We start from the raw sequence: 54,998 nt of genomic DNA on the forward strand, positions 1-54,998 counted from the left end.
GTCGAAGTCGAGGTCTTCGATCGCGATGTTCAGTCCGTGCCGGGCGGCCCAGTGCAGCAGGCGGATCAGCGCCTGCCGCACCTGGGCGTCCCGGTAGGAGGCGGCGCCGGACAGGTCGTAGAAGAAGCGTCGGGGTTGGCCGCACGGGTTGCCGTGTGCGTCGAGGCGCCAGGCAGCCACGTGGTCGGCGTTGGTGTCCACCCCGATCAGGCCACCGGCGCGGGCCGCCTCCAGCGGCACCGTCTGGACCGGCGGGAGCGTCCAGGACGCGGTCACATACCAGCGCCCCCGGACGGTGTCTTCGTGGATGCGGTAGGCGACGGCCCGGTTGGCTGCCACGCGGTCGGCCCACTGCTCGCCCCGGTGCGCAAACACCACCTCCGCCGCCAGCACGTACCGGCCGTGCGGGGCGTTCGCCAGATGCGCCAGCGGCGCCGGGAGTTTGACCGAGACCTCGCCGCCGGGCGTGACGCGGATGGTCTCGTTGCCGAACCGCTTGCCGGACTCGCCGTCCGAGGCGAGGAACCGGCGCCCGGCCTGCCACCGGGCGCGCCACTGCTCCTCGGTGAGCTGCGCCTGCTCCAGGTTGTGCCGGGTGTTCAGCAGCCGCTTGCCGCCGCGTACCACGCGCACGCGTCCGGCCTCACGGTCCGTCCGCACCGCCTGAAGCCGGTCTTCGAGCACACACAGGCGGCGCCTCTTCGCATGCCACTCCCGCTTGCTGCGGTAGCCGCCCGGCGCCTGCTTGGTACCCCTGTCGCCCACAGGCCGGGACAGCCGGTAGGTGATGGTCTCGATCCCGGCCTCCAAGTTCTGGATGTGCGCGAGCTGGCCGCGCCGGGCCAACGCCCACTGATCGTGCGTGGCCTTCGTGATCGACCCGGCCCAGCGGGAGGAGGACTCCTGCGTCAGGACGCGCTTGCGCTCGGCCCACTGCTCACTGTCGTGCTCCAGCCCGGCCGAACACCGCGCCTTCAGATCACGAGAGGCGAGCGAACCGAGCAGATCGCCGACCAGGCGGAGAACCTTCTCGTCCCCGGCGGTCAGGCCCTTGAGGCGGGTACGGATCGCGACTCCCGAGGAGCTGGGCACCACTAACGGCGCCGCCACCTCCCGCAGCCCACCCACCCCCTTCACCCCCCCGCATCCGCATCGGAGAAATCCGTCACCACACCCAACGACCACCCCCGGCGAAGGTCACGCATTCGATGCAAGAACTCCCGTTCCCCACCCAGGGACGAGTGCCTGTCACCACCCGGGGACTCACTCATACGTGCCAGAACACGCCCAAGTACCCTCGATCGCCACCTGTTCACAACCCCTACCAGCGCGGCCCGGACCCGACCCCGGGGAGCATCACTGCCGTCACCGGCCCCTTCGCCATCGCCTCGGTCACCGTGCCCGCAGGCAGCGGCCAGGGCTTCAACGACGGCACCATCTACTACCCCACCGACACCAGCGAGGGCACCTTCGGCGCCGTCGTCGTCATGCCGGGCTTCTTCGCCTCGCAGTCACAGATCGCCTGGTACGGTCCCCGGCTGGCCTCCCAGGGCTTCGTGGTGATGACCCTGGACAGCAACGCGCTGTGGGACTTCCCGACCGACCGCGGCAAGGAGCAACTCGCCGCGCTCACCTTTCTGACGACCCAGAGCACGGTAAAGAACGAGATCGACCCCAACCGGCTGGCCCTGATGGGCTGGTCGATGGGAGGCGGCGGCACGCTGGAGAGCGCGGCGAGCACGCCGTCACTCAAGGCGGCCATCCCGCTGGCGCCCTGGGACACCACCAACGTCTCGAGCCAGATCACGGTACCCACCATGATCTTCGGCGCCGACGGCGACACCGTCGCCCCCCGTCTCCTCCATGGCCCTGCCCTTCTACAACGGGCTGACCAAGGACCATGACAAGGCGTTCGTCGAGCTCAAGGGCGCCGACCACTTCACCTTCGCCAGCCCCAACACCACGGTCGCCGAGTACAGCATCGCCTGGCTGAAGCGCTTCGTCGACAACGACACCCGCTACGACCAGTTCCTCTGCCCGGCCCCGGGCGACCCCAATACGGTCGCCTTCCAGATCACCTGCCCGCTGTAACCCAGCCGGGAGCGCGGCAGGCAGGGGCGGCCCTCACAGCCGCCCCTGCCTGTCGCGTCCCGCTTCTCACCCGTGCTGGAGCGGGAGCACGGCAGAGCCGTCGGCCCAGTCGATCCGGTGGTCGTACATCCACTGCAGGGAGCCGATGCCCTCGCTCGCCGCCTTCCGCAGGAAGTACGGGGTGAGCAGCCGGACGACCAGCCGGGCCAGTCCGCCCGTCGCCTTGTCGCCGCTGGTCTTCGCTCCGTACTCGACGACACGCTCGACGCGGTCGCGCCGCCGGTTCTCGAAGGCGGCCAGCGCACCGGCCGTGTCCGGGATGTCGCGCAGGCAGACGGCCAGGGTGACGGCGTCCTCGACGGCCATCGACACACCCTGACCCGACGAGGACGCCACGGCGTGCGCCGCGTCCCCGACGATGACCATGCCGTCGCGGTGCCAGCACGGTACGGACGGCATGTCGTACTGGTTGAATCCGGGCACCAGATCGGCGTTCGTGGTCGCGGCCACGATCCGCGCGGCAGGCGTACGGTCCGCGGCGAGCAACTCCATGAGACGGTCGCGGGAGTGGGCGACGAGCTCGGCCTTGGTCAGCTCCTCGCGCTGCGGCACGTTGGCGAACCACCAGATCTCCCCGTCCGGCGCGACGAGATACCCGAAGAACGCCCGCTTGCCGAAGATCATGTTGTACGTGCCCGGCTCGGCGTTCAGCTCGGACGACAGCGCCCGGTCGGTCACGAACCCGCCCAGCCCCACAATGCCCAGATACCGGGCCTTCGGCGCGTCCGGGTCGATGATCTGCCGGGTGCGTGAGTGGATCCCGTCCGCGCCGACCAGCACGTCCGCGTCGAGCACACTGCCGTCCGCGAACACCGCGCGCACGCCGCCCTCCGGGGTGGTGCTCGCGTCCATCAGGCGCTTGCCGTACTCGTAGCGCACTCCCCTGCGTGCCGCCTCGGCGTTCAGCGCGCGGTACAGGTCGCGTCGCTTGACGCTGTGGGTGGTCGTGCCGTCGGGCAGCACCCCGCCGATGGGCATGGCGGCGATGTGCTTGTTCGCGCTGGTGGCGAAGGACAGCGTGGGGGTGGCGTGACCGATCCCGGTCACCACGTGGTGCGCGTTCACCTGTGAGAGCGCGGACAGTCCGTTCACCGCCACGGTCAGGTACGCGCCGATCTGCTCGGCCGCCGCCTCCGCGTACGCCTCGCACACGACCGGTTCCAGGCCGGCCTTCTGCAACGCCATCGCGGTCACCGGACCGGCGATGCCGCCTCCGACGACCAGAGCCCTCTTCGCCATGACGCCCTCCCGTTGCCGATCAATCGCAGGCTTCTGAGACACTTCCCTTGACACTCGACCAACTTGATAGTCGAGACACTTTTAGCTTGATAGTCGAGGTACTTGAATGTCAAGGGAATCGTTGGACGATCTGCGCGCCCGGCTCGGCGAGGAGTCGCAGGGGTACCAGGCAGCGGTCGACGCCGTGGACGCGGCCGCCGCTGCCCGCCTCGGCGTCAACAGGACCGATCTGCGGTGTCTGGAGATCCTGCTCGGCCAGGAGAGCGTGGCCCCGAGCCGGCTCGGCACCGCGCTCGGTCTGACCACCGGCAGCGTCACCGCGATGCTCGACCGCCTGGAGCGACTGGGCTATCTGACCCGCACTCCGGACCCGGACGACCGTCGCAGGACCCAGGTCCGCATCACACCGGAGGCGACACGCCTGGCCTGGGAGATCTACGGCCCCATCGCCGAGGAGGGCGCCGCCGAGACCGCCGGCTACACGGCATCCGAACTCGCCACGATCCTGGACTACCTGAGCCGCGGCCGAGCCCTCCAGGAGCGCCACCGCGCCCGCATCGAGGCCCTGCCACCGGCACGCAGCCGCGGCTGACCCGGCGCCACATGGACGCGGTGACGCGTCTCGTGGCCCGGGGTGTCGACGATCCGCGCACGGCGGCCAACCCCGGACGACTCGCCGAGGCGACTGTTTTGAACGCGTTCAAGTCTGGGCTAGGGTCGTCCACACACAGCGATGGGGTGAGGCCGGATGAAGATCGTGATCCCCGGTGGGACCGGGCAGGTGGGTACGATCCTGAATCGCGCGCTGACCGCCGCGGGGCACGAGGTCGTGGTGCTGAGCAGACGGCCGGCGCACCGGGGTGAAGTCCTGTGGGACGGAAGGACCCTGGGCCCGTGGGCCGAGGCGGTCGACGGCAGTGACGTCGTGGTGAACCTGGCCGGTCGCAGCGTCAGCTGCCGCTACACCGCCGACAATCTGCAGGCCATGATGGACTCGCGCGTGGACTCCGCCCGGGTCGTGGGCGAGGCGATCGCCGCGGCCGCCGAGCCTCCCCGCGTCTGGCTGCAGATGAGCACGGCCACGATCTACGCCCACCGCTTCGACGCACCCAACGACGAGGAGACCGGTGTCCTCGGCGGCGCCGAACCCGGCGTCCCGGGCTACTGGGCCTACAGCGTCGACATCGCCAAGGCCTGGGAGCGGGAACAGGAGGAGGCCGACACCCCGCACACCCGCAAGGTCGCCCTGCGCTCCGCAATGGTGATGAGCCCCGACCGCGGCGGCGTCCTCGACATCCTGCTGTGGCTGGCACGGCTCGGTCTGGGCGGACCGGTCGCCGGTGGCGCACAGTACGTGTCGTGGATCCACGACCGTGACTTCGTCCGTGCGGTGGAGTTCCTGGTCGACCGCGACGACCTCGTCGGGCCGGTGAATCTGGCCGCGCCCGTCCCGGTGCCGCAGCGCATGCTCATGCGGGCGCTGCGGGCCGCGTGGGGTGTCCCGGTGGGCCTGCCCGCGACGAAGTGGATGGCCGAGATCGGTGCCTTTGCGCTGCGCTCGGACACCGAACTGCTGCTGAAGAGCCGCCGTGTCGTCCCGGGCCGCCTGACGAAGGCGGGCTTCACCTTCGACCACCCTCACTGGCCGGAAGCCGCCACCGACCTCGTCCACCGCGTACGCAGCCGCGCCCGGGACATCAACCGACCGACACCAGCCCCGCCTCGTACGCCATGATCACCAGCTGGACCCGGTCCCTCGCGTCCAGCTTGGTCAGCAGGCGGGTCAGGTACGTCTTCGCCGTCGCCACGCTGATGCACAGCTCCGCGGCTATCTCCGTGTTGGACAGGCCCGTGCCGACCAGGGTCAGGACCTCGCGCTCCCGGTCCGTGATGCCCGTCAGCTCGCGGCGGCGCCGGGCCGGTTCGGGGCGGCCCGCGAAGTCCTGGATCAGGCGGCGGGTCACACTGGGGGGCGATCAGCGCGTCGCCGGACGCCACCACCCGTACCGCCCCGATGATGTCGTCCAGCGCCATGTCCTTCACCAGGAACCCGGACGCGCCCGCGCGCAGCGCCCCGTAGACGTAATCGTCGTCGTCGAAGGTCGTCAGGACCACGATTCGTGTGTCCGTCGAGCCCTCCGTGATGCGGCGCGTCGCCTCAATCCCGTCCATCTCCGGCATGCGGATGTCCATCACGACCACGTCCGGGCCGAGTTCCTCGGTCAGCGCCACCGCCTCCCCGCCGGTGCTCGCCTCCCCGACCACCTCCACGTCCTCGATGTCCGCCATCACCATGCGCAGCGCCGTGCGGATCAGCTGCTGGTCGTCGGCGAGGACCACGCGGACGGTCATCGGACGGCCACCGGTACCGGCAGGCGGGCCGCGACCCGGAAGCCGCCCTCCGGGCGCGGTGCGGCGCTGAACTCGCCGTGCAGCAGGGCCACTCGCTCCCTCATCCCGGCCAGCCCGAAGCCCGTGTCCGTCGACGTCCCATGGCCCCGGCCGTCGTCCGTCACCTCCAGGGCCAGTTTCTCCTCGCCGTAGTCCACGGTCACCCGGCACGCGTGCGTACCCGAGTGCCGTACGACGTTCGTGACCGACTCCTGGATGATGCGGAACGCCGACAGGTCGATGTCCGGCGGCAGTTGACGGGGCTCGCCCAGTCGCCGCACCTCCACGCGTACGCCCGCCGCGGTCGTCGCGGCGGCCAGCCGGTCCACGTCGTCCAGCCCGGCGGGCTGCGCCTGCGCAGCCGTGCCGTCCCCGTGCCCCGCGTCGGCCGCCCGCAGCGCGACCAGCATCCGCCGCAGCCCCGCCAGCGTCTCCCGGCCCGTCATCTCCACCGCCCGCATCGCCTCGCGCGCCGCCTCCGGCTGGGTCGACGCGACGCGGGCCGCCGCGCCCGCCTGGAGGGCGATGATGCCGATGCTGTGGGCAACCGTGTCATGCATCTCGCGGGCTATGCGCAGCCGTTCGGTCGTGACCGCCTGCGCCGCGGCCTGCGCGCTCAGCCGCTCGGCGTGCTCGCGCGCCTCGTGCGCGGTGTTGCCGAGCAGCCAGGCGATCGCGGTGACCAGCGCCACGGCCAGCTCCGCCGATGTGCTGACTTCCCATCCGCACAGCAGCCGCGTGGCCTCGTACACGACGAGCGTGCCGAGCGCCATCACCAGTGCGACGGCCGCGGTACGGCGCGGACGGGTCGCCGCGATGAAGTACAGCGCCAGCATGGCCGCGAGGTACTGCGCCATCGGGATCCCGCCCTCCGCCAGGTTGGTCGTCTCGACGACCGAGGCCAGGATCAGCAGGACCAAGGCCCTGAGCGGTCTGCGGACCAGCAGGCGGCTGCCGTACAGCGCGAGGACGGTGGACAGCACGGCGAACGTCAGGCCGTCCCAGCGGTAGAGCTGAACGGCGGGCCATACTTCGGGCTCCAGCTCACCCGGCAGTCTGACCCGTGTCAGCAGCGTGAAGAGCGTGCTCGCACACCACACGAGCGCGATCCACGCACCCGGCGGCACACGCTTGAGCAGGGGCAGGGGCGGAGTGATGAGCATGCCGTGATCGTAGGGTCGGCCCGTTCGGCGGTCATCGTGCCGGAGATGTACGACCACGGTCGACACCGGCCCGCTGTGACTGTCAGCGGTGGGGCGATGTCCGGTACCACCCGCGCGCGACACCGTGTCCCCGTGATCGAAGTCAACCAACTCACCAAGCGCTACGGCTACACGACCGCCGTCCGCGAACTCTCCTTCACCGTCCGCCCCGGCCACGTCACCGGCTTCCTCGGACCGAACGGCGCCGGAAAGACCACCACCCTGCGGATGCTGCTCGGCCTCGTCGAGCCCACCTCCGGTTCCGCCGCCGTCAGCGGGCACTCCTTCCGCCGGCATCCGCGCGGGCTCCATCACGTCGGTGCTCTGCTGGACGCCGGTGACGTGCACGGCGGGCGGTCCGCGCGGGCGCATCTGCACGCGCTGGCCCGCAGCAACCGCATCCCGGCGCGCCGCGTGGACGAGGTCCTCACCGAGGTGGGGCTGGCCGGTGCCCCGGCCCGGCGCCGGATCGGCGGCTACTCGCTGGGCATGAAGCAGCGCCTGGGGATCGCCACCGCGCTGCTCGGTGATCCGCCGGTTCTGCTGTTCGACGAGCCGCTCAACGGGCTCGATCCGGAAGGTGTGTTGTGGGTGCGAGGGCTCTTCCGGAGGCTGGCCGCCGATGGCCGTACCGTCTTCGTCTCCAGTCACCTCATGTCCGAGATGGAGAACACCGCCGACGAACTCGTCGTCATCGGGAGGGGCGAGCTGATCGCCGCCGAGAGCCTCACCGAGTTCGCCACCCGCGGCACCCGGCCGACCGTGACCGTACGCACGCCCGACGCCGAGGCGCTGGCCGCCGCGCTGTCCGCCGAGGGCGCGGCCGTGGTGCCGTACGACAAGGAGACGCTGAAGGTCACCGGGATCGGCTCCGACCGGATCGGTGAGATCGCCTTCGAACACCGTTTCCTGCTAAGGGAGTTGGCCACCGAAGCCGCCTCCCTGGAAGCCGCCTTCATGGAACTGACCGCCGACAGCGTCGAATACCTCGCCGGAGAGCCCCGATGAGCGCCTCAGCGACCGCCCTTCCCCTGCCCGCCGCCCGCTTCACGGACCTGCTGGCCGCCGAGTGGATCAAGCTCCGCTCGCTGCGGTCGACGTACTGGGCGCTCGGTGCCAGTGCCGTCTTCATCATCGCCTTCAACGTCAACGCGGCCCGCACCGACCACTCCGGCCTCCCGCGTTCCGACGGGGCGGCTCACGTCGAACTGCTCGTCCACTTGTCGCTGCGCGACGCCTTCACGCAGGGCGCCGCCCTGATGCTGGTCCTCGCGGCGTCGAGCATCGGTGCCATCACCGTTGTCGGGGAGTACGCGACCGGACTGATCCGTACGACCTTCGCGGCCGTCCCGGACCGGCGCGCGCTGATGACGGCGAAGGTGGCCGTGGTGACGGCCGTCATGACGCTGTACGGCGCGCTCATCGCGGGCGCCTCGTTCGCCGCGACGCAGGCGATCCTCGACGGGCGGGGCAGGGGTGTGCCGATCGGCCATCCCGGTGCCCTGCGCGTGGTCGTCGCGTCGGCGCTCCTCGCCCCCGTGTGCGCGCTGGTCGGGATGGGCCTGGGCGCGCTGATCCGGCACAGCGCGACGACCATGGTGCTCACCACGTTCGTCCTGATGCTCCTGCCCGGCTTCATCACCGATCGCTACCACTGGACGGCATGCGTCAGGAACGCCCTCCCCTTCAACGCCTGGGACCGCCTCGTCGACATCGGCTACGGGCACGAGCCCTACACGCTGGTTCCGCGCTGGCAGACGACGGTGACGGGCGGCTGGATCGTGTTCGGGGTGTGGGCGTTCGTGGCGGCTGTCGTCGCGGTGGTCGCAGTGGACCGACGCGACGTATGACGTGTGCGGTTGACGTGTGCGGTGCGGCGTACGGCTCAGCCGGACGCCGCGGTCGGCGCCGGCCGCTGGCCCGGCCCGGCGGTCTCCGTGGCCTCCCAGAGCACGTTGAACCTCCTGGTCCGCTCGTCGACGTGCCCCCGGGTCATCTTCAGCAGGGTCTTGGCCGGAACGACGTCCACGTCCGGCTCGATCTCGTAGCAGAGCTGTCCGTCGAAGACGATGAAGTCGTTCGTCGGCGTGAGGCGGGCCCGCTGCGGCAGCTGTGAACGCACCGCTATACGCGCGTCGATACCGAGATCCCGGTGGCTCTGACAGAGCTTCTCCAGTTCCTCGGTGCGTTCGGACGGCTCCTTCACAAGGAACAGCCGTCGCACCGTCACGCCCCGCTTGCACGCCTCTTCCTGCGCCTTCAGATAGCGGTTCGCGGGCTCACTGGACCAGAAGTCCCGGTCCACGAGGGTGCTGGTGGCGTCGAGCGTCCCCTTGGTGCACGACGTGAGTGCGATCAGCCACGCGTGCTCCTCCCCCGGGCAGTCCGCACTCCCGTTGCTGAGGCTCTCCATCATGGAGGCGAGGTGGCCGATCTCCTCCTGGGCGAAGTCCTTCACCAGCTGCGACTCCTGGCGGCCCACGTGTGTGTAGGCGCGCGCCAGCCGGGCCACCCCGTCGGAGCGCAGCACCGAGCGGTCCACTTCACTGAAGAGTTCGGTCGCCTCGCTGATCCCGGCGAAGGCCGTCTCGACCGCTGTGCGCATCTCGGACTGGTGCTGGGCCAGGCTGTGCTCCATGGAGTTCAGCCGCTGCTCGAAGTCCACGAGGTACTGGATGATCAGTGCGGCGCCTCCCAGGACCACGGCCACGGTCAGCTGCCACACCTGGTTCTTGTCCTGGTTCAGGACGTTGGTCAGGAAATAGGTGCCGCCTGCCACCGCCATCGTGACCAGTGTCTTGCGCAGCAGGCTCGGTGCGTGCTCCCGGTCCCCGCTCCTCGGCGCGGCACCCGTGTCCCCTGAAGTCGCTCCTAACGCTCCGTTCATTTCGCCCTTTCCCCCGTCGGGTGTCTCGACAGTGCCGCCCTTCAGCGCGTGTTCAGCGCCTCGTGCAGCAACGGAATGGCCTGTACGGCCAGTTGATCGCGGATGCGCTGGACCAGGGTCTGCCACTGGCGAGTGAACCCCGGCTCCCGTTCCAGCACCTCCCAGAGGTGAACCAACGTGCGGTCCACGTGCGCGTGCGGCATCCACAGATGCAGCAGATGATCGACAGCCGGGCGCAGTGCCAGAACGGCCGAGGGGCCGTCCACCGCACCGAGCCGGCTGCTGTCCAGCATGTGCACGACGGTCGTCAGCAGCCAGTCGTGCAGGGCGAGGTCCTCGCACAGGCCCGCAGCCGCGGCGGCCGGGGTGTCCTGCGACAGCCGCAGTTCCACCGTCCGCAGCCCGTCCTCGGCCAGGGTGAAGCGCAGCGACGGACTCTCGCCCTCCGGGAAGCGCCGCGCGACCCAGCGCAGATGGGTGCGCCGGGACTTGAAGGGGGCCTTGTGATCGAGCAGCGGATGGCGCAGCAGTTCGGCGAGCAGGCCCTCGGCGATCATCCCGAGGTCCAGTTCACCCCGCGCGCCGCCACGCAGGGCGCCTTCCGCGATGGCCTGTTCGGGAAGCTTTCCGAAGGGTTCCACCAGGCCGGGCCGCACCAGGTAGTGGCCCCAGGGGCGACGCATGTCGGGGCCGGCGGCCGGGACGCTGAAGTAGGCGGTGGCCTGCAGCACACGGCCCTCGGTGAGCGCGGCACGGGCGGCGACCGTGCCGACACCGCGCACCTTGGCGCCGTTCGAGGTGGGCAGCCGGCAGTCCACGCCGGTGAGGACCTCCGGGGAGAGCGCGTACAGATTGGGCCGTTCGGAGACCCGGACGTGCTCGTCGGCGCGCAGCCTCAGCAGCTGGGCGGCGGCCCGGCCGTCCAGCGACTGGAAGGACGGCAGCAGACAGGTGCGCACCTCGCCGCAGGCGAGGACCGGACGCGACGACTGTCCGGGGGCCCGCATCTCAGGTCTCCCCGTCGGTGAAGGAGTCGGCGGGCTCTCCGTAGGAGAAGGCGTTGGTGGGCTCCTCGTAGAAGACGTACGTGGCACGCTGTGCGACGGCGGCCGGAACCGCGGCCTTTTCACGGGCGGAGCGCACGGCGACCTGCTCCAGCGCGCCGGAGTCGACGTCTATCTGGTCGAGGATGAGCCGGACGGCGTCCTCGACGGCCAGGAAGCGGTTCGGCATCAGGGTGCAGGTGCGGTACGCGCTGAAGGGCGCCGCGGAGGCGTTGAGCTGGATCAGCGGCGGCAGCCGGTCCCAGTCGTACGGGAAGTCGGCGCCGTTCCAGGGGCGCGGGGTCAGGACCGGCTCGCCGAGGTGGCGTAACAGACCGAGGCGGGCCAGCTGCCAGACCGCGGCGAGGAACGGGCAGGACCACAGGCGCTGTCCGTCCTTCTCCGACCACAGCTCGACGTCCATGAACACCGAGTGGTTGCGGGCCGCGGTCTCCTGCGGCGGCTGCCAGCCGGTGACGTCGCCCATGGCGCTGCGCGAGGTGGGGGTGCGCTGCCCGTTGGCGAGCCAGCCGGTCCGGCTGACGGGCGGGCGGGAGCCGTAGCTGCCCGGCGGCGGCGATTCGACGAGGCGGTGCATCACGGACTCGGCCAGCTCGATCTTGTCGGCGACGGCACAGCCCGACTCGCGGGCCAGGTAGTCGATGACCAGTCCGGCCCGATCGGCCTCTTCGAGCACGACGGGGACGAGTTCGGCGGGCGTGGAGAAGCGGGTGAAGTAGTCGTCGATGAGGAAGCAGGTGCTGATGCGGGGCCGCTTGCCGCCCAGACGGCGGGCGGCCGCGGCCCGGGCGGCGTCCACCCAGATCCGTACCTCCGCGAAGTGCTCGCGCAGCCGTTCGGGGCCTGCCTCGAAGTCCTCCATGTAGAGGTGCCCCAGCTCCAGGGAGAGGTGGGACAGCGGTACGGACTGGGTGCGGGGCTCTGCGGTGGTCTCGCGGAACGCGGCTTCCGTCACGGCTGCTCCCAGAACTTGTCGTCGGTCAGCCGCCCGGCCAGCTCGCTCAGCGCCTCCCATGTCTCCCGGTTGGCGATCTGGCTGTCGAGCACGTCCTCGTCGGTGATGAGCTGCTCGCGCCACTGCAGGACGGGTTCCAGGGGAACGGAGCCCAGGACCTGGCTGTAGCCGATGCCGTGGGCGGAGGCGAGCTGCTTGAGATCGGCGTCGCACTCGCGCATCCACGCCGACTGGGTGGGCGAGACCTGCGACCACAGCGCCGACTCGGGGTCGGGTACGGCGGCCCGTACGAAGCGGATGACGCTGCGCAGTGCCTCCTCGTCATGGCCTCGGGCCACACCGCTGTGGACGATGCCGCGCTTGCCGTAGACCAGGCTCGCCGCGGCCGCCACATGCTGGCGGGTCCAGCGGTGGAAGACCAGCCAGCGGGCCTCGACGCCGCGCATCTCGCGCTGCGAGGTGGCCTCCAGGACCATGTCGACGGCGTAGCTGCGGCCGGCACTGAGGTCGACGATGATCAGGTCGAACTCGCCGTTGAGCCGGAGCAGGAGGTCCACGCAGCGGCGCAGGTTGTCGTCGGTGGTGGCGAACTCGCCGCCGCCGGCGTCGCCGGGCATGAGGACCAGACTGCCGGAGCCGGGCGGCTGGTTGCGCAGCACGCGGTGCTCGGTGTGCGACCAGACGTCGATACGGGCCGGCTCGCTGACCTCGCCCACCAGATAGGCGTGCAGGCCCCGCTCCTCGGCGGCCTGGCGTGCGTCGGGGACGTCGAAGACGGCCGCCGCGGTGGGCGAGCCGAAATCGAAGTCCAGGTAGCAGACGTCGTCACCGGCCAGCGCCCGGTGGTAGGCGAGGTTGGCGCTGGTGACGGACCTGCCCGTGCCTCCCTTGTCGGAGGCCGCGAAGACGAGCACGGTCACACCCCCTGGGCCGCGGCTTCCCGGGCCCGGGCGAGGGCGTCGAGTTGTCCGAGTACGTCGAGTGTCAACGAGCAGGCGGTGCCGGGCTGTTCGTCCACGAGGTCCCGGGCACGGCGCAACTTGACCTCGATGCTTCTGAGTTCCATCCCGCGGTTGCCACCGGCGGCGGGTGCGGGCTCCATCTGTTCGTTGCCGAGGAGGTGACTGGACTCGCTGAGCAACGCCCGGGCGAGCACGGTCAGTTCGGAGCTGCGGATCGGCGGCTGCTTGTACATCTGGTGCACCTGGACCATCACCTCGGTGACGCGCTCGGTGATGCTCCAGGAGACCGGGCCTTCGGAGAACGGCGACTCGGGGTACGCGGCGTGCACGTTGTCCCACAGGCCTGTGCCCTCACCGTCGCGGATACGGCGCCGCCACACATGGCCGAAGATGTCCTCGGCGAGTCTCAGCAGCCGGTCGTGCGAGGCGAGGTTGCGGGAGAGCGTGCACAGCTGGATGGTCCGCTTGAGCAGCTGCGCCGAGAAGTCCGTCATCTTCCACTGCATGGGCGGGCCGATGCTCTCGCTGCCCTGCAGCGGCAGGGTGACGCCGGGGTTGTGCAGCTGGACCATGGGGTCGTCGCGTGTCATCCGGCTGGTGATGCGCCCGCGTTCGGCGAGGCGTTCCATGACGCTGACGGTGCGGGTCAGGTCGTCGTCGGTGGCGCGGCGCCGCATCAGGTCATGGACGAGGATGGCGGCGACGGAGAGGGAGAAGTACTCGGATTCGAGTTTCTGGCCCGTGGTGCGCCAGGGGATGTCCTCCAGGGGCCAGCGGTCGGTGTCGAAACGCGCGATGCCCGACCAGAACTGCTGGGTGATCTCCCAGCGCAGTCGTAACGCCTCGGCGAGCCTTTGCTGTTCGGGGTTGAGCAGGCCCAGGGTGAGGGTGCGGTCGGAGAAGAGGTCCTGAATACCGTCGAGGGCGACCACGGTGAAGTACAGGTACGGCACGGGGTTGGCGACGCCCACGGGCTGCGGCCCGATCGGTTCGTCGGTCTCGATCTCGGGCGCGTCCTTGACGATGCTCCAGCCCCAGCCGCACTCGAAGAGCTGGTTCTCGTCCTTGAGGCCTTCCTGGACGTCGACACCGAGGACGAAGCTCTCTACGACGGCGGCACGCAGCGCCCGGAAGCGGCGCTGGAACTTCTGCAGCACGTGACGCTGCGACAGCTGTCCCTGGCCGAGAAGTTCGCAGAGCGTACGGCCTTGCGAGGAGTCGGTGTCGAAGACGTTGACGGTGAAGGAGCGCAGCAGGCTCACCATGGCGGCGGTGAGCCGGTTGCTGGTGGCGACCCGCAGTTCCTGGATGGTCTCCAGGATGTCGCTGCGGCGGGTCTTGGACTCGTACACCTTGAGGAAGCCGAGCGTGGCCAGGCAGAGGGTGATCGACATCGAGAACGAGTCGACCACCCCGAGCTCACGCTGTTCCTCGGTGAGGTCCTGGTCCTTGTCCTGGGACTGGAAGTAGTAGCCGCCGGCGAACGTGGGTCTCTTGTCGTCGATGTGCCTCTGCATGAACTGGTTGGCGGCCGTGACGAGGTTGGCGGGGATCTCCAGCCGCCCGCCGGCCTTCCTCATCGCCTTCTGGACGTCGTCCTGGGTGGTGTCCGGATCATCCAGCCGGAACGCCGGGATCTCCGTGGCCGGGTACAGGACGCAGAGCAGGCGTTCCGCGTCGGCGACACTGCTCTCTCCGCCCTGTTTGCCCCATGCCCACCCCCCGCCGTCGAACGAGTTGCGGGCGATCGCCTGCCAGATGTCCAGCAGATGCTGGCGTGGCTTGATCTGCATCCCATGCCCCTCACACAGGCCGCGCTGCCGTCATTTGAGGAAGAGCCCTCTTCTGTTGTGAAGATTCAGTCCTCAATCGGTCGGAATATCGGAGTCCGATTTCCGGTGGCCAAAAGCGATGATCATTCCGGAATAGCCTTCACGCACGGCGGCCGACGCCTGCAGTCGGCGCACGGTCGGGATTCCTTCCACGAAAGGCAACACACTCTGGCGCACGTCCGATTCTCCCACGTCGCACGCGGGGAAGAAATGCTCGCCGGCGTGATAACCCTTCGAATGTTCCATGAACGCCGCGGCGAAGGGCGCGCCGGGAGCCAGGGCGCGCAGGAAGCACTCGACGCCGCGCCTGAACTCGTCGTGAGAGGTGGTCATCGACTCGGCGACGAAGAACATGGTCCCCATGGACCACTGCCCCTCGTGATGCACGAGGTCGAAGAGGTTGCCCGGCTGCGGCTGGACGATCTGGCGGAACCTGGCCCGCGGGTCCGTGTCCCGGTCGAAGGCGGCGTACGCCGCATGCTTGCGCAGGATGCGCCAGAACTGGTCCCAGTGCTCGTCGTAGGACTTGACCTGGCTTTCGAGGTAGCGCACGTTCGCCGGCGAGCGTTCGAGGAGGGTGATGTCGCTGCACCAGGGCAGCATCGCGAGTGCGGGGTAGAGGTTCGCACCGGCCCCTACGTCGATGCCCGAAACCCGCCCGCCGCCTTCTCCTCTGAAATGACCGCCGAAATGATCGCGTACGGTTCGAAGGATCTCCGCGTCCTCTGCCTGTAATTCGCGGTAATTGTGATCAACGTAGGCGATGGGGTCGAACTCGGCCCAGGATACGTCCGCATTCAGCTGCGTACCCCCCGGCGATCTGAAGGTCATCCCCTCACGGTACCCGAAACCGGGCATCCTTCGGGACCCTTCGGAGGCCTGTTGCACCGACGCGCCGGGCGAATTGAGCCGCATGGGGCGCACCGGGGGCGCACCGGGGCGAATGACTTTTTGGACCTGTTCCGGACTTGAACGGCCAGATCGTCCCGCACAAGATGGTCGGAACTCTGCCCAACACACCCGAACGGCAGAGAGCGCGCGTCTCACCTGTACCACCCGTACGGGTGTCAACGTGTCTTTGACTCCTTCCCGCAGGGGGGCGGTATGACTGCGTTTCCAGAGGAACGTTTCTCTTCGCGTGGCGGGCCCACCGGCCCGTCATTGTTCCCCGACCGGGCGTTCGTCGACCGGCCCCTGACGATGAGGGGGGTCATGGAGGAGGATCTGCCCGAACTCCTCCGTGTCGACAGGGAGGCCTTCCCGGACGAACCGTACCCCTACTTCGTGCTGCGCCAACTGCTCGACCTGCACGGGGACTCCCTGCTCGTCCTGGACGACGGGGAGGGCCTGCACGGGTACGTCCTGTACGTCACCACGCAGGACGGCTACCGGAGTTGGGTCGTCAGCCTCGGCGTCACCCGCGACCAGCGGGGGCGGGGGCTGGGCCGGCGGCTGATGCTGGAGGTGCTGCGCCGGCTGCGCGCGGACGGCGTCCGCGAGGTCCGGCTGACGGTGGAGCCGGCGAACGCCGCCGCGATCATGCTGTACCGCTCGCTGGGCTTCTCGTCCGACGAAGGCGTACGAAAGGACTACTTCGGCCCCGGCGAGGACCGGCTCATCATGACGCTCGGCCTGTGAGGCTCGCGGTGCGGGGGTTGTGAGGCTCGCGGCGCGGGGGTTGTGAGGCTCGCGGCGCGGGGGTTGTGAGGCTCGCGGCGCGGGGGTTGTGAGGCTCGCGGCGCGGAGGTTGTGAGGCTCGCGGCGCGGAGGTTGTGAGGCTCGCGGTGCGCCGCTCATGCGGTGAAGCGCCGTACGTAACGCCGCTGCCACGGGGTTTCCACGGCGTGCCGGCCGTAGTGGGTCCGTACGAACTCCACGGCCTGCTCGGGCGGTACGCCGTCCAGCACGGCGAGGCAGGCCAGCGCGGTACCGGTACGCCCGCGACCGCCGCCGCAGGCGACCTCGACGCGCCCGGCCGCGGCGCGTTCCCACACCTCGGCGAACAGACGCCGCGCCTCGCTGCGACTGCTGGGCAGCCGGAAGTCCGGCCACCGCAGCCAGTCGGACTCCCAGGGCACCTCGGGGGGCCGCTTTCCGAGGAGATGCACGGCGTACGTGGGCACCGGCCCGTCCGGCACGGGCCGCCGCAGGGCCCGCCCTCGTACGAGCCGCCCGGACGGCAGCCGCAGGACACCGGGGGCGACGGGGTCCCAGGTGGTCATGCCCTGGGGGACCGTCTTCGGGTCGGGATCGTTCACCGGCCCAGTCTCCGGCGCGCGGCCGGGCGCGAGCACGCCGTTTCGCGCGCAGCGGACCGTCACAGGTCGAGCGTCTCCCCCAGCTCCCGGGCCGCCCGTGCCTCGATCCCCCGGAAGTGGACCGCCATCGCCCGCTCCGCGCCCTCGACGTCCCGTGCCCGTAGTGCGGTGACGATGTCCCGGTGGCGGCGGGCCGTCAGTTCCGGAGGTGTGCCGTCCGTCCAGTCGCGGGCCCGGGCGACCCGGCGGAACACCATCCAGAACGCGCCCAGCAGCTGCGGCACCAGCGCGTTGCCCAGGGACGCGTACAGCAACTCGTGGAACTCCCGGTCGATTTCGGGGAAGGAGCGGCCGTCGCTCCCGGCCGCCTCCATCCGGGCCACCACCACATCGAGCCCGTCCAGCTCCGGCTGGGAGAGTGTCATGGCGACCCGCCGGATCAGCCCCTCCTCCAGCACCTCGCGGACCTGAAGGATCTCGTTCAGGGCGTCCATCGTGTCGTCGGGCCGGGTGAGTGCACGGAAGGTCAGCCCGTCGACGAACGGGGTCAGCGAAGCCTGCCCGACGTACGTTCCGTAGCCGTGCCTGACGTCCACGATGTCCAGCGCCTGGAGCGTCTTGAGCGCCTCGCGCACGGAGTTGCGGCTGACCCCGAGGTCCTCCATCAACTCCGACTCGGTGGGCAGTGGCGCACCGGGCAGGAGTTTGCGATCGAAGATTATCTGCATCACCTCGCGCTGAATCCGGCTGCTCACACGCCGCTCGACCCTGCGCCGGTTTCCGGGCTCCTGAGACATGCGCCGCATCGTACGCCCCGCCTGCGGGTGGATAAATGCCAACTACCCATGTTTCAGCTCGCCATTGGTCGCACCTCTGGCAGCCGGGTCCGTCGTGGTCCGGGACCTTCCCCCGAGCCGATCTTTGCTTGAGGAACTGTGCAGGACGCAACCCCGAGGTAGCGGAGGCGCGGCCCGCCGGCGTTCCCGGAGTACTCCGGGCGCGTCGGCCGCGGGACACCGCTTTCGCTGTCACCATCCTGAGGAGGAGGGCGAGCCGACCCGCAAGGAGCCTTGATGACCTTTCCCACTCCGCTGACCGGTGTCGTCCCACCCGTCTGCACCCCCCTGACACCGGAACGCGAGGTGGACGTCTCCTCGCTCCTCAGGCTGGTCGACCATCTGGTGGAGGCCGGGGTGCACGGCCTGTTCGTGCTCGGCTCGTCGTCGGAGGCCGCATATCTGACGGACCGGCAGCGCAGGCTGGTCGTGGAGTCGGTGGTGGCCCATGTGGCCGGGCAGCTGCCGGTGCTGGCCGGGGCGATCGACATGACGACGCCCCGCGTCCTGGATCACGTCGCCTCCGTCACGGCGGCCGGCGCCCAGGCGGTCGTCGTCACCGCGCCCTTCTACGCCCGCACCCACCCGGCGGAGATCGCCCGCCACTACCGCCGCGTCGCGTCCGCCAGCCCGGTTCCCGTCCTCGCCTACGACATCCCGGTCTCCGTGCACAGCAAACTCCCCGCCGGTCTGGTGCTGGAGCTCGCGGCCGACGGCGTGCTGGCCGGGCTCAAGGACTCCAGCGGCGACCTGGGCGGCTTCCGGGAGGTCCTCACCGGCTCCCGCACCCGCCCCGACACGAGCGGCTTCAGCGTGCTCACCGGCTCCGAGGTCGTCGTGGACGTGGCCCTTGCGCTGGGCGCCGACGGGGCGGTGCCCGGCCTCGCCAACGTCGACCCGCACGGCTATGTGCGTCTCTACCGCCTCGGCCGGGCGGGCGACTGGGACGGCGCGCGGACCGAACAGGAGCGCCTGTGCGATCTGTTCGGCATGGTGGGCGTCGGCGACCCCGCGCGGATGGGCGCCGGCTCGTCGGCGCTGGGCGCGTTCAAGGCGGCGCTGCACCTACGGGGCGTCATCGACTGCCCGGCCACGGCGGAACCGCAGATCCCGCTGTCGCCGCGGGAGGTCGAACGGGTGGGCAAGTTCCTCGCGGCTGCCGGACTGCTCTAGCGGGCCCTGAGCAGGCTCATGGGGACCCGGCGGAACTCGATCCTGTCGTACGTTCCGGCGGTCCCCGTCTCGTACAGAATCCCCGCCATCCCCTCTCCGAGTTGCACCAGGTCGCTGTAGGCCGCCCGCTGCCGGGACAGCGTGAGCACCTTGGTGAACTTCTCCCCGCCGTCGTCGCTGCGCCAGATCGCCATCGCCCGGCGCGCCGTGGGGACGGAGGGACCCGAGAAGAGCAACGGCGCTCCCCGGCCCCCGAGTTGGAGGACGCTGCCCTGGACGACCGGGACGTCGTCCAGGGTGTGCTGCCCGGCGTAGGGGCGGTCCAGGGTTCTGCCGCCGTCGCTGGAGTAGGTGTCGAGACGGTGGCCCTTGCTTGTGCGGTTCTGGTCGCGGGTGCTGAAGTAGATCCGCCCGTCCGGGAGTTGGGCGGCGCTGCTCTCGTTGGGGTCGCCGTGGCCGTCGTACGAGTCGTCGGTGTAGCCCAGGTGCCACGTCCTGCCGCCGTCGTCCGAGTAGATCGCGTGCGCCCCGTAGTACCTGGCCTCCCGCCCGGTGTCGGACGAGCCGGGGGGCGGTGCGGCGGAGTGATTGGCGGGAACGACGATCCGGCCGGCGTGCGGGCCGCGGGTGAGGGCGATCGCATGGCCCGGCCCGGTGGCGTACCACCGCCAGTCGGCCCGCTTCACCTGAGCGGTGATCTCCCGGGGAGCCGTGAAGTGCCGCCCGTCGTCCCCGCTCGACTGCACGAAGACGCGCCGGCCCTGCGCGGGCGTCACCTCGCCGCGCATGATCTGCGCCTCGGTCACTGCACCGCTGTTGTAGGACGTGACCAGCACGATCCGCCCGGTCCGCGGATCCACCACGGGCGCCGGATTGCCCCGGGTGTTCCCCTTGCCTGCTGCGACGACCATCAGCGGCCCCCATGTACAGCCACCGTCGAAGGAGCGCCGGAGCACGACGTCGATGTCCCCGCTGTCCCCCGCCCCGTCCCGCCGCCCCTCGGCGAAGGCGAGCACCGTGCCGCTGCGGGTCGTGGCCGTCGCCGGGATCCGGTAGGTGTCGTAGCCGCCCCGCCCGGCGGTGTACGGCACGGAGGAGGTGCAGCCGGGCGTCGCGGAGGCGTGCGTGGCCGCGAGCGGGGTGAGGAACGCTGCGGCGGCGAGGAGGGCACGGCTGAGGAGTGTCATCCCTCTCCCTCACGGGGTGTCGTCCCGCGCGGGGACGGTGACCGTTGTCGGTCATATGCTCCCCGGGATCGCCGCTCCTGACCCCCGCATCACCGGCGCCTCACCGGCCCGGGTGACTACGACGGCGTGCGTGCCGCCGCCAGCAGCCGCGTCACGTCGTCCGAGCAGATCGTCAGTGCCGCGCCCACCGTGGCCAGGACATCGCGTTCCGCGGGGGTGTACGGGCCGTCCGCCAGGGCGATACGGGCGCCCTGGAGGAGGATCCGCTCACGGCCCGTGGCGGCGAGGTGGGGCGCGAGGGGGTCGAGGGCCTCGTGGAGCTCTATGGCCAGGCTCGCGCCGCCGGGTTCGCCGCAGACGCGGCCGGTGTCCGCGGCCAGGGCCTCGACCAGGGCGCTGAGCCCGTCCACCGTGCAGTCCTCGAAGCCGGCGGCGCGGACCGCGGCGGCGGCCGTCTCCAGGGGCGTACGGGAGCAGGTGCCGCCCGCGGCGAGGACCGCCAGGGCCACCGTGTGGACCGCGTCGCGGAGCATCGCCGAGAAGCGGGTCGTGGTGGGGTGGTCGAGGACGTCCGTGCCGTAGTGGTGGCCGCAGGCGGCGCACTCCACCACCGGGCCCGTCTCGCCGCGCGGCAGGACGGGAACGCCGACGAGGGCGAAGCGGCGGCGGCCGGTGAGGCGCTGGTAGTTGCGGTCACCCCCGCAGCCGGGGCAGAAGAACTCGCCGTCGCCGACTGCCGTCCACGCGATACGGATGCCCAGGACCTGCGCAACACGGCCCTTGCTCAGTCCACGGCCGTTGTGTCCCCGTCCTGGCAGCACGTCGCACCTCCGTAACGCCGCGGCAACATCGCCGCTGCTTGCGTGATGTTAGCCACATTGTTGATGTGGAGTCAGTACCTTGGACGAGACCTGTCCGTGATCTTCGGCCGGCCTGGCTGGTACACGACGTGGCCCCGCCCGCCTTCGGAGGCGGACGGGGCCATGAACGTGCCGGTCAGAGGGTCAGCGGGCGGCGCGGTTGACCGCGGAGACGACCGCCTTCAGCGAAGCACGTGTCGTATTCGCGTCGATGCCGATCCCCCACAGGACCTTCCCGTCGATCGCGCATTCGATGTACGAGGCGGCCTGCGCGGAGGCGCCCTCGCTCATCGTGTGCTCCTGGTAGTCCAGCAGGCGTACGTCGATGCCGATGGACTGCAGGGCGTCGAAGAACGCCGAGATCGGGCCGTTGCCGGTGCCGGTCAGGACGGTGTCCTCGCCGTCGACCGTGGCCTCGACGGTGAGGGTGTCCACGCCGTCCTTGTCGGTCGTCGACTGGCCGGTCTTCACCTGGATACGGCCCCACGGGTTGTCCGGGTTGGGCAGGTACTCGTCCTGGAAGACCGACCAGATCTCCTTCGGCGTGACCTCGCCGCCCTCGGCGTCCGTCTTCGCCTGGATGATCTTCGAGAACTCGATCTGCATCCGGCGCGGCAGGTCCAGCTTGTGGTCGTTCTTCAGGACGTAGGCGATGCCGCCCTTGCCGGACTGCGAGTTCACCCGGATCACGGCCTCGTAGGAGCGGCCGACGTCCTTGGGGTCGATCGGCAGGTACGGAACCGCCCACTCGATGTCGTCGACCGTCTTGCCCTGGGCGGCCGCGTCGGCCTCCATGGCGTCGAAGCCCTTCTTGATGGCGTCCTGGTGGGAGCCGGAGAAGGAGGTGTAGACGAGGTCCCCGATGTACGGGTGGCGCGGGTGGACCTCCATCTGGTTGCAGTACTCCCACGTACGACGGATCTCGTCGATGCCGGAGAAGTCGATCTGCGGGTCGACGCCCTGCGAGAAGAGGTTCATGCCCAGGGTGACCAGGTCGACGTTGCCGGTGCGCTCGCCCTGCCCGAACAGACAGCCCTCGACACGGTCGGCGCCGGCCATCAGCGCCAGCTCGGCGGCGGCGACGGCCGTACCGCGGTCGTTGTGCGGGTGGACGGACAGGCAGACGTACTCGCGGCGGGAGAGGTTGCGGTGCATCCACTCGAAGCGGTCCGCGTGCGTGGACGGGGTCGAGCGCTCCACGGTGGCGGGCAGGTTGAGGATGATCTCGCGGCCCGGTCCGGGCTGCCAGACGTCCATGACCGCCTCGCAGACCTCCAGTGCGAAGTCCAGCTCGGTGTCGGTGAAGATCTCGGGGCTGTACTGGTACCCGAACTCGGTCTCCGGGCCCAGCAGCTTCTCCGCGTACTCCATCACCAGCCGGGTGCCGTCGACGGCGATCTGCTTGATGTCGTCCTTGGAGCCGCGGAAGACGACCCGGCGGAAGACCGGGGCCGTGGCGTTGTACAGGTGGACGTTGGCGCGCTTGGCGCCCTTCAGCGACTCGACGGTCCGCTCGATCAGGTCCTCGCGGGCCTGGGTCAGTACGGAGATCGTCACGTCGTCGGGGATCGCGCCCTCTTCCTCGATGATCGAGCGCACGAAGTCGAAGTCGGTCTGGCCGGAGGCCGGGAAGCCGACTTCGATCTCCTTGTAGCCCAGCTTCACCAGCAGGTCGAACATCTCGCGCTTGCGCACCGGCGACATCGGGTCGATCAGGGCCTGGTTGCCGTCGCGCAGATCCGTGGAGAGCCAGCGCGGGGCCTGGGTGATCCGCTGGTTCGGCCACGTGCGGTCGGGGATGTCGACCTGGTCGTACGGGCGGTACTTGTGGATCGGCATGGACGTGGGCTGCTGGCGGTTCGCCATGTGCGTGGGCTCCTCGATAAGTCCGCGTGTCCGGAAGGACGGCCGACGGCGCAACGCCAAACTCCGCGGGGAGGGGGTCGGCCTCGACTACAGGCCCTCGCCGCGGCAGCTAAGGAGGAGCAGCCCGAAACGCATGATGCTCCGCATGCTAGCCGAGCCGCGCCGGATACGGAGGCCCGTATCAGTATGCGGGACCGGGGTGATATTACGGACAAAAAGTGCGGCGAGTCACAGTCGGCCGGAGTCTCGGATTCCTCATAGCACTTCTTCATGTTCCTCATAGCACTTCTTCATGGAACACACCCCTCCCACTCGCGCCTTTTCACCAATCATGGTTGCAGGTAGTGACAGGATCGTGACGCAGTGCAAGGGTGCCGCACATGACCAACAACGGGGGCTATGAGCCCGTCTTCTGCACGATCGTGCCACCGCATGTCCTCGACAAGCTCGCGCAGCACGAGGACCCCGCGCTCGCCACTCCCGCGCGCCGCACCCTGGAGCGCGACGCCCTGGAGCGCACCCGCCGCCGGCTGACCACGGTCATCGGGGCGCCCACGGTGACGCCGCCCGAGGGCGCGCCCGCCGACCAGCCGCACCGCACCATCTACGACGCCAAGCACCACCAGGACCTGCCCGGCAAGAAGGTCCGCGGCGAGGGCGACGCGCCCGGCAAGGACGCCACGGTCAACCGGGCGTACGCGGGCCTCGGCGCCACCTTCGAGCTGTACCAGAAGGCGTACGGCCGCAACTCCATCGACGGCAACGGCCTGCCGCTGGACGCGAGCGTGCACTTCGGCGTGAACTACGACAACGCCTTCTGGAACGGCGAGCAGATGGTGTTCGGCGACGGGGACAACGAGATCTTCCTCGACTTCACCATCCCGGTCGACGTCATCGGTCACGAACTCACCCACGGCGTCACCCAGTACACGGCGAACCTGGCCTACTTCGGCCAGTCGGGTGCCCTCAACGAGTCGATCTCCGATGTCTTCGGCTCGTTGATCAAGCAGTACACGCTCGGCCAGACCGCCGCCGAGGCCGACTGGCTGATCGGCGCCGGACTGCTCGCCCCGCGCGTCACCGGGAAGGCTCTGCGCTCGATGAAGGAGCCGGGCACCGCGTACGACGACGACCGACTCGGCAAGGACCCGCAGCCGGCCACGATGGACGGCTACGTGAACACCAGCCAGGACAACGGCGGCGTGCACATCAACTCCGGCATCCCGAACCACGCGTTCTACCTGGTCGCCGACGAGCTCGGCGGACATGCCTGGGAGAGGGCCGGACAGATCTGGTACGACGTGCTCACCGGCGGGCAGTTGGAGTCGCAGGCGAGCTTCACGGACTTCGCGAAGCTGACCGTGGCGGCGGCCAAGGCCCGCTACAGCGAAGGCGAGGAGCAGGACGCCGTCCTCAAGGCCTGGGAGCAGGTCGGGGTGCCGACCACGTAGCCCGGACGCCCGGCTCGTACTAGACAGGACCCATGCATATTCGGGTGAGGCGCACGGGCGGGTTCGCGGGCATCGAGCGCCGGGCCGAGGTGGAGACCTCGGGACGGGCCGATGCCCCTGAGTGGCACGCCCTGGCCGAGCGGGCGCTCGCCGCCGGCCGGGGCGCGCCGCCGGCCGGCGTGCCGGACGGCTTCAGCTACGAGATCACCGCGGACGGCAGGACCGTGTACTGCGCGGATCCCTGGCTGACCGAGGAACAGCGGACGCTGATTTCGAGGGTTCTGAAGGAAGGGGCCTGATCCGTGACGGAGGGAAGGGCCCGACCCGTGACGGAGGAAGGCGCCTGACCCGTAACAGGTCGTTCATGCCTGCCCGTTGACTTCTGTTACCGCCGGTAAGGATGATCCGGCGCATGGCGACGAACCCGATACCCCAGATCCCGGCGTTCCCCGACGGCTTCCTGTGGGGCGTCTCGACCTCGGCCCACCAGATCGAGGGGGCGGCGGACGAACGCGAGCCCTCCGTGTGGGACGTGTTCACCGCCGAGCCGGGCCGGGTGAAGGACGGCTCGACGGCGGCGGTGGCCTGCGACCACTACCACCGCTACCGCGAGGACGTGGCGCTCCTGGCCGGCCTCGGCGTGGACGCGTACCGCTTCTCGATCTCCTGGCCCCGGGTGAACTCCCCCGGCGGCCTCGACTTCTACGACCGCCTCGTCGACGAGCTGTGCGCGGCGGGCGTACGGCCGGTGCCGACCCTGTTCCACTGGGACCTGCCGGTCACGCTGGACTGGCAGGAACGGGACACGGCCTCCCGTTTCGCGGAGTACGTCTCGGTCGTCGCCGAAAGCCTCGGCGACCGCGTCACCAAGTGGATCACCCTCAACGAGCCCGCCGAACACACACTGCTCGGCCATGCGCTGGGCGCACACGCCCCCGGCAAACAGCTGATGTTCGACGCGCTTCCGGTGGCCCACCACCAGCTGCTGGCGCACGGTCTGGGCGTACGGGCCCTGCGCGCGGCCGGGGCCACCGACATCGGGATCGCCAACTCGCACGGGCCGACCTGGCCGGCGTCCGGGAAGCAGGAGGATGTGGAGGCGGCGGAGTTCTACGACGTCCTGCTCAACCGGTTGTTCTCCGATCCCCTGCTGCTCGGCCGGTACCCCGAGGGCATCGGCGAGCTGATGCCCGGCGACGTGGAGTCGGACCTCGAGGTGATCGCGGAACCGATCGACTGGTACGGGATCAACTACTACGCGCCGGCGAAGGTGGGCGCGCCGCAGGGCGCCGAGATCGAGTTCGGCGGCCTCACGCTGCCCGCCGAACTCCCCTTCTCCGTCCGTGAGATCGAGGGCCATCCGGTGACGGACTTCGGCTGGCCGGTGGTCCCCGAGGCGCTGACCGAGCTGCTGACCGGCTTCCGCGAGCGCTACGGCGACCGGCTCCCGCCCGTCGTCATCACCGAGAACGGCTGCTCCTACGAGGGCGTCGACGACCAGGAGCGGATCGCCTACCTGGACGGCCACATCCGGGCGCTGCACCGGGCGGTGGAGGCAGGGGTCGACGTGCGCGGCTACTTCGTGTGGTCGCTGCTGGACAACTTCGAGTGGGCCGAGGGGTACGCGCGGCGCTTCGGGCTCGTGCACGTGGACTACAAGACGCAGGAGAGGACACCCAAGGCGTCGTACGGCTGGTTCCGGGACGTGCTGCGGGCGCAGAGATGACGGCCGCCGATCTGCCCGCCGACCCGCCGCTGTCGCGGCCCTCGCGGGCCCTCGCCGAGCCCGTGGAGCCCGTGGGCCGGGGCTGGACGGCCGCGCTCTCGCTCGCCAACGGGGCGATCTGGGTGGGCTGGTTCGGCCCGTTGCAGATCCTGCTCGCCTCCCAGGCCAAGGACTTCGCGCCCGGCTCCGGGATGTCGAAGGAGACGATGCTGGCGTGGGTCACGGGTATCGGCGCGACGGTCTCCCTGGTCGCGAACCCGTTCTTCGGCGCGCTGTCGGACCGGACGACGGCGCGCCGGGGCCGCCGCACACCGTGGATCGTGGCCGGGACGGCGGGCGGTGCACTGTCGTTGCTGCTGCTCGCGGGCGCGGGCGGGGTGTGGACGATGACGGCGGGCTGGTGCCTGGTCCAGCTCACCCTGAACGCGGCCTTCGCAGCGGTCACGGCGGCCGTGCCGGACCGGGTGCCGCGGCTCCAGCGGGGCGCGGTGGGCGGCTGGTTGGGGGCCGCGCAGATCCTCGGGGTGGTCGGCGGGACGGGTCTGGCGACGGCGGCGGGCGGGATCGGCGCGGGTTACGTGGCGTGTGCCGTGTTCACGGTGGCGGGCGTGCTGCCGTACGTACTGCGGTACGAGGATCTGCACCTCGCCGTGGAGGACCGGCCGCCCTGGTCCTGGCGGGGCTTCCTCGCGGGCTTCTGGCTGAGCCCGCGACGGCATCCCGACCTGGGCTGGGCCTGGCTGACCCGGTTCCTGATCAACCTCAGCAACTCGCTGGTGCTGCTGTATTTGCTGTACTACCTGCGGGACCGCCTCCACTACCGCGACCCCGACCAGGGGGTGCTGATCCTGACGGCGGTGAACGGGCTGACGCTGATGGCGACGGTCGTGGTCGGCGGGGTCTGGTCGGACCGGGTAGGCCGGCGCAAGCCGTTCGTGATCTGGTCCGGGGTACTGATGGCGGTTGCGACGGCGGCGCTGTCGGCGTGGCAGACCTGGCCGGGCGCGATCGTCGCGGCGGCGCTGCTGGGCGTCGGCTTCGGCGTGTTCACCTCGGTCGACTTCGCGCTGATGACGGACGTACTGCCGAAGGCCATGGACCGCGGCAAGGACCTGGGCGTGATCAACGTGGCCAACGCCCTCCCACAGGTCGCGGCTCCCGCCCTCGCCGCACCGATCGTGACCTACCTGGGCGGCTACCGGGTGCTGTACGTGGTGTCGGCTGTGATCGGGCTGGCGGGGGCGGTGCTGGTGAGGCGGATCAGGGCGGTCGACTAGGGCCTTTCTTTCGGATCGGCTCGGCGTCGCGGACCGCCGCAAGGCACCGTCTCCATCGGCCGACCTGGTCCGAAGGACAGGCCCTGGCTGTCAGAGGGCTCCGGCATCCCGGGCGGCCCAGACGCTCGGATGGATGGGCCGGAAGCCGAGGTCCCGGCGGATCCGCCGGGTGGACATGATCCCGAACCACGGGTCGGGGTCGGTCCGGGTGTGCATGTCGGCGGGCACCTCGACGCCGTTGAGCTGGTGCAGCTCGACCGCCGTGACGGGGGCGTCGTCGGCGATGTTGTAGACGGGGCCGCTCACCGCCGGTGCGTACAGGAGGCGCATCAGCCCCTGGGCGACGTCGACGTGGTGGGCCATCTGCAGCCGCTGGGCGGATGCCCAGTTCGCGGCCCAGCGCAGCGACTGGGCGAGATGTGGGTCGCCTTCGCCGTAGACGAAGGGCAGCCGGGCGACGCGCACCTCCATCGCCTCCAGCGCGAGCAGCTCCCGCTCGGCCGCCGCCTTGGACTCGGCGTAGGCGCCCCACATCTCACCGCCGGGCCGGATCTCGTCGTCCTCGGTCATCGGACGGCCCCGTCCGGTGCCGTACACGATCCCGGTGCTGACCTGCACGAATCGCCGCACACCGGAGGCCAGGGCGGCCCGCCCCAACGCCACCGCCGCATCCCGGTTGACGGCCCATGCCTCCTCGTCCGGCACCCCGCGAAAGGAGGCGGCGACGTTCACGACCGCGTCCACTCCGGCCACGGCCTTGCCGAGGGCCTCCTCGTCCCGCAGATCCCCGACGGCGACCTGGGCGCCCAGCTCCGCGAAGGCCTCGCCACGCGCCGCGTCCCGCACCAGGACCCGCACCTGCTCTCCCTGCTGCCGCTGTGCCAGCAGCCTCGGCACGAAACGCCGGCCGACCTGTCCCGTCGTCCCTGTCACCAATGTCAGCATCGTGTGCTCCTCTCGTCGGTGACCAGCCTCGGCCGACGCCGGTGCGACCGGGAGAGACCTCTTGATCAGGGGATCGGCAGTCCCTGGATAAGCCAGGCGGACTGCCGCAGGCTGGAAGGGTGAACCGAGCCGAACTCGCCGACTTCCTGCGCCGCGGCCGCGCCCGCCTGAAACCCTCCGCCGTGGGCCTCACGGCCGGCGCGCGCCGCCGTACGCCGGGGCTGCGCCGGGAGGAGGTGGCTCAGCTGGCCGGCATGTCCGCGGACTACTACACCCGCCTGGAACAGTCCCGGGGCCCGCGCCCGTCCCGCCAGATGCTGACGGCGCTGGCCCGCGCCCTGCGTCTGACGGACGACGAGCGGGACCACCTCTTCCATCTGGCCGGCGAGGAGCCGCCACGCCACGGATGGGGGTCCCCCCTGCTCGAGCGAAGTCGAGAGCTCGGGGGAGCGTCCGCGCATGTGAACCCCGGTCTGCTGCTGGTCCTGGACCGCCTGTACGACACCCCGGCGATGGTGGCGAGCGACTGCGGCGAGGTACTGGCCCAGAACGCGATGTCCAGGGCGCTGTCGGGGGACGTCTTCGCCCGCCCACCCCGCGACCGCAACCTGATCCGCCGTTTCTTCCTGGACCCGACGGCACGGGAACTGTTCCCACCGGAGGACGTGGCCGAGCATGCCCGCGCCCATGTGGCCAATCTGCGGGCGGTGTCGGCCCGCCCCGACGGCCCGGAGCCGACGGCCCTGGTGGCCGAACTGCGTGCGTCGAGCGAGGAGTTCGCGCGGCTGTGGGATGAACACCAGGTGGCGGTGCGCCGCCAGTCGACGAAGCGCTTCCGGCACCCCTTGGTCGGCCTCCTGGAGCTGGACTGCGAGGTCCTCCTGAACCAGGACGGCCACCACATGCTCATCGTCCACACGGCCCGCCCGGGAACGGAGTCGCACGAGCGCCTCCAGCTCCTGCGGGTGGTGGGCCTGCAGGACATGTCCCCGAGCCCGCTCCTCAAACCCCGGACGAGCTGATTCGCGGGATGCGCCCCACAACCCCGTGAAAAGCCCTACGGCTCTGTCAGCCCCGCGTCGTACTCTTGAAATCGCGAGGCCGCCCTCAGCTGCGCGGCCGTATGGAGGAGGAATCGCAGGCCTACAGAGCCGGCCCATGACTCAGACACCCACAGCGCACAGCCCCGCGGAGGGACAGGCCCGAGCGCACTTCACCGTCCCCGCTCAGCACCCCATGGTCACCGTGCTGGGGTCCGGAGACTCCCTCCTGCGCGTGATCGAGAAGGCTTTCCCGGCGGCCGACATCCATGTCCGGGGCAATGAGATCAGCGCGGTCGGCGACCCGGCGGACGTCGCCCTGGTCCAGCGCCTGTTCGACGAGATGATGCTGGTGCTCCGCACCGGACAGCCGATGACGGAGGACGCAGTGGAACGCTCGATCGCCATGCTCCGGGCGAGCGAGAACGGGGAGGGCACCGAGGAGACCCCGGCCCAGGTGCTCACGCAGAACATCCTGTCCTCGCGCGGCCGCACGATCCGCCCCAAGACGCTCAACCAGAAGCGGTACGTGGACGCGATCGACAAGCACACCATCGTGTTCGGCATCGGGCCCGCCGGTACCGGCAAGACCTACCTCGCCATGGCCAAGGCGGTGCAGGCCCTGCAGTCCAAGCAGGTCAACCGCATCATCCTGACCCGCCCTGCCGTGGAGGCGGGCGAGCGCCTCGGCTTCCTGCCCGGCACGCTGTACGAGAAGATCGACCCGTATCTGCGCCCGCTCTACGACGCGCTGCACGACATGCTCGACCCCGATTCCATTCCGCGGCTCATGGCCGCCGGGACGATCGAGGTCGCGCCGCTCGCGTACATGCGTGGCAGGACGCTCAACGACGCCTTCATCATCCTCGACGAGGCCCAGAACACGAGCCCCGAGCAGATGAAGATGTTCCTCACCCGTCTCGGCTTCGACTCGAAGATCGTGATCACCGGTGATGTGACCCAGGTCGACCTCCCGGACGGCACGAAGAGCGGTCTGCGTCAGGTCCAGGAGATCCTGGAGGGCGTGGACGACGTCCACTTCTCCTGGCTGTCGTCGCACGATGTCGTACGGCACAAGCTCGTCGGCCGTATCGTCGACGCGTACGAGAAGTACGACACCAAGCACGGCACCGAGAACGGCACGCACAAGGGCGGCCGGGGCCGGTCCGGGCACAAGGGGAAGTAGAGACACGGCACCACCATGTCGATCGACGTCAACAACGAGTCCGGCACCGAGGTCGACGAGCAGGCGATCCTCGACATCGCCCGCTACGCGCTCGCGCGGATGCGCATCCACCCGCTCTCCGAGCTCTCGGTGATCGTCGTGGACGCCGACGCCATGGAGCAGCTGCACGTCCAGTGGATGGACCTGCCGGGACCGACGGATGTCATGTCCTTCCCGATGGACGAGCTGCGGCCGCCGTCCAAGGACGAGGACGAACCGCCGCAGGGGCTGCTCGGCGACATCGTGCTGTGCCCGGAGGTCGCCGCCAAGCAGGGCGCCGAGGCACCAACGCAGCACTCCATGGACGAGGAGCTCCAGCTCCTGACCGTCCATGGAGTGCTGCACCTGCTCGGCTACGACCACGAGGAGCCCGACGAGAAGGCCGAGATGTTCGGCCTCCAGGCCGCCATCGTGGACGGCTGGCGTGCGGAGAAGGGCCTGACCGGCCCGTCCCCGGCCCCGACCGTGTCATGAGCCCCCAGCTCGTCACCGGCGCCGTCGCCCTGGTCGTCGTCGCCTGGCTGGCCGCCTGCGCGGAGGCGGGCATCGCGCGCGTCTCCAGCTTCCGTGCCGAGGAAGCCGTACGCAGCGGCCGGCGCGGCAGCGACAGGCTCGCCCAGGTCGCCGCGGACCCCACCCGCTATCTCAACGTGGCGCTCCTGGTCCGCGTCGCCTGCGAGATGGCCGCCGCCGCGCTCGTCACATACGCCTGCCTGGAGGAGTTCCACGACACCGCCGAGGCCCTCCTGGTCGCGATCGCGGTCATGGTCCTGGTGTCGTATGTCGCCGTCGGCGTCTCCCCGCGCACCATCGGCCGCCAGCACCCGCTGAACACGGCGACGGCGGCGGCGTACGTCCTGCTGCCGCTGGCCCGGATCATGGGTCCGATCCCGTCGCTGCTCATCCTCATCGGTAATGCCCTCACCCCCGGCAAGGGCTTCCGCCGCGGCCCCTTCGCCTCCGAGGCGGAGCTGCGCGCGCTCGTCGACCTCGCGGAGAAGGAGTCCCTCATCGAGGCCGAGGAGCGCCGCATGGTGCACTCGGTCTTCGAACTGGGCGACACCCTCGTACGCGAGGTCATGGTCCCGCGGACCGACCTCATCGTCATCGAGCGCTACAAGACCATCCGCCAGGCCCTCACCCTGGCCCTGCGCTCCGGCTTCTCGCGCATCCCCGTCACCGGGGAGAGCGAGGACGACATCGTCGGGATCGTGTATCTGAAGGACCTGGCCCGCAAGACGCACATCAGCCGGGACGCGGAGTCCGAGCTGGTGTCCACCGCCATGCGGCCGGCCACCTTCGTGCCCGACACCAAGAACGCGGGCGACCTGCTGCGCGAGATGCAGAAGGAGCGCAACCACGTCGCCGTCGTCATCGACGAGTACGGCGGCACGGCCGGGATCGTCACCATCGAGGACATCCTGGAGGAGATCGTCGGTGAGATCACCGACGAGTACGACCGCGAGCTGCCGCCGGTCGAGGTGCTCGGCGGGGACCGCTACCGGGTCACCGCCCGCCTCGACATCGGCGACCTCGGCGAGCTGTACGGGCTCGAGGCCTACGACGACGAGGACGTGGAGACGGTCGGCGGGCTCCTCGCGAAGGCGCTGGGCCGTGTGCCCATCGCCGGGGCGTCGTCCATGGTCGAGCTCCCGGACGGCCGGGAACTGCGCCTGACCGCGGAGGCCGCGGCCGGTCGCCGGAACAAGATCGTGACCGTGCTGGTGGAGCCGGTGGGCCCGGTCGAGCCCCCGGAAGAGGAGCCGAAGCCGGAATGACCCCTCAGGAGCTGCGCGCCTTCTGTCTGTCCTTCAACGCGGCGGTGGAGGACTTCCCGTTCAACCCGGAGACCTCGGTCTTCAAGGTGCAGGGCAAACTCTTCGCGCTGTCGAACCTGGAGGCCCGGCCCCTGAAGGTCAACCTCAAGTGCGACCCGGAGGACGCGGTCCGGCTGCGCGGTGAGTACGAGGGCCTGATCGTCCCGGGCTGGCATATGAACAAGCGCCACTGGAACACCGTCACGGTCGACGGAGAGCTCCCGGACCGGGTGGTCCGGGAGCTCATCGAGGACTCGTACGACCTGGTCGTCGCCGGTCTACCGCGCGCCGACCGCCTCCGTCTCGACCGCCCCTGAGGAGCCCGTCCGGGTCCGCAGTCCCAGCGCCACCAGCACCGCCGCCACCAGCACGATCGCCGCGTCGAGGGCCATGACCGTGTGGACGCCGGTCAGCAGGTCCGAGGAGGTCGTGGCCAGGACGCCGAGCAGCGGGATGCCGACCGTGATGCCGACCTGCTGGGTCGAGGTGACCAGGCCGGTGGCCAGGCCCTGCTCCTCGTCGGGGACGCCGGACGTGACGGTGAGCCCGTAGGAGATGATCGCGCCCAGGTGGCACATGCTGGCCAGGGAGACGGCCGCCGTGGCGAGCCACACCGACCAGACATGCGCGTTCAGGCCCAGCAGGGCGGCGACCAGGGCGCCCTGCCCGATGAGCGAGCCGACCAGGGTGCGGCGGGCGCCGAAGCGGCCGATGACCTTCGGGGCGCAGGTGCCCGCCACCGCCGACAGCACGCCCTGGAAGCCGAAGACCAGACCCGTCTCGAAGGCCGACAGGTGCAGAACCTCCTGGAGGTAGAGGGTCAGTACGAAGACCACGGTCGACATCATCGAGAAGGTGACCAGACCGCCCAGGTTGCCCCATGCCACCGTGCGGCGGCGCAGCATGGGCAGCGAGACCAGGGGCGCTTCGGTGCGGGACTCGATCGTCACGAACGCCGTCAGCAGCAGCGCGCCCGCGGCGAGCGTTGCGATGACATCCGCGTGGCCGAAGCCGTGGTCCGCCGCCGTCGACAGGGCGTAGATCAGGGAAAGCAGACCGCCGGTGACCGTGATCGCGCCGGGCGCGTCCAGACGGGGACGCTCCGGGGTGCGGGACTCGGGCAGCAGACGGGGCGCGAGCGGCAGCACGATCAGTGCGAACACGGCGAGCAGGCCCATCGTGGAGCGCCAGCCGAGCGCGTCGGTGAGGACGCCGCCGGCGACCATGCCGACCGTGAAACCGAGGGACAGCAGCGTGCCGGAGATACCGAGGGCGCGGTCGCGGGCCGGGCCCTCGGGGAAGGTGGTGGTGAGCAGGGACATGCCGGTGGGGACGATGGCGGCAGCGCCCAGGCCCTGGAGCGCCCGGCCCGCCAGGAACGACGTCGGGTCCCAGGCCAGCGTCGCCAGCAGCGAGGCCGCGCCGAAGAGGGTCAGCCCGGCGAGGAACAGCCTGCGACGGCCGTAGAGGTCGCCGATACGGCCGAACAGGAGCAGGAAGCCGCCGGACGGCAGCGCGAACGCGGTGACCGCCCACTGCAGTGCGGACCGGCTCATGCCCAGGTCCGCGCCGAGCACCGGCAGCGCCACGTTCAGGACGGAGAAGTCGAGCGCGACCATGAACTGGGCCGCGCAGAGCACGAAGAGGACGAGTTTGTCGCGCGTCGACAGCCGGGGGTTGTCGAGCGGTGGGGTCGTCGGGGTGGTCGAGGTGGTGGTGTCGATCGCCATGGGCAAGAGCCTCGGGCGAACGGAATATCCGTGGGGAGTCGGAACTTATCGTGGTGGTGGCACCACCAGACAGTACGAGGGGGAAGTACGTGCCTGAGGATGCGCTCAAGAGCCATCGGCTGCGGGAGTTGCGCGAGTTCCTGATGAGCAGGCGGGCCCGGGTCACCCCGGCGGAGGCAGGGCTGCCCGACGGCGGGGCGAGGCGCCGTACACCCGGGTTGCGCCGCGAGGAGGTCGCCGTGCTCGCCGGCGTGGGCGCCTCCTGGTACCAGTGGCTGGAACAGGGACGGGACATCTCCGTCTCGCCGCAGGTCCTGGACTCCGTCGCGCGGGTGCTGCGGCTGAGCAACGCGGAGCGGCGCCATCTCTACATGCTCGCCGGGCTGAACCCGCCCGCGCCCGAACCGGCGGCCGACCACGGCTGCGAGGGCCTGCGGCGGCTGATCGACACATGGATGCCGTATCCGGCCCACATCATGGACATGTACTACAACTGCGTGATGTACAACGAGGCCGCGGGCTGGGTGCTCGGTATGCGGCCCGAGATCACGCAGAACTGCATGGTCGACTTCTTTACCGACCCGCTGTACCGCTCCCGCACCAACAGCTGGGAGCGGAACGCGCGCACGGTGGTCGCCCAGTTCCGGGCGGCGAGCTCGGCCCGCCCCGACGACGAGGGGTTCCGGGCGCTGCTCGACCAGCTGAAGGACGCGAGCGCGGAGTTCCTGGAGCTGTGGGAGCAGCGGGACATCCAGGACGCCGGGGTGATCCGCAAGGAGCTGGACCATCCGCTGGCCGGTCTGCTGTGCGTCGAGTCGACGGCGTTGAAGGTGCCGGCCCGGCCCGATCTGACGATCGTGCTGCACACCCCGCTGGACGAGGCGAACACCGCGGCGAAGCTGGAGTGGTTGGCGTCGCCGGAGGGCAGGCGCGGGGCGATGTATCCCGTCGCGGGATGACCTTGGACGTACCCGTTGCGGGATGACCTTGGACGTCCCGGTCGCTGGATGACCTTGGACGTACCCGCTGCGGGATGACCATGGCCGTTCTTCGTATGCTCGGGGCATGACCGACAGCAACGCGCTCGACCCCGAGGACCGCAAGATCGTCACCCTGGCCCGTTCCGCGCGGGCCCGCAACAGTGTGCCCGAGGGGGCCGCTGTACGGGACGAGACCGGACGTACGTACGTCGCCGGGACCGTCGCCCTGGAGTCGCTGAAGCTGAGCGCGCTGCAGACGGCGGTGGCGATGGCGGTGGCGTCCGGGGCGAAGTCCCTGGAGGCGGCGGCGGTCGTCACCGAGGCCGAGGGCGCGTCCGCGGAGGACCGGGCGGCCGTACGGGACCTGGGTGGACCCGATACCCCGGTTCATGTGGCGGGGCCCGACGGAACGGTTCGTGTGACGGTGACCGCGGGCTGAGAGCCCCTGTACCGTACGACTTCGGCCACTTTTCCTGACCCTTGAAGAAACCGCCCGGCATCCCTTGCAATCCCAAGGCCCCGGCGCATCAATGGAATCGCTAGTTCCGACGGACCGTCAGATTCACGCCGCGCAGCGTGCCGCACCCCGCTCGCGGATGGCCCGCGTACACGCCTGCCTGCACCCGTCACCGTGATCCCGTGACGCCCCCGTGTGCGCGGCCCGCGGCGGTCCGTTCGGCCGTCCCCACATGGCAATTCCCGTACCAGGGAAGGGATTCCGATGAAACGCAAGCGACTCGGCACGGGCACGGCGTTACTCGCGGCGGTCGCCGCGGCCGGCCTGGCCTTCACCCAGACCGCGGCCGCCGTCACTCCCCAGACGGCGACCATCACCGCCGACTGCGGCAGCTTCGGCGGCGGCGCGGCCACACTCACGGCGACACAGGACGGCACCGCCGCCACGATCACCGTCACGTCCTCCGCGCTCACCGCTCCGATCGCGCTGGGCCAGGACTCGATCTCGTCCACTCTCTCCCTGGTGAAGGCGAACGGCGATACGACCGTCTTCAGCGGTACGAAGAACCCGGCCATGGCGGCCGGCGACTCCGTCACGGTGGGCCCGCTCGACGGCACCGTGGCCTCCGGCGACAGCCTGGAGGCGTACGGCGGCTCACTGCAGATGACGGTCTTCGGTATCACCATCACCTGTACGGCGACCGGGCCGCAGTCACCGGGTCCGTTCGTGTTCGACTAGCCGCGCGTTCGGGGGAGCCCGCCGGGCCCGTGGGCCGGTGCCGTCCGGACGAGGGGCGGCACCGGCCCACGCACCGGGCGCACCGAAGAGCGCGAAGGACACGCGCGAGTCGGCGAGCGCGACCTTTCTTCGCGCTGCCGTGGCTGGTGGCGGCGGTGGTGTTCGCCGTGGGGGTCGTGACAGGGGTGGCGACGGTCAGAGCGCGTCGGGGCCGCGCTCGCCGGTCCGTACCCGCACCACCGTCTCCACCGGCAGCGCCCACACCTTCCCGTCCCCGATCTTCCCGGTCTGCGCGGCCTTCACGATCGCGTCGATGACGGCGTCGGCGTCCGCGTCCTCGACCACGATCTCGATCCGGACCTTGGGCACGAGGTCGACCTGGTACTCGGCACCGCGGTACACCTCGGTGTGGCCGCGCTGACGGCCGTAGCCGCTCGCCTCCGTCACGGTCAGGCCGTGCACGCCGATCTCCTGGAGGGCGGTCTTGACGGCGTCGAGACGGTGGGGCTTGACGATCGCGGTGATGAGCTTCATGCCTGGGGCGTGACCTTCTGCGTGGCGGCGGGGACGGAGTGGGCGACCGGGGCGCCATGGCCCAGGACCCCGTGATCGTAGGCGGTCTCGGCGTGCACCGTAAGGTCCAGGCCGGTGTGCTCCTGCTCCTCGCTCGCGCGGAAGGCCATCACCCTGTCGATCAGCTTGGCGATGCCGTACGTGACGCCGAAGGCGTACGCGACGACGACCACGGCCGGCAGCTGCTTGCCGAGCGGGGCGAGCCCGCTCGGCGTGGGCATCTGTCCGAGTAGTTGACCTTGAACTTCCAGCTCACCGCGTATGAGCTTGGCGTCCTTCTTGGGGGTCGGCAATCGGCCGGTTGTGCGGCGGGGCTCTTTCGATCAGGGACAATGGGCGCCATGAGCGTTCGCAGTCAGTCATCCGAGCCGTCCGAGGCCACCCACCGCGCCGGCTTCGCCTGCTTCGTGGGCCGCCCGAACGCGGGCAAGTCCACCCTCACGAACGCTCTGGTCGGGCAGAAGGTGGCGATCACCGCGAACCAGCCGCAGACGACGCGGCACACGGTACGGGGGATCGTGCACCGGCCCGACGCCCAGCTCATCCTGGTGGACACCCCCGGGCTGCACAAACCGCGCACGCTGCTTGGCGAGCGCCTCAACGACGTCGTCCGTACGACCTGGGCCGAGGTCGACGTGATCGGCTTCTGTCTGCCCGCGAACGAGAAGCTCGGTCCCGGGGACCGCTTCATCGCGAAGGAACTGGCGTCGATCAAGAAGACGCCGAAGATCGCGATCGTCACGAAGACCGACCTCGTGGACAGCAAGAGGCTCGCCGAGCAGCTCATCGCGATCGACCAGCTCGGCAAGGAGCTGGGGTTCGAGTGGGCGGAGATCGTGCCGGTGTCGGCGGTCGGCGACAAGCAGGTCGACCTGCTGGCCGACCTGATCGTCCCGCTCCTGCCGGAGGGGCCGGCCCTGTACCCCGAGGGCGACCTGACGGACGAGCCCGAGCAGGTCATGATCGCCGAGCTGATCCGTGAGGCCGCACTGGAGGGCGTACGCGACGAGCTCCCGCACTCCATCGCCGTCGTCGTCGAGGAGATGCTCCCGCGCGAGGACCGGCCCGCCGACAAACCCCTCCTCGACATCCACGCCTTCGTCTACATCGAACGCCCCAGCCAGAAGGGCATCATCATCGGCCCCAAGGGCAAGCGCCTGAAGGAGGTCGGTATCAAGTCGCGCAAGCACATCGAGGCGCTGCTCGGGACGCCGGTGTTCCTGGACCTCCATGTGAAGGTGGCGAAGGACTGGCAGCGTGACCCGAAGCAGCTGCGCCGCCTGGGCTTCTGAGGGGTTTTCGCCCCCGCCCCTACCCGTCCCACCTCCAGGGGCTCCGCCCCTTCGACCCCGCTGGGGGCTCGCCCCCGCACGCCCGCGGGGACTGCGTCCCCTGCACCCCTCGCGGGGCTCCGCCCCCGCACCCCGCTGGGGCTACCGCCCCAGACCCCCTTTTCGGGGGCCAGCCCCCGAACCCCCGCTCCTCAAACGCCGGAGGGGCTGATATTCCCCGGCCGGGCCCGAGCCTTTCAGCCCGTCCTAGAGGTCCCCCCTGCTCAAGCGAAGCCGAGAGCTCGGGGGAGTTCGAGGACAAGGCCGTTCAGGCCAACAGCCGGGGTCCGGGGGCGGCAAGCCCCCAGGGACAGGAAGGGTAGGGCTGATTTTCCCCCGCCGGGCCTGAGCCTTTCAGCCCGTCGTGGGGGTCCCCACTGCTCGAGCGAAGCCGAAAGCTTGGGGCAGTTCGAGGACGAGGCTGCTCAGGCCAACAGCGGGGGTCCGGGGGCGGCAGCCCCCAGGGACGGGAAGGGTAGGGGCGGCGGGGGCGGAGAACCCCGGGTCACGCCGAGCGGCGGAAGCCGATTGTCGGGACCGCCCGGCGGCGGGGCCACGGCGGGATCTCCTCCTCCGGGACCAGATCCTCCAGGAACGCGTACCGCCGCAGCGCCGCCGGGTCCTGGTTCTCGTAGGACTGGACCTTGCGCCACCACGCCCCGACCTCGGACCAGCCGGGCGCCGAGAGCGAGCCGCCGAACTCCTGCACGGACAGCGCGGCCGTCAGGCCCGCGAAGGCGAGGCGGTCGGCCAGCGGCCACTCGGCCAGGGTGCCGGTGACGAAGCCCGCCACGAAGACGTCGCCCGCGCCCGTGGGATCCAGGGCCTCCACGGCGATCGCGGGCACGCTGGCGGCCTCCCCGGTCCGTCCGTCCACCGCGTACGCCCCCTCCGCACCAAGGGTGACCACGGCCAGCGGCACGAGTTCGGCGAGCCGGTGCGCGGCGGCGCGCGGGCAATCGGTGCGCGTGTACCGCATGGCCTCCTCGGCGTTCGGCAGAAAGGCCTCGCAGCACGCGAGGTCGGACAGGCCCGCCAGGTCCCAGGCCCCGGTGTCGTCCCAGCCGACGTCGGCGAAGATACGGGTGCCCCGCCCCGCGGCCTCGGAGATCCACGGGGCGCGGTGGCCCGGGGTCAGTGAGGCGACGGCGGCCCGGGCGCGGGGCGGGCAGGCCGGCGCGGGCTCCTCCGGTGGCGGCTCGTGGCCGTGGGAGACCATGGTCCGCTCGCCCTCGTAGGCCATGGAGACGGTGACCGGCGAGTGCCAGTGGGGAACGGTCCGCGACGGCGAGAGGTCGATGCCCTCGCCCTGCTCCAGGGCGTCCCAGCAGTACTCGCCGTAGTGGTCGTCCCCGAAGGCCGCCGCCAGGGAGGTCTTCAGGCCCAGGCGGGCCAGCGCGGTGGCCATGTTGGCGACGCCGCCGGGGCTCGACCCCATCCCTCGCGCCCAGGACTCGGTTCCGCGCACCGGGGCGGAGTCGAGCCCGGTGAAGATGATGTCGAGGAAGACGGTCCCCGTGAGGTAGACGTCCCAGGGCGGGTCTCCGGGGGCGCGCAGGGCGGCCAGAGGGTCGATGTGGGGGTGACGGTACGGTCCCTCTCCGATGAGCGCAGTCACGGTGGCTCCCTGGCATGGTGCGGATCCAGCCAGTGTGCACCACCGTCCCTGCGGGCGGTCCGGATCACGCTGGAGCCGCCGTTTCGGGGGCCGGTTCGCCTACGGGGGCGCTGCGGCGCTACCAGCGAGGCACCACCGGCGTGACCCAGTCGGGGTCCGCCACACGCATCGCCGCGTCGTCGTCGCGGTCGCGCAGGGTTCCGTCGTCGGCGAGCCAGCGCTCGTGGAGGGCGGCCAGCCGGTCGCGGTCCAGCGTGACCCCCAGGCCTGGGGCGTCCGGAACCACGATCGTGCCGTCCTGGAAGGTGAGGCGCTCGGTGATGACGTCCTCGGACTGCCAGGGGTAGTGGGTGTCGCAGGCGTGATGGAGACCGGGCACGGTCGAGGCGACGTGCGTCATCGCGGCCAGGGAGATGCCGAGGTGCGTGTTGGAATGCATGGACACCCCGACCCCGAACGTACGGCAGATCGCGGCGAGTTCACGGGTGTTGCGCAGCCCGCCCCAGTAGTGGTGGTCGGAGAGCACGACCTGGACGGCGCCGCGCGTGAACGCCTCCTCGATCTCGGCGAACGTGGTCACGCACATGTTGGTGGCGAGCGGCACGCCGGTCCCCGCGGCGACCTCGGCCATGGCGGGCGTGCCGAGGGCCGGGTCCTCCAGGTATTCGAGGACGTCGCCCAGCTCCCGGGCCACCTTCAGCGCGGTCTGAACGGACCAGGCGCCGTTCGGGTCCAGCCGCAGCGGATGCCCGGGAAACGTCTCGGCGAGGGCGCGGATCGCGGCGACCTCCTCGTCCGGCGGAAAGACGCCGCCCTTGAGCTTGAACGACGTGAAGCCGTACCGCTCCTTGAACGTCCGGGCCTGTGCCACGACTCCCGCCGGATCGAGGGCCGCGCCCCAGTCGTCCTTCTCGCACACCACGCCCCCGGGGTGGCCGGCCCACTTGTAGAAGAGGTACGCGCTGTACTCGACCGCGTCCCGGACCTTGCCGCCGAGCAGCGCGTGCACGGGCAGGCCGAGTGCCTTGCCGAGGGCGTCGAGGCAGGCGACCTCGAAGGCGGAGACGACGGACAGCCGCAGCTTGTCGGCGGTCTGGACACCGCGCAGCCCGCCGACGTCGACCTGGTCACGGGTCCGGGAACGGTCGACGGCGACCTCGTCGGCGACGGTGAACAGACCGTTGAGGTCCGTGATGTGACGGCCGATCAGCCGGTCGGCGAAGGGCCGGGCCAGCTCCAGGTACTTGGTGTCGCCGTATGTCTCGCCGACCCCCGTGGTCCCGTCGGCGGTCACCACCTCCACGATCAGCCGGGGGGTGTACGGCTGGTGGACGCCCTGTGTGTTCAGCAGCGGCGGGTCGGCGATCAGGATCGGGGTCAGGCGCACCTCGGCGACGGAAAGGTCACGGGAGGTCTCGGCGGTCACAGGGCGGCTCCTACGAGGTCGAGTCCGGTGGCGAGCAGGGTCCTGAGGTCGGCCAGGTCGGCGGCCGAGGGGTCGGTGAGCGGGGCGCGCACGGGTCCCACCGGGCGCCCGCGCAGCCGGGCCGCCGCCTTGACCAGCGACACGGCGTATCCGGGCACCCGGTCTCGGAGGGCGACGAGCGGGACGTAGAAGTCGCGCAGCAGTGTGTCCACCGTGCCGTCGTCGCCGTCGCGCAGGGCGGTGAAGAAGGCGTTCGCGATCTCGGGTGCGAAGGCGTGGACGGCGGAGGAGTAGGCGGGGACGCCGACGGCGGCGTACGCGCGTGCCTGGATCTCTGCGGTGGCGGCCCCGTTGAAGAACAGGAAGTCCCCGGGGGCGGAGAGGGTGAGCCGTTGCAGCCGGTCGAGGTCGCTGTGCCCGTCCTTGAGTCCGATGACGCCGGGGATCGCGGTGATGCGCCGGAACGCCTCGACGCCGTAGGCGACCTGGCCGCGCTGGTAGGCGACGATCGGGAGCCGGGTGCGGGCGGCGATGTGCTCCAGCTGCGCGACGAGCCCGTCCTGCGGGGCGGCGACGAGGTAGTGCGGCAGGACGAGCAGCGCGTCGGCGCCGACGTCCTGCGCGATCCGCGCGAACCGTACGGCCTGCGCCCAGCCGTATCCGGTCCCGGCTACGACGGGCACACAGCCGCCGGCCTCCTCCACCGCGGCGGCGACGACCTGCGCGTACTCCGCCTCGTCCAGGGAGAAGAACTCGCCGGTGCCACAGGCCGGGAAGAGCGCGCCGGGCCCGGTGGCGAGCTGCGCCGCGACATGGGCGCGGAAGCCGTCCGGATCGAGCGAGCCGTCCTGGTGGAAGCTGGTGAGCGGGAACGACAGGACCCCCTGCGCCATACCGTCCCTCAGCCGCCGTACCACGGAATCCGTGTCCGCATCCCTACCGCCGCCCACGCCGCGCTCATCTCCCTATATAGACGTCATCCATGTATGAAGATGAAGGTTAGATAGCCGAAATGGGCCCGTCAATGGCCGGGTGCGCGGCGGCCATCGCCCTCCCCCGCCCGGATTACGATCGGCGCATGTCAGACACAGGGGGCGTCCGCGAGGTGAAATCGGCCGCACGCACGGTCGAGCTGCTTGAACTGCTCGCCGCGCGGGTCGACCGCCCGGCACGCCTGCAGGAGCTCGCGGACGAGCTCGACGTGCCGCGCAGCTCGATGTACGCCCTCCTGCAGACCCTGATCTCGCGGGGCTGGGTGCGTACGGACGTCACGGGCTCGCTCTACGGCATCGGCATCCACGCCCTGCTGACCGGCACGAGCTATCTGGACTCCGACCCGCGCGTCCGCGTCGTACGCCCTTATCTGGACGAGGCGTCGGAGGCGCTCGGCGAGACGATCCACATGGCGCGCCTCGACGGCACTGACGTGGCGTATCTGGCGACGCGCGAGTCGCACGAATACCTGCGCACGATCAGCCGGGTGGGCCGGCGTCTGCCCGCGCACGCGGGCGCGCTCGGCAAGGCACTGCTGGCGGAACGGCCCGACAAGGCGCTGCCGGAGGGCCCCTACGAGGCGCTCACCCCGAACACGCTCACGTCCCGCGCATCCCTGCTGGCGGACCTGGCCGCGACCCGCGAGCGGGGTCACTCGATCGACCGCGAGGAGGGCGTCATCGGCATCGTCGGTTTCGGCTTCGCCCTCCGCTACGACACCCCGGCCCAGGACGCCATCAGCTGCTCGGTGCCGGTGGCCCGGCTGACACCGGGTCACGAGGAGCGGATCGTGGCGGTGATGCGGGAGATCCGGGCCCGGATCGAGGGGATCGCACCGGGCGGTGCGGGCGCACCGCACTGGCGCTGAGACACGCGACGGGGCGACACAGGCGCCTCGAAATTCCCTCTGCTACCCGACCTCACCAGCCCCAAACCAACATGTGATCCACATCACACACCCCGCCCTTCTTCTCGAACCACGCGCTTGATACAAATTGCCCGCGCGTTCCTGTCGGTCGACGGACGGCGCCCCAACCCCCTTTTCTGAGCCGCTCTTTCCGCACGCCCTGGAACGCCCGTGTCTTCCCGCACCGCCCCGCCCTGGCCCCTCGTCGCCCTTTTCACGGCCGGGTATCTGGCCGCGTACCTCCTGCCCACCACGGTCGGCAGGCTCGACTCCGGCCTTCCGCTCTCGGCCACCGAGGCCGGCTCCATCGGCAGTGCCCTGCTGCTGAGTTCGGCCTTCGCGGGGTTCCTGCTCGCCGCCCATGTCCACCGCATCGGCCCCCGTCGGCTCGCCCGCGCCGGTCTGCTGCTCGCCGCCGTCGGCTACGGCACCGCCGCCCTCAGCCACAGCATCCCCGTCGTCGTCGCGGGAGCGGTCGCCGGCGGTTTCGGCTCCGGCACGGCCACCACGGTCGCCGCGACCGGAATCGCGGCTCAGCGCGACCCGCACCGCGCGTCCACGCTGGGCCTGCTCAGTGTCTCCGCGCTCGCCGGGGCGGTCTATCTGACCGTCCCCCACCTCGGCCCGGGCCACGGCCTCCCGCTGGCCGCCATCGCACTCACCGCCCTGCTGGTGTGGCCCGCGACCGGCCGCCTCACCGCCTTCGCGCCGACGACCACGGCTCCCCTCGGGACCGGGGAGACCGGCCGCCTGCCCCATCTGCGCTCCGGCCTCGTCCTGGCCGCCGGCATCCTGTGCTGGTCCCTCGCCCAGAACTCGCTCTGGGGCGTCAGCGGACGCATCGGCCTCACCCAGGCACACCTCACGGAGGTCACCGTCGGCGCGGTCTTCGCGATCGCGCTCGGCGCGGGACTGCTCGGTGTGATCGGCGCGGGCGTGCTCGGCCCGCGCCTCGGCCGTGCGCTCCCCATCGGCGCGGGCACCGCGCTCATCGCCGGCTGCATCGCGCTCAGCGCCTCCGCCACCGGCCTCGGCACCTTCGCTGCGGGCGAGATCGCCTGGAACACGCTCTACCCGATCGTGCTGTCGTATCTGATCGGCCTCGCCGCCTCCCTCGACCAGCGCGGCCGCTGGGCGGTCCTCGTCGGCTCGGCGTCCTCGCTCGGCACGGCGGCCGGCCCGCTCATCGGCAGCGTGCTGTCCGCGCGGGCGGGTTTCCCGGCGATGGGCGCGATCCTCGCCGCCGGACTGCTGGCGATCACGCTCCCGCTGACCGCGGTGGCCCTGCACACCGGCGGACGCCCGCTGCTGCCCGGCGCGGTACGCCGCCGGTGGGGGTACCCCTTGCTCGAAGAGCTTGCGGGAGGCACCCCGGCCGCCGTCGTCGCCGCGTCGACGGGCACCCCGTCGGGCCCGGTCCCGCCGGTCGGCGCACCCGAACAGCCTGTCGTGGAGATCCGGTTGGACGGACCGGCACGCACGGCGCAACAGACCTACGACACGGCAGGACCCCGGCAGGCAACCGCCACACCGGGGCCCGGAACCCACTAGGTCCTATCCGAACTCGTACGCGTCCACCTCGGCCAGGTAGCGCGCCCGGCGCTCCTCGTCGTGCTCCAGGAAGGAAGCGACGAAGGAGTTGCGAGCCAGCTCGCGCAGCCGGTCCTCGCCGAGGCCGAGGGTGGTCCGCACGGCGTCGAAGTTGTCGCCCGCGTATCCGCCGAAGTACGCGGGGTCGTCGGAGTTGACGGTGCACAGCAGCCCGGCGTCGAGCATCGCGGGCAGCGGGTGGTCCGCCAGGGTGTCCACCGCGCGCAGCCTGACGTTCGACAGCGGGCAGAGCGTCAGCGGCACCCGCTCGCGCACCAGCCGTTCCACGAGTGCCGGGTCTTCCATACAGCGCAGTCCGTGGTCGATTCGTTCTACGCCGAGGACGTCGAGGGCCTCCGTGATGTACTCCGGCGGCCCCTCCTCACCTGCGTGCGCGACCCGGCGCAGCCCGAGGGCGGCGGCGGCCTCGTACACCTCGCGGAACTTCACCGGTGGATGTCCGACCTCGGCGGAGTCGAGGCCGACGCCGGTGATCCGGTCGAGGTACGGCTTCGCGGCCTCCAGCGTCTCGAGCGCCGACTCGGCGGACTCGTCACGCAGGAAGCACATGATCAGCTGGGTGGAGACGCCGTGGCTCTCCTCTCCCCCACTCTCGGCTTCGCTCGAGCGGGGGGACCCCCATCGGCCGAGCGCGCGCCACAGCCCCTCGACGATCGTGCCCATGCCGACCCCCCGGGCGAGGTGCGCCTGCGGATCGAAGAAGATCTCGGCGTGCCGCACCCCCTGCGCGGCGGCGCGCGCGAGGTAGGCGTCGGCCAGGTCCGCGAAGTCCTGTTCGGTCCGCAGTACGGCCATGAGCTCGTAGTACAGGTTCAGGAAGGACTGGAGATCCTCGAAGGCGTACGCCTTGCGGAGTTCGTCCGTGTCGGCGTACGGCAGCGTCACGCCGTTGCGCGCGGCCAGCTCGAACGCCAGCTCGGGCTCCAGAGTGCCTTCGATGTGGAGGTGCAGTTCAGCTTTCGGGAGGGGCATCAAAGCATCGTACGGCCGCTTTACCGGCGTTTCGGAACCGGCACCCGCATCAGGTCGTGCGCAACGGTCAGTTCCTCCTCGAACCCGGCGGCCCGCGCCTGCCGCTCGAACTCCTCGGGTTCCGAGTAGCGCTGGCTGAAATGGGTGAGCACGAGGTGGCGCACTCCGGCGTCCGCTGCGACGCGCCCGGCCTGACCGGCGGTCAAGTGCCCATGATCGACGGCGAGTTCGGCGTCCTCGTCCAGGAACGTCGACTCGATGACGAGCATGTCGCAACCTTCGGCGAGGGCGTGGACACCGTCGCACAGCCGGGTGTCCATGACGAAGGCGAACCGCTGCCCGCGCCGCACCTCGCTGACGTCGTCGAGCGACACACCGCCGAGGGAGCCCTCCCGCTGTATCCGCCCGACGTCGGGCCCCTTGATGCCGTGCGCGGCGAGCCGCTCGGGCAGCATGCGGCGCCCGTCGGGCTCGACGAGCCGGTAGCCGTAGGACTCGACGGGGTGGGAGAGGCGACGGGCTTCCAGGATGTACGCGGGGGTGACGGCGAGGGTCCCGTCCGCGTCGACCGGTGCCTCGGTCAGCTGTACGGTCTCGCGGTACGCCGTCGCATAGCGCAGCCGCTCGAAGAACCGCTGCCCCGACTTCGGGTAGTGCGCCGTGATCTCGTGCGGCACCTGGTCGAGGTTGATGCGCTGGATGACTCCCGCGAGCCCCAGCGAATGGTCTCCGTGGAAGTGCGTGACGCAGATCCGGTGCAGGTCATGGGCGGCGACCCCGGCGCGGAGCATCTGCCGCTGGGTGCCCTCGCCGGGATCGAAGAGGATTCCCTCGCCGTCCCAGCGCAGCAGATAGCCGTTGTGGTTGCGGTGCCGGGTCGGGACCTGGCTGGCGGTGCCGAGGACCACCACTTCACGTACGGACACGGCTCGTTACCCGGGGGGCCACTGCAGGCCACGGCCGCCGAGGACGTGGGCGTGCGCGTGCCAGACGGTCTGCCCCGCGCCGCTGCCGGTGTTGAAGACGACGCGGTAGCTCTCGAGCTTCTCCAGCGTGGCCACCTCACCGGCCTCGCGGAGCAGATCGGCGGTGATGGCCGGTTCGGCGGCGGCGAGGGTGGCGATGTCCCGGTAGTGGACCCGGGGGATGATCAGCACGTGGGTCGGCGCCTGGGGGTTGATGTCCTGGAAGGCGACGGTGTTCTCGGTCTCCCGGACGATCGTCGCCGGGATCTGTCCCGCGACGATCTTGCAGAACAGGCAGTCGTCCTGCGGCTCTCCCGCCATGTGCGTGCCTCCTCAGACAGACTGATCACTACGACGGCATGGTATCGGCCATGTCAGGGGGAATGCTCACCCCTTTCGCTCCGCGATCAGAGGGGGCGGGGCGCAGCCGACGCGTCTCCCCCCGCCCCGCGACGGATCACAGCGACGGCAGCTCCGGGGGCCGCTTCGCCGGGCGTTCCTCCAGCGCGGCCAGCGCCATGCGCACGGCCTCGTCCAGCTGCACATCACGCCCGGCCGCGTGGTCCTGCGGTGCCTGGACCACCTCGACGTCCGGATCGACGCCGTGGTTCTCCACGCCCCACCCGTAACTCTCCAGCCAGAACGCGTACTTCGGCTGCGTCACCAGCGTCCCGTCGACCAGCCGGTACTTGCTGTCGATCCCGATGACCCCGCCCCAGGTCCGCGTTCCCACCACGGGCCCGATCCCGAGCGCCTTCACAGCCGCGTTCACGATGTCCCCGTCCGACCCTGAGAACTCGTTGGCGACGGCGACGACGGGCCCGCGCGGCGCGTCCTCCGGGTAGCTGTACGCCCGCAGCCCGCGCGGCAGGTCCCAGCCCACGATCCGCCGGGCCAGTTTCTCCACGACCAGCTGGGAGGTGTGCCCGCCCCGGTTCTCCCGGACGTCCACGATCAGCCCCTCCCGGGCGACCTCGATCCGCAGGTCACGGTGGATCTGAGCCCATCCGGGGGCCTGCATGTCGGGCACGTGCAGATAGCCGAGCCGTCCGCCGGACCGCTCGTGCACATACGCCCGCCGGTCCGCCACCCACGCGTGGTACCGCAGGGGCTCCTCGTCCGCGATCGGGACCACGACGGCGTGCCGCAGGTCACCACCGCCGGCCGGCGAGATCGTCAGCTCCACGGGTTTGCCCGCCGTCCCGACCAGCAGCGGCCCGGGACCGGTCACCGGATCCACCGGCCGCCCGCCGACCGCGACGATCGCGTCCCCGGCCCGTACGGCGACACCGGGCGCGGCCAGCGGCGCGTGTGCGTCGGGGTCGGAGGTCTCCGAGGGCAGCACCCGGTCGATGCGCCAGCTGCCGTCCGGGTGCCGGGAGATGTCGGCCCCGAGCAGCCCCTGCCGCCGGTCCGCTCCGGTCCCGTAGCCGCTCGGTGTGACATACGCGTGCGAGGTGCCCAGTTCGCCCTGCACCTCCCACAGGAGGTCCACGAGGTCGTCGTGCGTGGCGACGCGCTCCAGCACCGGACGGTACCGGTCCAGCACGCCGTTCCAGTCGACCCCGCCCAGGTCGGGCCGCCAGAAGTTGTCCCGCATGAGGCGGCCGGTCTCGTCGTACATCTGCCGCCACTCGGCCGCCGGGTCGACGGTCTGCCGTATGCGCGACAGGTCGACGGTGATGTTCGCGTCGCTGTCGTCGTCGTTCGGGGCGCGCCGGTCGCTCGGTACGACCTTGAGCTTGCCGTCGGTCCACAGCAGCACCCGCTTGCCGTCGCCGCTGACCGCGAAGTGGTCAGCGTCCGCGGAGAGGTGCTCGATGCGCTGCTGGACGAGGTCGTAGCGCTCCAGCTCGGACTTGGGATCGGGGTCGTCGGGCGTGGCCCGCGACGTGCCCAGCACACCGTGCACCGGATGCCGCAGCCACAGCACCCCGTCCTTGGCGGCCCGCAGCCCGGAGTAGCGCGCGGCCTCGACCGGGAACGGCACTATCCGGTCGGCGAGCCCTTCGAGGTCGATCCGGGTCGTGGGCGAGCCCTCGCTGTCGGGTGTCTCGTCCTTCTCGGGGGCTTCGAAGGGGCGGCCGTGGCGCTGCGGCCCGAAGGGGGACGGGGTGGTCGCGGCGAGCGTGATCAGGTGCGGCCGGGAGCCGCCCACGAACGCCAGGTCGAAGACGTGCTCGTCGTAGACCGGGTCGAAGGAGCGTGCCGAGAGGAACGCCAGGTGCTTGCCGTCGAGGGTGAACGCAGGTGAGTAGTCCCGGAAGCGGAGCGGTGTCGCCTCCGTCACCGACAGGTCCGTGGTGTTGGCGAGCTTGAGCTGCCGCAGCGGGCGCGGGCCGGGGTGCGACCAGGCCAGCCACGCCGAGTCCGGTGAGAAGACGAGCCCGCTGACCTCGCCGTCCTCGCTGCGGTCGACCTCGCGCACCTCGCCGCTGTCGCGCTCGACGAGCAGCAGCCGTCCGTCGTGGGTGGCGACCGCGACCCGGTTGCCGTCGGGCGCCACCGCGGTCCCGAGGACCCGCCCGAGCTGTCCGGCCCCGAGCCGTCGTGGCGTTGCGCCGGGCGCGAGGCCGGTGGCGGGCGCGAACTCCAGGGCGTCCTCGCCCTCCGCGTCCGTCACCCACACCACCCACTCCTCGCCGTCCGCGCGGAAGGTGTGCGGCAGCCGGGCCCGTACGCCGTGTTCGGCGGCGAGCGCACGGGCGGGCCCCGAGCGGTGGGTGACCCAGTGGACGGCGCCGCGCACCGAGACGGCACTGCCTCGCCCGGTGTGGTCGGGCGAGCCGGCCCCGAACCAGCGGGACGCGCTCACGGGATACGGCTGCAGATCGACACGCTGCCCGCCGAGCCGTATGTCCAGCCGTCGGGGGTCGGCCGCCTCCAGGTCGTCCAGGAGCCACAGTTCACCGGCCGAGGAGTACACGACCCGGGTGCCGTCGGAGGCCGCGTGCCGGGCGTAGAAACCGTCGAGGGGAGTATGCCGCCGCAGGTCCGAGCCGTCGGCCAGGGACGAGTACAGCGCCCCGACGCCCTCGTGGTCGGAGAGGAAGGCTATGCGCTCCCCCACCCACGAGGGGTACTCGATGTTCCCGTCCAGCTCCTCGTGCAGCCGTACGAACTCCCCGTCGCCCTCGCGGTCGATCCACAGCTTGCCCGCCGTGCCGCCCCGGTACCGCTTCCACCAGGCGGCCTCGCGGCCCATGGGCGCGGACAGCAGCACCGTGCGGGGCCCGTACGCGACCTCGCCGACGGGCCCGTAGGGCAGTGTGGTCGCGGGTCCGCCGTCGAGCGGCACGGCGCGTGCCCAGCTGCGGCGCAGGGAGGCCTGCCCGACCGTGCTGAGGGCGAGCACCCGGCCCTCCGGGGTCCAGCCGCGCACCTGGGTCCTCGAACTGCCCCAGTGCGTCAGGCGTTTGGCGGGGCCGCCGTCGATCGGCGCGATGAGCACCTCGGGTGCGCCGTCGCGGGTGGAGGTCCAGGCGACGGTCGTACCGTCCGGGGATATACGGGGGTGGTTGACCGGGACGTTGTCGGCGCTGACCCGCCAGGCACGGCCGCCGTCGAGCGGGGCGACCCAGACGTCGTCCTCGGCGGTGAAGGCGACCAACTCGCCGTGCAGGTGCGGGAACCGGAGATACGCGGGCGATGCGGACTGAGTCACCAGGTCACCCTAAGCAGCGATCCCGCTCCTGGACAGGGTTTTCTCACGTGACTCCGTCCCCTGCCCCGGTCACTTGCCCTGGACCGGCCAGCAGGTGGGGTCGCCCTGGCACCAGATCGTCTTCGTGACGGTGACGGTGGGCCCGGGCTGCCCCGGGGTGATCGGGTGGTACGAGACGGGTGGCGTCGGTGTACTGGCCTCGCAGTTGCCGAGGCCGCTGACGTGGAACACCTCCTTGCCGCCCACGGTGGCCCTGAGGTCCCCGCGGACGCACTTGCCGTCGACGGCACGGGTGACCCTGCCCTTGACGGTGATGTCCCTGTTGTCGTTCGTCTGTCCCTGGCAGTCGACGCTGACCACAGTGGTCTCGGTCGGGGCGGGCGTCCGGCCGGACGTGGAGGCCTTGGTGCCGTAGCTGCCCGTGCAACTGAGCCAGCGCACCTTCACGTGCTGCCGCTCCAGCTCCTTTGTCGCGGTCTGGTCCGTCGTGTACGCCACCGACGCGGAACTCAGATCACCGGGCTGGCACGCGACGGCTCCGCCCACGGCGACCACCACGAGCCCGGTCACCGCCGCTAGCCGTAATCCCTGCGGCCGCCGCCAAATCCGCCTCAATGCCCCCATGGAGGGCAGCCTGCCACTGTCCCGCCCGCGACGGTAGAGCGCATACGGCCATGCGCACGCCCGGGCTCACAATGGGGCGCATGCGCAACGAACGCCGCCTCAGACGCCTCGTCGTGGACGAACGCACCAGGTATCTCTGGTCGGTGCGGCACCGTCACGGCACCGGGGACGGCCGGATGTGCCGCGAGGACCTCGTCCTGTACCGGGACGGCGTGCGGACGTGTGTCGTCTTCCGCGCGGGGCGGGGCCGTTACGTCCCCGACGGCTTCTTGCCGTCGGGGTGCGTCGGCGACGGGCACGGGAACGCGCTCAACCTCCATGAACCCGGTGTCGTACGACGGCTCGTCGACGCGGCGCGGGAACGCGGGCTGCTGTCCGGGGGCGGGGAGGTGGACGGCTGGGAACTCTTCCCGGCGGTCGTCAGCCGCGGAGCAGGAGCCACTCCTGGAGCTCCACCAGATTGCCCTCCGGGTCCTTGAGGTGGGCGACCCGCATCCGGTCCGTCATGGGGGCCGGGCCGTGCAGCAGGGTCGCGCCGCGGGAGGTTATCTGCTCGCAGTACGCGTCCAGGTCGTCCACACGCAGCACCACCAGCGAGCGGTGGCCCGACGCCTCGTCGCCCAGCTCGCCCAGGACCTCGGCCATCATCGACCGGTCCTGCAGCGCGATGCCCGCCGAGCCGGTGGCGGCGCTGAACTTCTCGTACGGCCCGTCCACCGCCCCGGACTGGGGCTTGAGACCGAGGACTTCGGCGTAGAACCGGTAGCAGTCGGCGAAGTCCGAGACCAGCAGCCGTACCTGGGCGAGTTCCATGGTGTCCCCCGTGGGTCAGGACCAGCGTCCCGTGCGGCCGAGCAGCAGCGCGGCCGCCGCGGTGCCCGCGGTCGATGTACGCAGGACGGTACGCCCCAGCCGGAACGCCCTGGCACCTGCCTCGCCGAACAGCGCCAGCTCCTCCGGGGAGACGCCCCCTTCGGGCCCCACGACCAGCAGGATCTCGCCCTCGGCGGGGAGTTCCACGGCCGCCAGGGGCTCGTCGCCGCTCTCGTGCAGAACCGCGGCGAAATCGGCTTTGGCGAGAAGTGCGGCAACCTGCTTGGTCGTCGCCGCGTCCGCCACCTCCGGGAAGCGCACCCGGCGGGACTGCTTGCCCGCCTCGCGGGCGGTGGCCCGCCACTTGGCGAGCGCCTTCAGTCCTCGGTCGCCCTTCCACTGCGTGATGCACCGGGAGGCCGCCCACGGGACGATCGCGTCCACGCCCACCTCGGTCATCGTCTCCACGGCCAGCTCGCCCCGGTCTCCCTTGGGCAGCGCCTGGACGACGGTGATACGGGGGGACGCCGGGGGCTCCTCGTGGACGGACTCCAGATCCGTGACCACCAGACGGTCCTTGCCCTCGGCGGCCTTCACCACGCCCTCGGTCCAGCGCCCGCGCCCGTCGGTGAGGACCACGTCCTCACCGGGCCGCAGCCGCTTCACCGAGACCGCGTGCCGCCCCTCCGGGCCGTCGAGTACGAACTCCCGCCCGAGCCCTTCGAGTTGGTCCACGACGAACACGGGAGCCGTCATTGCCCGGCACCTCCCGTCGACAACGCTGTCGTCGCCTCCTGGAGCTCCGCCGCCAGCACCTCAACCAGTTTTCCGGCGGGCAGGTCGCGGGCCATGCGGTGGCCCTGTCCGGCCCACAGCGCCATGCCCTGCGTGTCGCCCGCCTTGGCGGCGGCCTTGCGCAGCGGCGAGGTGAGGTGGTGGATCTCGGGGTACGCGGCGGGCGCGTACGGTCCGTGCTCCCGCATGAAACGGTTGACCAGACCGCGCGCCGGGCGCCCGGAGAACGCGCGCGTCAGCTCCGTCCGCACGAACCGGTCGTCGGTGAGCGCCCGCTTGTGCAGGACGTTGGCGCCGGACTCGGGCGTCGCGAGGAACGCGGTGCCGAGCTGGGCCGCGCTCGCGCCCGCCGCGAGCACCGCGGCGATCTGGCTGCCGCGCATGATGCCGCCGGCGGCGACGAGGGGGATGCTCACGGCCTCCCGCACCTGGGCGATGAGCGAGAGCAGCCCGATGCCGGAGCCGTCGTTCTCCTCCTGGACGTCCCGGTGGGTGCCCTGGTGGCCGCCGGCCTCGACGCCCTGCACGATCACGGCATCGGCGCCCGCCTCCTGCACCGCGAGGGCCTCCTCCGCGGTGGTCGCGGTGACCAGGGTGAGGGTGCCCGCGCGGCGCAGGGAGTCGAGCACCGCCGGCTCGGGAACCCCGAAGTGGAAGGAGACCACCGGCACCGGGTTGTCGAGGAGAACGGCGAGCTTGGCGTCGTAGCCGTCGTCACGGCCGCTCTCGGGGTCGCCCAGCTCCGTGTCGTACCAGGAGACCTCGCCGGCGAGCTGGTTGGCGTAGACCTCGACGACGGCGGGGTCGGCGTACTCGGGCTGCGGCATGAACAGGTTCACGCCGAAGGGGTCGCCGGTGAGCCCTCGGAGCTGCTTGATCTCCTGGTACATGCCGTCGGCGGTCTTGTACCCGGCGGCGAGGAACCCCAGGCCACCGGCCTCGGACACGGCGGCGGCGAGCTGCGGCACGGAGACACCGCCGGCCATGGGGGCCTGCACGATCGGGTGCCGGAGGAGATCGTTCAGCGGGGAGGACATGACCGCATGGTGCCACGTCCCCCGAACAAGTCCGAATCCGGCCGCCCCCTGGCATATGCCAGGGGAAAGCAATCAGCTCGAGGGGTTGCAGCCCATGGATCCCGTCCGGCGTTTGAGGACGAGACCGGCCATCCCGAACCCCCACCCACCCGCAGGGGCTACGGCTCTCGGTCCCGACAGCCACTTCCCAGCCCGGCCCAGGCAATCTCAGCCCGTCCGGCGTTTGAGGACGAGGCCGTTCGGGCCGGAGCGGGGGTCCGGGGGCGGCAGCCCCCAGCACGGTCACCCCGGCGCCGGCTGCCTACCGAACGCCGGGTACCCACCCCACGTCACCGCCCGTTGAACGCATCCTTCAGCCGCGAGAACAACCCCTGCTGCCCCGGCTGGAACTGCCCCTGCGGCCGTTCCTCACCCCGCAGCTTCGCCAGTTCCCGCAGCAGGCGTTCCTGCTCGGGGTCGAGCTTCGTCGGGGTCTGGACCTCGACATGGACCACCAGGTCACCCCGGCCTCCGCCCCGAAGGTGCGTGACACCGCGGTTGTGCAGGGGGATCGACTGCCCGGACTGAGTGCCGGGGCGGATGTCGACCTCCTCCAGGCCGTCCAGCGTCTCCAGCGGGACCTTCGTGCCGAGGGCCGCCGCCGTCATCGGGATGGTGACCGTGCAGTGCAGGTCGTCGCCGCGCCGCTGGAACATCGGATGCGGCAGCTCGTGGATCTCGACGTACAGGTCGCCGGCGGGACCGCCGCCGGGCCCGACCTCGCCCTCGCCCGCGAGCTGGATCCGCGTGCCGTTGTCGACACCGGCCGGGATCTTCACGGTGAGCGTCCGCCGCGACCGCACCCGCCCGTCGCCCGCGCACTCCGGGCACGGGTTCGGGACGATCGTGCCGAAGCCCTGGCACTGCGGGCACGGCCGGGACGTCATGACCTGACCCAGGAAGGACCGCGTGACCTGCGAGACCTCACCACGGCCACGGCACATGTCACAGGTCTGCGCGGAGGTGCCGGGCGCGGCGCCCTCACCGTTGCAGGTGTTGCAGACGACGGCCGTGTCGACCTGGATGTCCTTGGTCGTACCGAAGGCCGCCTCGTCGAGCTCGACCTCCAGCCGGATCATCGCGTCCTGTCCCCGGCGGGTGCGCGAGCGCGGACCGCGCTGCGACGCCGTACCGAAGAACGCGTCCATGATGTCCGAGAAGTTCCCGAAGCCGCCCGCGCCGAAGCCGCCCGCACCGGCGCCGCCCGACTGGGACAGCGGATCGCCGCCGAGGTCGTAGACCTGCTTCTTCTGCGGGTCCGAGAGCACCTCGTACGCGGCGTTGATCTCCTTGAACCGCTCCTGCGTCTTGGGATCGGGGTTGACGTCCGGGTGCAGCTCGCGGGCGAGCCGACGGAACGCCTTCTTGATCTCCTCCTGCG

The 54,998-nt window shown here is 70.8% G+C and carries 53 protein-coding genes and 2 pseudogenes (1 of these 55 running past the window's edge); 24 read left to right on the forward strand and 31 right to left on the reverse strand.

Translation table 11 applies throughout. From position 1 onward, the window contains the following. On the reverse strand, positions 1-1,128 hold a 1,128-nt coding region (locus ABT186_RS28165; RefSeq protein WP_351927457.1), incomplete at its 3' end, for an IS200/IS605 family accessory protein TnpB-related protein. Between the two features lie 113 nt (positions 1,129-1,241). On the opposite strand from ABT186_RS28165, the gene ABT186_RS28170 reads away from it, so the two are divergent. Beyond that, a complete protein-coding gene (locus ABT186_RS28170; protein ID WP_351927421.1) occupies positions 1,242-1,904 on the forward strand; it encodes a dienelactone hydrolase family protein in 663 nt (220 codons plus the stop codon). Then, positions 1,864-2,091: a poly(ethylene terephthalate) hydrolase family protein gene (locus ABT186_RS28175; protein WP_351927423.1), complete on the forward strand. Its 228-nt coding sequence runs from the start codon at positions 1,864-1,866 to the stop codon at positions 2,089-2,091. The genes ABT186_RS28170 and ABT186_RS28175 overlap by 41 nt, the downstream gene beginning before the upstream one ends. A gap of 66 nt (positions 2,092-2,157) precedes the next feature. Here the strand turns inward: ABT186_RS28175 and ABT186_RS28180 are convergent, their stop codons facing one another. Beyond that, complete coding sequence (locus ABT186_RS28180; RefSeq protein WP_351927425.1) at positions 2,158-3,390, reverse strand: FAD-dependent monooxygenase; 1,233 nt, start codon at positions 3,388-3,390, stop codon at positions 2,158-2,160. A gap of 106 nt (positions 3,391-3,496) precedes the next feature. Here ABT186_RS28180 and ABT186_RS28185 point away from each other — a divergent pair, with 106 nt between their 5' ends. Both ABT186_RS28185 and ABT186_RS28190 read left to right on the forward strand, forming a co-directional pair. Next, entirely contained in the window at positions 3,497-3,982 is a 486-nt protein-coding gene (locus tag ABT186_RS28185; RefSeq protein ID WP_351232610.1) for a MarR family winged helix-turn-helix transcriptional regulator, read from the forward strand. A 156-nt stretch (positions 3,983-4,138) separates the two neighbouring features. Next, complete coding sequence (locus ABT186_RS28190; protein ID WP_351232612.1) at positions 4,139-5,125, forward strand: TIGR01777 family oxidoreductase; 987 nt, start codon at positions 4,139-4,141, stop codon at positions 5,123-5,125. Here ABT186_RS28190 and ABT186_RS28195 read toward each other — a convergent pair. After that, positions 5,088-5,742: pseudogene (locus ABT186_RS28195) on the reverse strand (response regulator transcription factor). The gene ABT186_RS28190 and the pseudogene ABT186_RS28195 sit on opposite strands and share 38 nt — an antisense overlap. Continuing rightward, entirely contained in the window at positions 5,739-6,944 is a 1,206-nt protein-coding gene (locus tag ABT186_RS28200; protein WP_351927427.1) for a sensor histidine kinase, read from the reverse strand. The pseudogene ABT186_RS28195 and the gene ABT186_RS28200 overlap by 4 nt, the downstream one beginning before the upstream one ends. 132 nt (positions 6,945-7,076) lie before the next feature. On the opposite strand from ABT186_RS28200, the gene ABT186_RS28205 reads away from it, so the two are divergent. Then, a complete protein-coding gene (locus ABT186_RS28205; RefSeq protein WP_351927429.1) occupies positions 7,077-7,991 on the forward strand; it encodes an ABC transporter ATP-binding protein in 915 nt (304 codons plus the stop codon). Next, the gene (locus tag ABT186_RS28210) at positions 7,988-8,833 is read left to right on the forward strand and encodes an ABC transporter permease (RefSeq protein ID WP_351927431.1); all 846 of its coding nucleotides are present in this window, start codon (positions 7,988-7,990) and stop codon (positions 8,831-8,833) included. Before ABT186_RS28205 ends, ABT186_RS28210 begins: the two co-directional genes overlap by 4 nt. A 35-nt stretch (positions 8,834-8,868) precedes the next feature. On the opposite strand, the gene ABT186_RS28215 is transcribed toward ABT186_RS28210, so the two are convergent. The 6 genes from ABT186_RS28215 to ABT186_RS28240 form a co-directional block, all read right to left on the reverse strand. After that, positions 8,869-9,870, reverse strand: coding sequence for a DUF6879 family protein (locus tag ABT186_RS28215; protein ID WP_351927433.1), 1,002 nt, complete (start codon positions 9,868-9,870; stop codon positions 8,869-8,871). 41 nt (positions 9,871-9,911) lie between these two features. Beyond that, positions 9,912-10,877, reverse strand: a complete 966-nt coding sequence (locus ABT186_RS28220; protein WP_351927435.1) for an SCO2521 family protein — start codon at positions 10,875-10,877, stop codon at positions 9,912-9,914. 1 nt (position 10,878) lies between these two features. Continuing rightward, positions 10,879-11,889 carry an SCO2522 family protein gene (locus tag ABT186_RS28225; RefSeq protein WP_351232626.1) on the reverse strand — a complete coding sequence of 337 codons (1,011 nt, stop codon included), beginning with the start codon at positions 11,887-11,889 and terminating at the stop codon, positions 10,879-10,881. Then, positions 11,886-12,803, reverse strand: coding sequence for an SCO2523 family variant P-loop protein (locus ABT186_RS28230; protein WP_351232646.1), 918 nt, complete (start codon positions 12,801-12,803; stop codon positions 11,886-11,888). The genes ABT186_RS28225 and ABT186_RS28230 overlap by 4 nt, the downstream gene beginning before the upstream one ends. A gap of 2 nt (positions 12,804-12,805) precedes the next feature. Next, positions 12,806-14,644, reverse strand: coding sequence for an SCO2524 family protein (locus tag ABT186_RS28235; RefSeq protein WP_351232628.1), 1,839 nt, complete (start codon positions 14,642-14,644; stop codon positions 12,806-12,808). A gap of 72 nt (positions 14,645-14,716) precedes the next feature. Beyond that, positions 14,717-15,514 carry an SCO2525 family SAM-dependent methyltransferase gene (locus ABT186_RS28240; RefSeq protein WP_351927437.1) on the reverse strand — a complete coding sequence of 266 codons (798 nt, stop codon included), beginning with the start codon at positions 15,512-15,514 and terminating at the stop codon, positions 14,717-14,719. Positions 15,515-15,787: 273 nt separating this feature from the next. Between ABT186_RS28240 and ABT186_RS28245 the strand changes: the two genes are divergently transcribed. Continuing rightward, on the forward strand, positions 15,788-16,321 hold the full coding sequence (locus ABT186_RS28245) for a GNAT family N-acetyltransferase (protein ID WP_502973345.1): 534 nt from the start codon (positions 15,788-15,790) through the stop codon (positions 16,319-16,321). A 155-nt stretch (positions 16,322-16,476) separates the two neighbouring features. On the opposite strand, the gene ABT186_RS28250 is transcribed toward ABT186_RS28245, so the two are convergent. Then, positions 16,477-16,905, reverse strand: coding sequence for a protein-tyrosine phosphatase family protein (locus ABT186_RS28250; RefSeq protein ID WP_351232648.1), 429 nt, complete (start codon positions 16,903-16,905; stop codon positions 16,477-16,479). Between the two features lie 95 nt (positions 16,906-17,000). Then, positions 17,001-17,747 carry a FadR/GntR family transcriptional regulator gene (locus tag ABT186_RS28255; protein WP_351927439.1) on the reverse strand — a complete coding sequence of 249 codons (747 nt, stop codon included), beginning with the start codon at positions 17,745-17,747 and terminating at the stop codon, positions 17,001-17,003. 267 nt (positions 17,748-18,014) lie between these two features. Between ABT186_RS28255 and ABT186_RS28260 the strand changes: the two genes are divergently transcribed. Further along, positions 18,015-18,950 carry a dihydrodipicolinate synthase family protein gene (locus ABT186_RS28260; RefSeq protein WP_351232636.1) on the forward strand — a complete coding sequence of 312 codons (936 nt, stop codon included), beginning with the start codon at positions 18,015-18,017 and terminating at the stop codon, positions 18,948-18,950. Here the strand turns inward: ABT186_RS28260 and ABT186_RS28265 are convergent. From ABT186_RS28265 to leuA, 3 genes are all read right to left on the reverse strand, one after another. Further along, complete coding sequence (locus ABT186_RS28265; protein ID WP_351232638.1) at positions 18,947-20,137, reverse strand: sialidase family protein; 1,191 nt, start codon at positions 20,135-20,137, stop codon at positions 18,947-18,949. The genes ABT186_RS28260 and ABT186_RS28265 overlap by 4 nt on opposite strands. Positions 20,138-20,253: 116 nt before the next feature. Then, positions 20,254-20,958, reverse strand: coding sequence for a tellurite resistance TerB family protein (locus ABT186_RS28270; protein WP_351232640.1), 705 nt, complete (start codon positions 20,956-20,958; stop codon positions 20,254-20,256). Between the two features lie 183 nt (positions 20,959-21,141). Next, positions 21,142-22,863, reverse strand: coding sequence for a 2-isopropylmalate synthase (gene leuA, locus ABT186_RS28275; RefSeq protein WP_351232642.1), 1,722 nt, complete (start codon positions 22,861-22,863; stop codon positions 21,142-21,144). A gap of 380 nt (positions 22,864-23,243) precedes the next feature. Here leuA and ABT186_RS28280 point away from each other — a divergent pair, with 380 nt between their 5' ends. The 4 genes from ABT186_RS28280 (at position 23,244) to ABT186_RS28295 (ending at position 27,317) form a co-directional block, all read left to right on the forward strand. Continuing rightward, positions 23,244-24,314, forward strand: coding sequence for a M4 family metallopeptidase (locus ABT186_RS28280; RefSeq protein WP_351232644.1), 1,071 nt, complete (start codon positions 23,244-23,246; stop codon positions 24,312-24,314). Positions 24,315-24,346: 32 nt separating this feature from the next. After that, entirely contained in the window at positions 24,347-24,613 is a 267-nt protein-coding gene (locus ABT186_RS28285) for a protealysin inhibitor emfourin (RefSeq protein ID WP_351927441.1), read from the forward strand. Between the two features lie 101 nt (positions 24,614-24,714). Next, positions 24,715-26,040, forward strand: coding sequence for a GH1 family beta-glucosidase (locus tag ABT186_RS28290; RefSeq protein ID WP_502973346.1), 1,326 nt, complete (start codon positions 24,715-24,717; stop codon positions 26,038-26,040). Further along, positions 26,037-27,317, forward strand: a complete 1,281-nt coding sequence (locus ABT186_RS28295; protein WP_351237140.1) for an MFS transporter — start codon at positions 26,037-26,039, stop codon at positions 27,315-27,317. The genes ABT186_RS28290 and ABT186_RS28295 overlap by 4 nt, the downstream gene beginning before the upstream one ends. A 90-nt stretch (positions 27,318-27,407) precedes the next feature. Here the strand turns inward: ABT186_RS28295 and ABT186_RS28300 are convergent, their stop codons facing one another. Then, complete coding sequence (locus ABT186_RS28300) at positions 27,408-28,262, reverse strand: NAD-dependent epimerase/dehydratase family protein (RefSeq protein WP_351237138.1); 855 nt, start codon at positions 28,260-28,262, stop codon at positions 27,408-27,410. Between the two features lie 119 nt (positions 28,263-28,381). Between ABT186_RS28300 and ABT186_RS28305 the strand changes: the two genes are divergently transcribed. The 5 genes from ABT186_RS28305 (at position 28,382) to ABT186_RS28325 (ending at position 32,661) form a co-directional block, all read left to right on the forward strand. Next, positions 28,382-29,284 (forward strand): helix-turn-helix transcriptional regulator, encoded by a 903-nt coding sequence (locus ABT186_RS28305; protein WP_351237136.1) that lies wholly within the window; start codon positions 28,382-28,384, stop codon positions 29,282-29,284. 136 nt (positions 29,285-29,420) lie between these two features. Next, on the forward strand, positions 29,421-30,488 hold the full coding sequence (locus ABT186_RS28310) for a PhoH family protein (protein WP_351237134.1): 1,068 nt from the start codon (positions 29,421-29,423) through the stop codon (positions 30,486-30,488). A gap of 15 nt (positions 30,489-30,503) precedes the next feature. Beyond that, the gene (ybeY, locus tag ABT186_RS28315; RefSeq protein ID WP_351237132.1) at positions 30,504-31,001 is read left to right on the forward strand and encodes an rRNA maturation RNase YbeY; all 498 of its coding nucleotides are present in this window, start codon (positions 30,504-30,506) and stop codon (positions 30,999-31,001) included. Then, a complete protein-coding gene (locus tag ABT186_RS28320) occupies positions 30,998-32,305 on the forward strand; it encodes a hemolysin family protein (protein ID WP_351237130.1) in 1,308 nt (435 codons plus the stop codon). Before ybeY ends, ABT186_RS28320 begins: the two co-directional genes overlap by 4 nt. Then, entirely contained in the window at positions 32,302-32,661 is a 360-nt protein-coding gene (locus ABT186_RS28325) for an MmcQ/YjbR family DNA-binding protein (protein ID WP_351927443.1), read from the forward strand. The genes ABT186_RS28320 and ABT186_RS28325 overlap by 4 nt, the downstream gene beginning before the upstream one ends. Here the strand turns inward: ABT186_RS28325 and ABT186_RS28330 are convergent. Further along, positions 32,623-34,074: an MFS transporter gene (locus ABT186_RS28330; RefSeq protein ID WP_351237485.1), complete on the reverse strand. Its 1,452-nt coding sequence runs from the start codon at positions 34,072-34,074 to the stop codon at positions 32,623-32,625. The genes ABT186_RS28325 and ABT186_RS28330 overlap by 39 nt on opposite strands. 89 nt (positions 34,075-34,163) lie before the next feature. Between ABT186_RS28330 and ABT186_RS28335 the strand changes: the two genes are divergently transcribed. The 3 genes from ABT186_RS28335 to ABT186_RS28345 all read left to right on the forward strand — a co-directional run bounded on the left by ABT186_RS28335 (position 34,164) and on the right by ABT186_RS28345 (position 36,249). Continuing rightward, the gene (locus tag ABT186_RS28335; RefSeq protein WP_351237487.1) at positions 34,164-35,033 is read left to right on the forward strand and encodes a helix-turn-helix transcriptional regulator; all 870 of its coding nucleotides are present in this window, start codon (positions 34,164-34,166) and stop codon (positions 35,031-35,033) included. A 106-nt stretch (positions 35,034-35,139) separates the two neighbouring features. Next, complete coding sequence (locus ABT186_RS28340) at positions 35,140-35,493, forward strand: cytidine deaminase-like protein (protein WP_351237489.1); 354 nt, start codon at positions 35,140-35,142, stop codon at positions 35,491-35,493. A gap of 282 nt (positions 35,494-35,775) precedes the next feature. Beyond that, positions 35,776-36,249, forward strand: coding sequence for a hypothetical protein (locus tag ABT186_RS28345; protein WP_351237491.1), 474 nt, complete (start codon positions 35,776-35,778; stop codon positions 36,247-36,249). 195 nt (positions 36,250-36,444) lie between these two features. On the opposite strand, the gene ABT186_RS28350 is transcribed toward ABT186_RS28345, so the two are convergent. Continuing rightward, positions 36,445-36,783 (reverse strand): P-II family nitrogen regulator, encoded by a 339-nt coding sequence (locus tag ABT186_RS28350; RefSeq protein WP_351237492.1) that lies wholly within the window; start codon positions 36,781-36,783, stop codon positions 36,445-36,447. Further along, positions 36,780-37,028: pseudogene (locus ABT186_RS28355) on the reverse strand (ammonium transporter); the annotation flags it as partial. The pseudogene ABT186_RS28355 and the gene ABT186_RS28350, both read right to left, overlap by 4 nt. A 126-nt stretch (positions 37,029-37,154) precedes the next feature. On the opposite strand from ABT186_RS28355, the gene era reads away from it, so the two are divergent. Then, positions 37,155-38,114: a GTPase Era gene (era, locus tag ABT186_RS28360; protein WP_351237494.1), complete on the forward strand. Its 960-nt coding sequence runs from the start codon at positions 37,155-37,157 to the stop codon at positions 38,112-38,114. A 544-nt stretch (positions 38,115-38,658) separates the two neighbouring features. On the opposite strand, the gene ABT186_RS28365 is transcribed toward era, so the two are convergent. The 3 genes from ABT186_RS28365 to ABT186_RS28375 form a co-directional block, all read right to left on the reverse strand. After that, the gene (locus ABT186_RS28365; RefSeq protein ID WP_351927445.1) at positions 38,659-39,771 is read right to left on the reverse strand and encodes a carbohydrate kinase family protein; all 1,113 of its coding nucleotides are present in this window, start codon (positions 39,769-39,771) and stop codon (positions 38,659-38,661) included. A 118-nt stretch (positions 39,772-39,889) separates the two neighbouring features. Beyond that, on the reverse strand, positions 39,890-41,197 hold the full coding sequence (locus tag ABT186_RS28370; protein ID WP_351230378.1) for a glucarate dehydratase family protein: 1,308 nt from the start codon (positions 41,195-41,197) through the stop codon (positions 39,890-39,892). Further along, positions 41,194-42,090 (reverse strand): 5-dehydro-4-deoxyglucarate dehydratase, encoded by an 897-nt coding sequence (locus ABT186_RS28375; RefSeq protein WP_351927447.1) that lies wholly within the window; start codon positions 42,088-42,090, stop codon positions 41,194-41,196. The genes ABT186_RS28370 and ABT186_RS28375 overlap by 4 nt, the downstream gene beginning before the upstream one ends. Before the next feature lie 185 nt (positions 42,091-42,275). Between ABT186_RS28375 and ABT186_RS28380 the strand changes: the two genes are divergently transcribed. Both ABT186_RS28380 and ABT186_RS28385 read left to right on the forward strand, forming a co-directional pair. Then, positions 42,276-43,058, forward strand: coding sequence for an IclR family transcriptional regulator (locus tag ABT186_RS28380; protein ID WP_351230374.1), 783 nt, complete (start codon positions 42,276-42,278; stop codon positions 43,056-43,058). Positions 43,059-43,268: 210 nt separating this feature from the next. Then, positions 43,269-44,648: an MFS transporter gene (locus ABT186_RS28385; protein WP_351927449.1), complete on the forward strand. Its 1,380-nt coding sequence runs from the start codon at positions 43,269-43,271 to the stop codon at positions 44,646-44,648. A 3-nt stretch (positions 44,649-44,651) separates the two neighbouring features. On the opposite strand, the gene ABT186_RS28390 is transcribed toward ABT186_RS28385, so the two are convergent. From ABT186_RS28390 to ABT186_RS28410, 5 genes are all read right to left on the reverse strand, one after another. Then, positions 44,652-45,680 (reverse strand): adenosine deaminase, encoded by a 1,029-nt coding sequence (locus tag ABT186_RS28390; protein WP_351230370.1) that lies wholly within the window; start codon positions 45,678-45,680, stop codon positions 44,652-44,654. Positions 45,681-45,700: 20 nt separating this feature from the next. After that, positions 45,701-46,606: a ribonuclease Z gene (locus tag ABT186_RS28395; protein ID WP_351230368.1), complete on the reverse strand. Its 906-nt coding sequence runs from the start codon at positions 46,604-46,606 to the stop codon at positions 45,701-45,703. Positions 46,607-46,612: 6 nt separating this feature from the next. Further along, entirely contained in the window at positions 46,613-46,966 is a 354-nt protein-coding gene (locus ABT186_RS28400) for a histidine triad nucleotide-binding protein (protein ID WP_351230366.1), read from the reverse strand. Between the two features lie 136 nt (positions 46,967-47,102). Next, complete coding sequence (locus ABT186_RS28405; protein ID WP_351927451.1) at positions 47,103-50,309, reverse strand: S41 family peptidase; 3,207 nt, start codon at positions 50,307-50,309, stop codon at positions 47,103-47,105. Positions 50,310-50,378: 69 nt separating this feature from the next. Continuing rightward, positions 50,379-50,933, reverse strand: a complete 555-nt coding sequence (locus ABT186_RS28410; RefSeq protein WP_502973347.1) for a hypothetical protein — start codon at positions 50,931-50,933, stop codon at positions 50,379-50,381. A gap of 80 nt (positions 50,934-51,013) precedes the next feature. On the opposite strand from ABT186_RS28410, the gene ABT186_RS28415 reads away from it, so the two are divergent. After that, positions 51,014-51,412 carry a hypothetical protein gene (locus ABT186_RS28415; protein WP_351230361.1) on the forward strand — a complete coding sequence of 133 codons (399 nt, stop codon included), beginning with the start codon at positions 51,014-51,016 and terminating at the stop codon, positions 51,410-51,412. Here ABT186_RS28415 and ABT186_RS28420 read toward each other — a convergent pair. The 4 genes from ABT186_RS28420 to dnaJ form a co-directional block, all read right to left on the reverse strand. Next, a complete protein-coding gene (locus ABT186_RS28420) occupies positions 51,354-51,746 on the reverse strand; it encodes a VOC family protein (protein ID WP_351230359.1) in 393 nt (130 codons plus the stop codon). The two genes, ABT186_RS28415 and ABT186_RS28420, sit on opposite strands and share 59 nt — an antisense overlap. Before the next feature lie 15 nt (positions 51,747-51,761). Further along, entirely contained in the window at positions 51,762-52,502 is a 741-nt protein-coding gene (locus tag ABT186_RS28425; RefSeq protein ID WP_351230358.1) for a 16S rRNA (uracil(1498)-N(3))-methyltransferase, read from the reverse strand. Then, the gene (locus ABT186_RS28430; protein WP_351230357.1) at positions 52,499-53,578 is read right to left on the reverse strand and encodes a nitronate monooxygenase; all 1,080 of its coding nucleotides are present in this window, start codon (positions 53,576-53,578) and stop codon (positions 52,499-52,501) included. The genes ABT186_RS28425 and ABT186_RS28430 overlap by 4 nt, the downstream gene beginning before the upstream one ends. A 329-nt stretch (positions 53,579-53,907) precedes the next feature. Beyond that, positions 53,908-54,998 carry the 3' portion of a molecular chaperone DnaJ gene (gene dnaJ, locus ABT186_RS28435; protein ID WP_351230356.1) on the reverse strand. It continues 46 nt past the right edge of the window, so only the last 1,091 of its 1,137 coding nucleotides appear in the window; its start codon lies beyond the right edge, outside the window; its stop codon occupies positions 53,908-53,910.

The sequence above is a fragment of the Streptomyces sp. NPDC001634 genome, from assembly GCF_040298185.1.
In the GTDB taxonomy this organism is placed as follows: domain Bacteria; phylum Actinomycetota; class Actinomycetes; order Streptomycetales; family Streptomycetaceae; genus Streptomyces.

Excerpts from the sequence above, each read along its gene's own strand:
- ABT186_RS28180 (WP_351927425.1), bottom strand. The coding sequence starts at position 3,390 with ATGGCGAAGAGGGCTCTGGTCGTCGGAGGCGGCATCGCCGGTCCGGTG.
- ABT186_RS28390 (WP_351230370.1), bottom strand. The coding sequence starts at position 45,680 with ATGCCCCTCCCGAAAGCTGAACTGCACCTCCACATCGAAGGCACTCTG.
- ABT186_RS28190 (WP_351232612.1), top strand. The coding sequence starts at position 4,139 with ATGAAGATCGTGATCCCCGGTGGGACCGGGCAGGTGGGTACGATCCTG.
- ABT186_RS28300 (WP_351237138.1), bottom strand. The coding sequence starts at position 28,262 with ATGCTGACATTGGTGACAGGGACGACGGGACAGGTCGGCCGGCGTTTC.
- ABT186_RS28210 (WP_351927431.1), top strand. The coding sequence starts at position 7,988 with ATGAGCGCCTCAGCGACCGCCCTTCCCCTGCCCGCCGCCCGCTTCACG.
- ABT186_RS28420 (WP_351230359.1), bottom strand. The coding sequence starts at position 51,746 with ATGGAACTCGCCCAGGTACGGCTGCTGGTCTCGGACTTCGCCGACTGC.
- ABT186_RS28220 (WP_351927435.1), bottom strand. The coding sequence starts at position 10,877 with ATGCGGGCCCCCGGACAGTCGTCGCGTCCGGTCCTCGCCTGCGGCGAG.
- ABT186_RS28285 (WP_351927441.1), top strand. The coding sequence starts at position 24,347 with ATGCATATTCGGGTGAGGCGCACGGGCGGGTTCGCGGGCATCGAGCGC.
- ABT186_RS28295 (WP_351237140.1), top strand. The coding sequence starts at position 26,037 with ATGACGGCCGCCGATCTGCCCGCCGACCCGCCGCTGTCGCGGCCCTCG.
- ABT186_RS28375 (WP_351927447.1), bottom strand. The coding sequence starts at position 42,090 with ATGGCGCAGGGGGTCCTGTCGTTCCCGCTCACCAGCTTCCACCAGGAC.
- ABT186_RS28250 (WP_351232648.1), bottom strand. The coding sequence starts at position 16,905 with ATGACCACCTGGGACCCCGTCGCCCCCGGTGTCCTGCGGCTGCCGTCC.
- ABT186_RS28235 (WP_351232628.1), bottom strand. The coding sequence starts at position 14,644 with ATGCAGATCAAGCCACGCCAGCATCTGCTGGACATCTGGCAGGCGATC.
- leuA (WP_351232642.1), bottom strand. The coding sequence starts at position 22,863 with ATGGCGAACCGCCAGCAGCCCACGTCCATGCCGATCCACAAGTACCGC.
- ABT186_RS28320 (WP_351237130.1), top strand. The coding sequence starts at position 30,998 with ATGAGCCCCCAGCTCGTCACCGGCGCCGTCGCCCTGGTCGTCGTCGCC.
- ABT186_RS28350 (WP_351237492.1), bottom strand. The coding sequence starts at position 36,783 with ATGAAGCTCATCACCGCGATCGTCAAGCCCCACCGTCTCGACGCCGTC.
- era (WP_351237494.1), top strand. The coding sequence starts at position 37,155 with ATGGGCGCCATGAGCGTTCGCAGTCAGTCATCCGAGCCGTCCGAGGCC.
- ABT186_RS28380 (WP_351230374.1), top strand. The coding sequence starts at position 42,276 with ATGTCAGACACAGGGGGCGTCCGCGAGGTGAAATCGGCCGCACGCACG.
- ABT186_RS28260 (WP_351232636.1), top strand. The coding sequence starts at position 18,015 with ATGACCTTTCCCACTCCGCTGACCGGTGTCGTCCCACCCGTCTGCACC.
- ABT186_RS28245 (WP_502973345.1), top strand. The coding sequence starts at position 15,788 with ATGACTGCGTTTCCAGAGGAACGTTTCTCTTCGCGTGGCGGGCCCACC.
- ABT186_RS28175 (WP_351927423.1), top strand. The coding sequence starts at position 1,864 with ATGGCCCTGCCCTTCTACAACGGGCTGACCAAGGACCATGACAAGGCG.
- ABT186_RS28325 (WP_351927443.1), top strand. The coding sequence starts at position 32,302 with ATGACCCCTCAGGAGCTGCGCGCCTTCTGTCTGTCCTTCAACGCGGCG.
- ABT186_RS28265 (WP_351232638.1), bottom strand. The coding sequence starts at position 20,137 with ATGACACTCCTCAGCCGTGCCCTCCTCGCCGCCGCAGCGTTCCTCACC.
- ybeY (WP_351237132.1), top strand. The coding sequence starts at position 30,504 with ATGTCGATCGACGTCAACAACGAGTCCGGCACCGAGGTCGACGAGCAG.
- ABT186_RS28345 (WP_351237491.1), top strand. The coding sequence starts at position 35,776 with ATGAAACGCAAGCGACTCGGCACGGGCACGGCGTTACTCGCGGCGGTC.
- ABT186_RS28430 (WP_351230357.1), bottom strand. The coding sequence starts at position 53,578 with ATGTCCTCCCCGCTGAACGATCTCCTCCGGCACCCGATCGTGCAGGCC.
- ABT186_RS28415 (WP_351230361.1), top strand. The coding sequence starts at position 51,014 with ATGCGCAACGAACGCCGCCTCAGACGCCTCGTCGTGGACGAACGCACC.
- ABT186_RS28425 (WP_351230358.1), bottom strand. The coding sequence starts at position 52,502 with ATGACGGCTCCCGTGTTCGTCGTGGACCAACTCGAAGGGCTCGGGCGG.
- ABT186_RS28290 (WP_502973346.1), top strand. The coding sequence starts at position 24,715 with ATGATCCGGCGCATGGCGACGAACCCGATACCCCAGATCCCGGCGTTC.
- ABT186_RS28340 (WP_351237489.1), top strand. The coding sequence starts at position 35,140 with ATGACCGACAGCAACGCGCTCGACCCCGAGGACCGCAAGATCGTCACC.
- ABT186_RS28240 (WP_351927437.1), bottom strand. The coding sequence starts at position 15,514 with ATGACCTTCAGATCGCCGGGGGGTACGCAGCTGAATGCGGACGTATCC.
- ABT186_RS28185 (WP_351232610.1), top strand. The coding sequence starts at position 3,497 with ATGTCAAGGGAATCGTTGGACGATCTGCGCGCCCGGCTCGGCGAGGAG.
- ABT186_RS28215 (WP_351927433.1), bottom strand. The coding sequence starts at position 9,870 with ATGAACGGAGCGTTAGGAGCGACTTCAGGGGACACGGGTGCCGCGCCG.
- ABT186_RS28410 (WP_502973347.1), bottom strand. The coding sequence starts at position 50,933 with ATGGGGGCATTGAGGCGGATTTGGCGGCGGCCGCAGGGATTACGGCTA.
- ABT186_RS28310 (WP_351237134.1), top strand. The coding sequence starts at position 29,421 with ATGACTCAGACACCCACAGCGCACAGCCCCGCGGAGGGACAGGCCCGA.
- ABT186_RS28280 (WP_351232644.1), top strand. The coding sequence starts at position 23,244 with ATGACCAACAACGGGGGCTATGAGCCCGTCTTCTGCACGATCGTGCCA.
- ABT186_RS28330 (WP_351237485.1), bottom strand. The coding sequence starts at position 34,074 with ATGGCGATCGACACCACCACCTCGACCACCCCGACGACCCCACCGCTC.
- ABT186_RS28400 (WP_351230366.1), bottom strand. The coding sequence starts at position 46,966 with ATGGCGGGAGAGCCGCAGGACGACTGCCTGTTCTGCAAGATCGTCGCG.
- ABT186_RS28200 (WP_351927427.1), bottom strand. The coding sequence starts at position 6,944 with ATGCTCATCACTCCGCCCCTGCCCCTGCTCAAGCGTGTGCCGCCGGGT.
- ABT186_RS28255 (WP_351927439.1), bottom strand. The coding sequence starts at position 17,747 with ATGCGGCGCATGTCTCAGGAGCCCGGAAACCGGCGCAGGGTCGAGCGG.